The following is a 57,671-nucleotide window of genomic DNA, read 5'->3' as shown; positions in this document are numbered from 1 at the left end:
TTCCGTATATGCTTGCTATTCCATAATAGCTCCACACATAACTTTCTATCTCCAAATCCTTGTTATACCACTCTATTGCATCTGTAAATTCTCCTTGCAATTCATAAAGCAATCCCTTATTAAACCTTGCATATCCATAATCAGGCTTTATCTCTAAAGACTTATTTATATCTTCCATAGCTGCGCTATAATCTCTAGTATAAGCTTTGGCAATTCCCCTAACTGCGTATGCTTTATAATTATTATTATCTTCACTTAAAATTTCATTGCTTAGATTAATTGCACTCTCATAATCTTTTGTGAAAAATACCTCTTTTGCATTTTCTGCTTTTTCATCTAAACTCTTTTGTTTATTTTCCGCATCTAACTTAGCTTTTGTAGCTTGATCATTTTTTTCTTTAGTTTCGCTAGCTTCCTCTTCTTTTAGCTGTTCTTGCACTTTCTTTTGCCTATCTATTTCTTTTTTGTTATCAATACTTTGCTTTACTAAAACTCCAATAATAATTATTACTAATATGCTTAATAATGCTATTTTTATCTTTTTACTTCCTGGTAACTTAACTCTAAACATATTTATTCTTTAGTGATGAAGAGCTCCATGTTCTCTTTGCTTCACTAAATGTTCACATCCTTTCTATTTATTTTTATGTTAAACATCTAGTTCATAATAATCATAAACTGTATTTTCTTTAAAACCACATGATTTATATAAGCCTAGGGCATTATCATTCTCTGATGCAACTTCAAGTATTATACTATTTATATTGTCTTTTAATAACTTCTCTAAAGTTAAACTTAATACAATCCTTCCATAACCTTGTCTTCTGTACTCGCGCTTTATTCCGACTCCAAATATATATCCATCTACCCCATCCATAGTTGTACCAATCTTTCCAATAGTATTACCCTCTAATTCAGCCATATAGGTAGTCCTAAGTTCGTTATCATCATTATTATCTTCAGGCAAATTTAAAAACTCTCTATCTAGCTCTGCAATTTCTTTTTTATCCTTAATGCTTGCTTTTCTAAGTGAAACCCCTTTGCTTTCAACGTTAGGTATATTCGCTTCATTGAATTTCATTCTATACTCTGAATAAGAATATTTTGAACCTATTGCTTGAGCAAAACCTATTCCAGAGTTACTTCTCCTTTCTGTGATTAAAAGAAATCTTTTAGCCGTACCTTTTTTACACTGCTTTTTTGCTTCAAGCATAAGTTCTTTGAATATACCCTTACGTCTATACTGAGGATGAACCATCCCAGTAACCTCCATCTCCTTTGGATTTAAACTAAATCCATACATCCCCAAAAATCCAATCAATTTATCATTGTCATAATATAAGAAATCATTTATTTGATCTTTAGGTCTATTTTCAAGCATATCCCAATTAAGCTTCATATTTAATTTCTCACTGGAACTACATTCAATTTCTAGTTCTTTAATTGCTTGCAGTTCCTCTTTAGTTAGTCCTTTAGCCTTTATTAACTTAAACATAAATAATACCCCTCAAATCCTATTTTTTTGATACAAATTCATTTTCCTTTATATAGAATCTCCAAGGAAAATATCTTGCTTCCTCAGCATAGTCTATACCTATTCTTGTTGTTTCTACAATATCCATATTATCAACAGCTTCTCCATCCTCTACATATAATTCAGATGATGTTATTAGGTCTATAAAATTATGCTCTTTCTTAGTAATATTCATTGCTATACATAACTTTGAAGGTCCATTTGTTAATTCTTTTATTTTTTTCTTGTCTAATTCTTCATATTCTTTCTTAAACCTATTTATTGACATAGAATCAATGCCTTCAATAGGCTCTAAGGCTCTTATAAGCACCCCTTCTGGAGAACCTTCTTTAAATGTAATTATATTAAAGCATACATACATACCATAAATACTGAAAACGTAAGATATTCCTGGTTTCCCATACAAAGGTTCAACCCTAGCTGTTTTTTTGAATCCATACGCATGAGATGCTTTATCTATGGGACCAACATAAGCTTCAGTTTCAACAATTTTCCCTTTTAATATTTGGTCATCAACTTCCCTTACCAATACTTTCCCCAAGAGCTCTTTAGCTACTTGAACTGTCTCTCTAGCGAAAAATCCTCTCTCTAGCCTCATATTTTCTCCTTTGCTAAATATGATTATATATAAAAATAATTATATTTTTCAATTTAATATTATTATATATCAAATTATATTATTTACCAAAAAAACTCCAAACATTTTAAAATGTTTAGAGTTTTTTATGTTATTTTTATTTGAAATTAACATTTAGTTTATATTTTTCCTCTATTATCGGATTTGTATCTGTAGGTAATGCAATTTTATATTTTTTACTTTTATCTATCGGAGGTAACACTATACTTATAATTTTATTATTAACATCTTCTACCTTACCAATTATTCCATCTTCCGCTCTTGATGTAGTATTAAAACTCTCATCTATAATATAAGCAGAATTTATATTAAAATAATTATAATCCCCATTAATTTTAAAGGTTAGCTTTGTACCCTTATCATTTGCTTCTACATTTTTAATTATTACACTTGAACTATCATTAACTTGGATTCTTTGATTTATAAGTTTATCAATAGGTACAAAAGTTCTGCTCTTATCCATATTATAAGAATTAACTACCTCATCATAAGCATATCCATCTTTCTTTTCCTTATCAGTTGCATTTCTTTTCTTATCTATATTTTCCTGTGGTGTGTTCTTAAAGTCATCACTATTAATAGTGCATTGAAGAATAAATGTATTTATACCATCTATCTTCTTAACATCTATCCCTTTTTCATCTACTATAGGTATAATAGTTATATTCTTTAAATTCGATATATCTCCTAAAATGCCTAACTTTTCTTCATATCCTGTATCATTTGAACTTGCCCCGTCAGATTTAGTCATAAGAGGATTTCCATTTTCATCTAAGACTATATATCTCTTAACTTCTGACATTCTATATGCTCCAGGCCCTTTTTTATACTGCACATCTGTAGTTTTATTAATTCCTTCTATATTTATAGTATTTCCAAAAGGACTTATAATTAAATTTTTAATATTTAATGTACTTTCTGGCAAATCTATTTTTTTATTAATTTCTATAATTTTTGAAGATTTCTTGCTTTCTGTCTTTGAAATAGTAAATTTAAAATTCCATGGCCCTACTACATTATCAATAGATCCCGATGATAATTCTACCTGTACTTCATCAGGCAGTTTCATCTCTGCTATATTAGAATAAGTTGCTGACACCACCTTATCGTCACTAATTGCTTGATCGTCTCCAGAACATGATTGAGGATACATACCATTTACTTTTATCATCCAATCAACATAAGATAACCTATTTTTTATTCCCTTTCCCTCTACTGTAGATGAGACTGCAATCATGTTATCATCAATTGCAATTTCATTTATAGTTACCTTTACTCCATTTTTCTCTATCGACTTACTTAACGAAGTTGAGAAATCTTCAAATTTTGGCATAGGTTCTCCATAATTTCTTTTTTCTGAAAGCATCTTTAATATGGAGCTTGGGTTAGTAATTGCTTTAGCTAAGTCAGGTTTTGCAATAAAAACTATGGTAGTGAATATTAATGCTATTCCCGCAACCTTTATAATAAATTCATTTCGTCTCGGTTTATTATTTTTCAATTTTTCTCTTTTTCCTCTTACGATCCCTTGTTCAATCGCTAAGTCAATTTCCTTAGGGATAGTAATTGATTTTTTTAAATCCTCTATATCATTCATTTAGATAATCTCCCTTCCTATATATATCCTCAGTTGGCTTAACCCCTTATTTAGGTAAGTCTTAACAGTTCCTATAGGATAACCTAAGGTCTCTGCAATTTGATTTATTGTTAAGTCCTGAAAGTATTTTAATATGATTACCATTCTATGTTTCTCTTCTAACTTATCAATGGCATATAAAAGATCTAATTTTTCATCAACATTAATTCTAGTACTATCTTCATTGCAGTTTTTACTGTCCTCTAAATAAATTACCTTCTCTTTACTCCTAATAAAATCCTTACAATTGTTTATTAATATTCTTGTAAGCCATGTATTAAAATATTGGGGTTTTCTTAACTTCCCTATAGAAATATACGCTTTATACACAGTTTCTTGTAGTATATCTAATGCATCATCTTTATTCTTCACGAATGCATAAGCAGTTCTATATAAATCTTCTTTTTTTAGATTAATTACATAGCTAAAGGCTTCTTCATTTCCCTTAACTGCTAGTGCAATCTTGTTTTCTATATCCATTTTTTCTCCTTTAGCTGTGGTAAACATTATTAATTACCGGCAATTTTTTTACTTTACACTTATTAGACACAGTAAGTATGCAAAAAGTTTTATATTTTTTTAAAAATTTTACATATTTCCCATAAAACTTTTGTACTAATGTTGATTTTTAATTAGTAAATCTATAATTATTTCCCGGGAATAAAAATTTAAACTTATCTTCCTAAAAAGTAAAAAGCCAGAGTCACCTCTGGCTTAAAAATAAATTAATCTTATTAACTTCTAAATACAACTTCTTCTCTAGAGAACATGTATCTTGCGAAAATAACTGAAACTATCACATATACTATATGCCATCCCAAAACTATCCCTAAATGAGCAGGATTAAATATTCCGGCTATAGCTTCCTTCATTACTACTACTGCATTTACAATAGGAATGTTAAAGAACAAAATTCCTATGCTTTTTGCATCCATCATAAATGGAATATAGGTTAATATCATAACTGGAATCAATAGCCCACTTAAGTAGGTGTTGGCCTCCTTAACTGAACGTGCAAAAATACTTATAGCAATTTCTAATGAACTTAGTGCAACTAATACAAATATCGCGATAACCGCAATAACTCCAAAGGCCCCTATCGGTATGGATAGACTGCTTCCAGTGGAGAATATATACATCATAGAACCAAGCATTGCTGCAACGCTTGTAATTAAAGTAATAAATGCTACCGATGCAATAGCCCCAAGTTTCCCCCAAAATATAGATGTTCTTCCTACTGCAGTTGATAAAAGTGGTTCAAAGGTTCCTCTTTCTTTTTCTCCTGCAACTAAATCTGCGGCAATTCCTATTGTTGGACTGATCATGAATATTATTAATATTGTAGGAAGTATATTTAATATCGCAGCTCCCATAGGATTATCTTTCTTATTCCATAATGTCTCTTGCTTAATTTCAAAAGGAGTTAATACTTGTGTGCTAATTCCCTTTGCTTGAAGTCTGCTATCTACAATACTCTTACTGTAACCATCGAGCATCTCTCTTAATGCAGAGGCTGCCATTGCAGATTTATTCGAATTTTCATCATATACTATTTTTAAATCTGTTTGCCCTTCACTTATAACCTTACTATCAAAATCCTTAGGTACATCAACAATTAATGATAGTTTCCCTTTATTTAGTTTATCCTCAACGTTACCTTCATTATCTATTGTAATATTACTGCTTCCTTTTAACATTTTATATATTGATGATTCTGTATCACCTTTATAGGCTATTGTAATATTCTTGGTAACAGAATTTTGAGTATCTTTCATAGTTGTATCTATTATTTTAAACATAACTGGATACATAATAACTGGTAAAAGTATTGTAAAAATAAGAGTTTTCTTATCTCTAAACAAATCCATAAGTTCTTTTTTTAAGACTACTAAAAAATTACTCATTATTCTTACCTCCAACTAAGCTAACAAATACTTCTTCTAAATCATTGTTATTATATTTTTCCTTTAAGTACTCAACTGTTCCTTGTTCTATAAGTTTACCTTTATGAATTATGACTACTCTATCACATAGCTTTTCTACTTCTTTCATTGAATGTGATGATAGCAATATACTTTTATTTTCACCTTTACACTTTAATATAAATTCATGAATCACTCTGGCTGCAGATACATCCAAACCCGTACTTGGTTCATCAAACAGCATTACTTTTGGAGAGTGTACTATAGTTCTTGCAATAGATACTTTTTGCTTCATACCTCTTGAAAATTTTCCAGCTTTTCTATCTATATACTCCTCCATCTCTAAATCTTTGGATATTTCTTTAATTCTTTCATCTATTTGCTCTTGAGTCATTCCATATAGCCTAGCAAAGTATTCTATATTTTCCCTTGCTGTTAATCTATCATAGATTCCTACTTCTCCCCCGAAAAGTATACCTATCTCTTTTCTAACTTCTGATGAATTTTTAATTACATCATAATTATTAACATTTATAGTTCCAGCAGAAGGCTTTAACATAGTTGATATCATTCTTAGTGTTGTAGTCTTGCCTGCTCCATTTTCTCCTAGTAAACCAACTATTTCTCCTGCTTCAACAGTAAAAGAGATATCGTCTACTGCTTTAATCTCCTTAAATATCTTAGATAAATTATCTACCTTTAACATAAATTCACTCCTTCATGTACTTTATCTCATACAATATGATTATTTTACCAATTTTTATGTTCCTTATCAATGAACAATCTAATAATTTAAAAATTAAATCCATATTTATACATATTATTAGAGAGTAGATGGATATAATAATAGTGTTTATATATTAAAATAAGCAAGGTGATTTTATGGGAAATTTTAAATTGATTTTTGATGACATAACAAAACAACCATTTGATGCAATAATAAATAGTGCAAACTCCTCTCTTTTAGGTGGAGGAGGAATAGATGGGACTATTCATCGAAGTGCTGGATATGATCTTCTCAAAGAATGTAAAAGTTTAGAGGGCTGTAGAACAGGCTCTGCAAAAATAACTAAATCATACAATTTAGCTTCAAGTAATATCTTCTGGATAATTCATATGGTTTCTCCTATATGGCGCGGTGGAGAACATAATGAATATGATATACTTCGCAGCGCATATCAGAAGGCCTTAGAACTATGCACATCTTATAAAGATGTATACTTAAATCAAACTATAGAAGCTTTCAACAAGCAACAATCTCGTTTGCAAGAAGTTCGCAGTTCTCATTTATTTAGTGAATTAAAGAAATCTACTGAGGAATATATCAATAAGCATCCAATAAAAACTATTGGATTACCTTTCATGGTTTCTGGAGTATACTGTCTTCCTCCTAAGGATGCTGCATGCATCGCCTTGGAAGAGATTAAAAATTTTTTAAGCAAGCATCCATCTATTGAAGAATGTACTGTAGTTTGTCAAGATCAAAAGAGCTATGACATATTTAAACCTAATTGTAAAGACTTCTTTTCTGAGTTTAAAGCTGTATAAACTAAAAGGAATTTATAAGTGGTACATCTTACAATTTATAAATTCCTTTTAAAACACAATAAAACTTCATCATACTTTCTTGTTTTTATCCCTTATTAACCTTCTTTATTATTTTTCTAATTAAATTTCTTGGTAAAATTCTCATTGCTTGAATTAATAACTTGTTTTTAAAACCTGGAATGACAATTGCTTTATTTGTTTTTATAAATTTAGTGTATCCAATTACTGCAACTTCATTTGGATCCATAATATTTCCTTTAGCTAATTTTGATTTTTTTATTCCTGCTTTTTGTTGAAAACCAGTGTCTACTGCACCTGGACATAGTGCCATTACTCTTATACCGTTCTTAGTATTTTCTTCATAAAGTGCCTCTGTAAGTGATAAAACATAAGCTTTTGTGGCATAATACACACTCATATTAGTTCCTGATGCAAAAGCTGCAGTTGATGCAACATTTAATATACCTCCTGATCCTCTTTGTATCATATCTTCAAGAAACACCTTTGTTAGTTTAGTTAGTGCCATTATATTCACTTGTATCATATCTAATTGTCTTTTATAATCTGACTTTGCAAATTCGCCAAAGTCTCCCAACCCTGCATTGTTTACCAAGTTATTAACAACTATATTTTTTTTCTCCACAAAATCTAATATACATTCCACACTCTCTTCCTTAGATAAATCTATTGATAGCACTTCTATATCCACATCGTTTAATATAGATATCTCTTCCTTTACCTTATATAAAGCTTCATTATTTCTTGCAACTAGTATCAAGTTACTTCCACCTAGTGCAAATAATTTTGAAAGTTCATATCCTATGCCTGAAGAAGCCCCAGTTATTAATGTATATTTATCCATAATGTCCTCTCTTTTATCAAATTAAATTTAGATTTATTCTATCATAAACCATTAGTTATTGACAGTTACTTGCATATATGCTAATCTTAATGTATAAAATCAAATGTTTAAAAGGGAGTAGTTCCAAACACATCATCAACAGGTCGACTATTTTTTAGTCTGGTGCTGTGTACCTATAACTTTTAGGTTACGAGACTTTTAATATGATTCTTCAGTGGAGGAATTATATTAAAAGTCTTTTTTTATATAATATATTAAAATTTAACATTATATAAATTGAGCAAGAATTTATAAATATATTTTTTGAGGTTAAACTATTTTTAGAAAATTAATAAGACTTTTACCCTTTCATCTTATTATTTAAATGAGGAGTTGTGCGAAATGAAAAACTATTATAACAAAAGCAGTGAAGAGTTGCTTAAAGAGTTTAATACTTCACTAAGTGGAATTGATTCTAGTAAGGTTCATGAAATCAGAGAAGTTAATGGTTTTAATGAATTACTAGAAGGAGAAAAGAAAAGCCTTATTATGATTTTCTTAGAACAATTTAAGGACTTCTTAGTTTTTGTTCTACTTGGAGCATCTATTATTTCCTTTGCTGTTGGAAATAAAGAAAGTACCATAGTAATACTAGTGGTTCTTATAATGAACGCTATATTAGGAACGGTTCAACACTTGAAGGCAGAAGCCTCCTTAAAGAGTCTTAAGGCTTTATCCGCCCCTAATTCAAAGGTAATTAGAGATGGACATAAAATAGAGATTCCTTCAAAAGAATTAATTCCTGGTGATATTGTACTTCTAGAAGCCGGTGATTTTGTTGCTGCTGATGGAAGGCTAATAGACAATTATTCTTTACAAGTTAATGAAAGTTCTTTAACTGGAGAATCCATAAATGTTGATAAAAGCAGTGATTTAATCACTGAAGATGAAGTTCCTTTAGCTGAAAGAACTAATATGGTTTTCTCAGGCTCACTTGTCACCTATGGTCGTGGAACTGTTTTAGTAACTGGAACTGGTATGAATACTGAAATAGGTAAAATAGCTCAATTACTTAAAGATACCAAGGAAAAGAAAACTCCATTGCAAAAAAGCCTAGATGACTTTGGTAAAAAACTTACTTTTTTAATATTAGGCATATGTTTTATAATTTTCTTTGTAAATATTTCAAGAGGCCTTCCTCTTATTGATTCAGTTATGTTCTCTATTGCTTTAGCTGTGGCAGCAATTCCAGAGGCACTAAGTTCTATAGTTACTATAGTATTAGCCCTTGGAACTCAAAAAATGGCTAAGGAAGGTGCTATTGTAAAGAAATTAAAATCTGTAGAGAGTTTAGGTTCTGTATCAATCATCTGCTCTGATAAAACTGGTACATTAACACAAAATAAAATGAAGGTTAAGGAATTATACATAAATGGAGAAGTAATTCCTAGTTCTGGCTTAAATTTGTCCAATCCTACACATGAGTTTTTCCTTAAATCTTTAGTGCTATGTAATGATTCTTCAATTAGAGAGGGTGCAGAAATAGGGGATCCTACAGAAGTGGCTCTTGTAAAATTGGCAGCAGATTATTCAAAAACTGCTGAAGAAATAAGAAATACTCATACAAGAAAAAGTGAAATTCCATTTGATTCTGATAGAAAGCTAATGAGTACCACACATGAATTTGATGAAGATCATGTTATGATAACTAAAGGTGCTGTTGATGTACTTATAAACAAGATAACATCCATTGAAACAGTAGAGGGGATAAAGGAAATAACTCAAGCTGATAAAGATGCTATTGAAGAAACTAATAAAAACTTCTCTAAAAAAGGTCTTAGAGTTTTAGCATTAGTTTATAAAAATATTCCAAGAGGTACTGAAATTTCAGTAGAAGACGAAGGGAATTATACGTTCGTAGGTTTAGTGGCAATGATTGATCCACCTAGAGAAGAATCTGCTAAAGCAGTTGCTGATTGTAAAATAGCTGGAATAAAACCAGTTATGATTACTGGTGATCATAAAATTACTGCTTCAGCAATCGCAAAAGAAATAGGTATTTTAGACGATATATCTGAAGCGATAGAAGGTAAAGAAATTGATCATTTATCTAAAGAAGAGCTTAAAGAATTGGTTCCAAAGATATCCGTATACGCAAGAGTAACTCCAGAACATAAAATTAGAATAGTTGAAGCATGGCAAGAAAGAGGTATGGTTGTTGCTATGACAGGAGATGGTGTAAATGATGCTCCTGCATTAAAGCAAGCTGATATAGGTATTGCAATGGGAATTACAGGTACTGAAGTTTCAAAAGATGCTGCTTCTATGATACTAACAGACGACAACTTCGCTACTATTGTCAAAGCAGTTGTTAATGGTAGAAATATATATGCTAATATTAAGAATTCTATAAAATTCTTACTTTCAGGTAATGCAGCTGGAATACTTTCAGTCCTATATGCCTCAATAGTGGGACTACCTCTTCCTTTTGCACCAGTTCACTTATTATTTATAAACTTAGTAACCGACAGTTTACCTGCAATCGCTCTTGGTGTTGAAAAGCAACGAGGTAATTTGCTTAATGAAAAACCTAGAAATGTTAATTCATCGATACTCTCAGCTGAATTCTTAAGATATATAGCAAGTGAAGGTATTTTGATTACAATTGCTACTATGAGCGCTTATTATATAGGCTTTAATAATGGTGGAGCTGCTCTAGGAAGCACTCTAGCATTTTCAACATTATGCTTAGCAAGATTATTCCATAGTTTCAATTGTAGAGGTACAGAGTCAGTATTTAAAATAGGTTTATTTACTAATAAATATATCTGGTATTCAATATTTGCAGGTGCAGTACTTTTATTTGGAATATTAAATGTACCAGCTCTAGAAACATTATTTTTAGTTGCACCATTAACCTTAGTAAACGAGCTTGAAATAATACTTTTAGCTTTAGCACCAACTGTGTTGATTCAACTTAAAAGGTTAGTAATTAAATAAATAGATTTATATATAAAGAGGCTATCTTAATCTTATGATAGCTTCTTTTTTCTTTTGTGAAAGCTCACTTGGAGATATCTTAAACATATTCTTAAATGCTCTAAAAAAGCTTGAATATTCTTTAAAACCACATTGTAGATACGCCCTAGTAATAGGCTCACCTAGTTTTATACGATCTCGCGCCATTAGTAATCTTTTTTGCATTACATAGTTATGAAGAGTATATCCTGTTTCCTTTTTGAACTTGTGCATTAAATAGTATTTACTTAAATAAAACTTTTGAGACAATAATTCAGTAGATAAATCTTTACTTAAATTATTATTTATATATTTTAGTATTTTCTCTATCTGCTTATCATACCTAAGAGTATCTTCGTCACTTATATACATATTCCCAAGCTGAATTCTATTTAAATATATAATAAATTGAATCAATAATGAATTACTTAAAATTATATTTCCAAATTCCTTTGAATTAAAAGAAGCTTCCAAAGACTCTATTATGAATTTCATATTGTTTTGTAACTTTTCTTCAAGTCTAATAATATTAAAACTTTTTTCATTGGCTAACTTAAAACATGTTGAAAGATCACAATTCTCATAGTTGTGGTTCTCTATAAACTCAGGATTAATCCATATTACTATCCTATCGTATATTTCACTTGAATCTATAACTGGTTTATGAACATCATGATTATTTACTAATAATATATCCCATGGTTTTAAACAGTACGCTTTTCCTTCTATTAAATAGGTTACCTTTCCTGATAAAAATATAATTATCTTATTAAAATCATGATAGTGAAACTCAAATTCCTGACTTTTTCTATCTTTTAGATGAAAAAGTTCAAAATCTCTTTTTAAATATCCTGATTTATTCCTGTTTTCCTTCGTATCCATAAAAGAACAACTCCTATAACTTTATAATACATCTATTATACTAGAGCACTTTTTGCAATGTTTCAAGCAACATATACACTATATATTGTTAATATTCTGTATATAATGATAGTATAGATCATTTATAATTGGAGGAGGAAAATGAAACTATCTGAATTATTGAGGGATGTAACTCCTGTAGTAATACAAGGGGATAACTCTATAGAAATATCTGGTATAAGTTATGACTCTAGAAAAGTTCAAAAGAATTTTATATTTGTATGTATTAAGGGTGATACAGTTAATGGTAATGATTTTATATTTGAAGCTATAAATAATGGTGCAATTGCAATTATAACTGACGAAAATCTTCCACCCAAAATAGAAAATGTTACTTTTGTTAAAGTTAATGATAGTAAAATTGCACTAGCAAGTATTTCTAGTTTATTCTATAATGAACCTTCAAAAGAAATAGGCCTAGTAGGCGTTACTGGAACGAATGGAAAAACTACGGTTATACATTATATTGGAGATGTTCTTGAAGCCTATGGAAACCCAACTGGACTAATTGGAACCTTAGGCTATGAATTTAAAAATAAACAAATTAATATTGAAAGAATAAATCCAACTACCCCTGAATCATTAGAACTACAAACTCTATTTAGGAATTTTATTGACTATGGAGCTAAAAATGTCGTTATGGAAGTTACATCTTCTGCTCTATACAAAAATAGAGTTGATTTTTGTGATTTTAATGTTGGTGTATTTACAAATCTATCTCAGGACCATCTCGAAATTCATGGAACTATGGAAAACTATAAGAATGAAAAATTAAAACTATTCCGCAAGTGTGCTCTTGGAGTTATTAATTTAGATGACAAATTCTCCAAGGAAATAATAGAAAAGGCTACTTGCAGAATTTTAACTTATGGAATAGATAAAGAAGCGGATATTAAAGCTAGTAAAATAAGATATGATAATGACTCTGTTACTTTTATTGTAGGTTTAAAAGGAATAAGCAAAGAAATAACTATTAATATTCCTGGGAAGTTTACAGTTTACAATACATTAGCCACTATTGGCGCGTGCTACGGGCTAGGTTTAGAAATTAATGAAATTCTTAATTTAGTTTCCACTATTAAAAATGTTCCAGGAAGACTTGAATTAGTAAATAATAACTCAAACAAAAATGTAATAATTGATTATGCTCATACTCCTGATGCTTTAGAAAAACTATTAATGATGGCAAGACAGATAACAAAAGGTAAGATTATTGTTGTATTTGGATGTGGAGGAGATAGAGATAAATCTAAGCGTGGCATAATGGGCATGGCAGCAGGTGTATTATCAGATTATACAATAATAACTTCTGACAATCCCAGAACTGAAAATCCTCTAGATATAATTGAAGATATTGAAGAAGGAATGAATGTTATAAAAGCTAATCACGAAAAAATTATCGACAGAAAAAAAGCAATAGAGAGAGGTTTGAGTCTTTTAAAAGATGATGACCTACTAGTAATAGCAGGAAAAGGACATGAGGACTATCAAATTATAGGAAATACCAAAATACATTTTGATGATAGAGAGATTGTTCAAGCGCTTTTAGGATAAAATATATTCATAAAATGAAACAAGACTAACTAAGATTTAATTTTACTTCTTAGTTAGTCCTTATTATTATCTCACTTGGCCTTCACCATATATAATATACTTTATTGTGGTTAATTCATTTAATCCCATTGGTCCCCTAGCATGTAATTTTTGAGTACTAATTCCTATCTCTGCTCCAAAACCAAATTCAAAACCATCTGTAAATCTAGTAGATGCATTTACATAAACTGCTGCTGCATCTATTTCTCTCAAAAACTTTTGAGAATTAAAATAATTAGTGGTAACAATTGCCTCTGAGTGCTTTGTACCATGTTCGTTTATATGGTCAATTGCTTCTTCTATAGAGTCTACAACTTTTATTGCTATAATGTAGTCTGAAAATTCTTTATCCCAATCTTCTTCTGTTGCTCTTACTGCATCTGGGATATACTTAAGAGTTTTATCACACGCTCTTATCTCAACATTGTATTCTTTAAGCCCACTATATGCTAATGGAAGAAATACCTCTGCAACTTTCTCATGAACAAGCAATGTTTCACAAGCATTACATACTGCTGGTCTGCTGCATTTTGCATTAATCAATATATTTTTCGCCATCTCTAAATCTGTTTCACTATCAACATAAACATGGCAATTTCCTACACCTGTTTGTATAACCGGAATATTTGAGTTTTCTACTACAGATTTTATTAGTCCCGCTCCACCTCTAGGAATTAAAACATCAATATATTCATTTAATCTCATCATTTCTCTTGCTGTTTCTCTACTAGTATCTTCAACAAGTTGAATGCAGTTTCTTGGAAATCCTACAGACTCTAGAGCATCTCCTATTACTTTTACAATAGCCTTATTAGAATTTATTGCTTCACTTCCGCCACGTAAAATTACCGCATTTCCTGTTTTAAGACATAGAGCTGCTGCATCTAACGTTACATTTGGTCTTGCTTCATAAATAATCCCTATAACTCCAAGAGGAACTCTTTGCTTTCCAATTTGAAGTCCGGCTTTATTCTTCCACATTCCAATTACTTCACCAACTGGATCTGGTAATGCAGCTACTTCAATAGCACCTTTAGCCATATCTTCAATTCTTACATCTATAAGAGTAAGCCTATCTAACATGGCCTTTGTAATATTTTTTTCTCTAGCAGCTATTAAATCTTTATTATTCTCATTAATTATCTCTTGTTTTTTAGCTAGTAAGAGTTCCCCGATTTTCTCCAAGGCTGCATTCTTATCTTTTGTTGACACAGTAGCTAAAAACCTTGCTGCTTTTTTAGCTTCTTTTCCTTTTAAAATCAATTCTTCCATGTAACTATTCCCCCTTTTTATTAATAAATAGCGTACCTATTTCCTCCCCTTGGATTATGTCAATAAGTATACTTGGATCCTTTCCATTTGCAAGAACCATACCAACTCCTGCATCTATCGCAACTTTTGCAGCATCAAGTTTAGTTTTCATTCCACCAGTTCCTTGGGCTGAACCTGCTCCACCTGCACATTCTTCAATCTCTGGAGTTATTTCATATATTTCTTTTAGCATTTTAGAATCTTCATTAACTCGAGGATCTGAATCATAAAATCCATCTATATCTGATAATATTATTAGCAAATCTGCCTTAACTAGCTTAGCTACTATAGCCGAAAGATTATCATTATCCCCAAAATTAAGCATGTTTCTTATCTCATCAATAGATACTGTATCATTTTCATTAACTACAGGTATGATTCCCTTTTCTAACAAGGTTTCGAAAGTATTGGTTACATTATTTCTTATATGTTCATCTTCAACAACAGCCCTAGTTAATAATATTTGTCCAACTACATTACCATATTCTCCAAATAACTTACTGTAGATATGCATTAGTTCACATTGTCCTACTGCTGCTATTGCTTGTTTTTCCCTTATTGATTCCGGTCTTTCTTTTAAGTTAAGCTTGCTGCATCCTACCCCAATTGCACCTGATGATACAAGGATTATTTCTTTATCTTGATTATTTAGATCAGATAACACTCTTGCAAGTTTATCTATTCTTCCTAAATTTATTTTCCCATTATCATAGGTAAGTGTTGATGTACCAACCTTAACAACTATTCTTTTACTGTTTTTAATTACTTCTCTCCCCCAACTCAAGCTATGATGCCCCCTTCATTTTTATACTAATTTTCTAGTAAATTTTTTTTCTATTATAACACACTTATTTAATATTACACATATTTATATAGGGTTTTTTATAGGAAACTTAACTTATACTTGTTTGAAAATGTGGGCTTCTGGACATTTTCAGGCATGAATAAGTTATTAGTTGAACTTAAAACCCTATATTCATAAGTTTTTCTATTTTAACTATTTAAATAACAACCATAGCTCCACCATTTACATGAATTGTTGCTCCATTAATAAATGATGCATCTTGAGATGCTAAAAATATGTATGCACCTGCAAGTTCTATAGGTTGTGCTGCCCTTCCCAATGGATTGTCAGTTCCAAATTTCTCAACTTTCTTTTCATCAAAAGATGATGGAATTAATGGGGTCCAAACTGGTCCTGGGGCTACTGCATTAACCCTTATCCCTTTACTTACTAAATTAGTTGCTAATGATCTTGTTAATGTTGTCAATGCGCCTTTTGTACTTGAGTAGTCTATTAATGTTTCATGCCCATTATATGCAGTAATTGAAGTTGTTATTATTATTGAATCTCCTTTTTTCATATGTGTAATAGCTTCTTGAATCATGAAAAATGCACCAAATACATTAGTTTCAAATGTTCTTCTTAACTGTTCTTCACTTATGTCCTCTATTTTATTTTGTGGAAATTGAACTGCTGCATTACTAACTAATATGTTTATGCTTGAAAATCTATTTATAGTTTCTGTAATTGCTGTAGTACAAAAGTCCTTTTTAGTTATGTCACCCTTAACTAAAAGGCACTCTCCTCCAATAGCTTCAATTTCACTTTTTGTTTTCAAAGCATCTTCTTCTTCATTAAAATATACAATTGATACTTTAGCTCCTTCTCTTGCTGCAGCAATTGATACAGCTCTCCCAATTCCACTGTCCCCACCTGTTATTAACATAACTTTATCTTTAAGCCTTCCACTACCTATACCGTACCCCTGCGTTTGATATATTGGAAGCGGATTCATATCCTTTTCGATTCCTGGTTGAATCCCTTGATGCTGAGCAGGAAATTTTGTTGGGAAATTTGTTGATTCATTCATTTCAATTTACCTCCTTAAAAAAACCTAAAGTTATTATTTTCTAAAAGGAGTGTTTTTAATACACAAAAAGACGAAACTTTATAATTTCGTCTTTTGACATAGACTTTAAAATATTAATTTTTCTCTTATAAATTGGAAGTTACAGATTTTAACACTTCAAATGCTTTTGGACACAATTTATTGTTTTCTACCATTTTACCTATAATCTCTAAGCACTTTTCTCGTTTTAAACCTCTTCTATATGGTCTATCCTCAGCTAATGCTTGATATATATCACAAATAGCTAAAAGCCGTTGTTCTTCACCTAGTTCATTATGATTTAATTCTCTACTATATCCTGTACCATCTAACTTTTCATGATGGCTTATAGCCCATTCTCTTATGTCATCTATACTTTTTATTGGTTTTAATACTAAATCCGTATAAAAAACGTGAGTCTTAACTAATTTATACTCTATGTCAGTTAATGCTCCATTCTTATTAATATATCTAATTGGAACTGCTAATTTTCCTATATCATGTAATAGCCCCGCAATCTTTAATTTTATGGATTTATTTTCATCATAACCTTTATATTTCGCCATTAAATATGCTAATTCTGATATACCTCTAGAATGCCTTGCAGTAAAAGAACTTCTAATATCTATAATCTCAGCATATACCTCTGCCGTTTGTAAAAATTCATATGTATCAAGACTTTCTTCAACTATGGGTTTATTGGTCTCCAGCCACTTATCCATGAAATCTGAATTATTTAATCCTCTCCATAATGTCTTTTTAGAAATTACTTCTATCACAGCTTTTCCAACCTTTGAAGATACATATTTATCAATATCATTAGTCAATATACTCATTATCCACTTATAAGCTTCTGGTCTACATTCTATATAATTAGAATCTATAAAATCACTAATCTTTAATATTTGACTCATTAACGGTATTTGTTCACCTACTAATCCAAAGGGACCAGTTCCATCATAATTTTCATGATGATACTTTACATATTCAGCTATATTTTCAATTTTAGGTATATTGCTTATGAGCCTTGCCCCTTCTAAGCAATGTTCTCTAGTTATCGTTGCCTCATCATATTCCATAAATGCTACCTTTGTTAGTCCCAAGTCATGAAGATATGCTGCTATATATAGATTTTTCAAATCCTCTTCATTTAAAAGCATTTCTTTTGCAATATTTAATGCTATAAATGTCGTTCCCTTTGAATGACTTATATAGCCATCCTTAGTATTCTTCTTTTTAATTCCATCCATATGCTCTCTAATAGTTGAGTTATTTGCGATTTCACTCAAACTTACTGTAATAACCAAGGACTCTATAATCTCTTCTATGCTTACCTTCATTTAATCACCTGCCCTTTTGCGTATAATTATTTTACATCAAAATTCTCAGTTTTAAAACATAATATTACATTCAACTGTCTACTTTTTTATCTTTTTAATATTCATTTATAATTTCACATTGCTCAAGTGGATATATTATACTTATATTCTCATATATGGAATGCTTATTGAAAAACTAAAACCCCTATGTTAAAATTTAATTCAGACAATTACAATAAAATTACTATGGAATTATAAGGAGGGATATAAATGAATAAAGAAATTATTTCTACAAACAATGCTCCTGGAGCTATAGGACCCTATTCTCAAGGTGTAAAAATCGGAGAATTAATATATACTTCAGGCCAAATTCCACTAAATCCTAAAACAGGTGAAATTCCAGAAACTATTCAAGAACAAACTAAGCAATCTTTAGAAAATTGTAAAGCCATACTTGAAGCTGGCGGAACAAGCTTGGACAATGTTTTTAAAACTACTGTCTTTCTATCTGACATGAATGACTTTGTTTCTATGAACGAGGTATATGCATCATATTTTCCAAGTAATCCGCCTGCAAGAAGTGCTGTTCAAGTAGCTAGATTACCTAAAGATGTAAAAATAGAAATAGAGATGATTGCTATTTCTAAATAGTAACCAACGTATACCAATAAACTATAACTTAATGATAAAAAGGGGATTTAAAATGAACTTTACTACTTCTGGCGTATGCGCTAAAGAAATCATTTTTGATATTGAAGATAATAAACTTAAGAACGTTTCTTATGTAGGTGGATGTAACGGAAATTTAAAAGGAATTGGAGTTTTAGTTGAAGGAATGGAAGTTAATGATGTAATTTCTAAACTTAAAGGTATGACTTGTAAAGATAAGTCAACATCTTGTCCTGATCAATTGGCAAAAGCTCTTGAAACCTATCTAAGTTCAAAATAATATTTAAACTCCCTCTAAAAGTGATTTAGAGGGAGTCTTTTATTTATATATAATTATTATTATATTCTTTTAATTCTTTTATAAATGTTTTTGTAGCCTTAGAATATATTATTCCTTCAGGTATAATATATGTAAAATCTCTATTATACTCATGATCTAATTCAAAAATCTCTAATTCTCCTTCTGCAGCATCCTTTTCTACTACTAAATAAGATATTAATGTTACTCCTAATCTATTTTTAACAGCTTCTTTAACTGCATAATTACTACCTAATACTATCGTATGCTTTGGCTTTATGTGATTTTGTTCAAGAAACATACTTAAATACTGTTTAGTTCCAGAACCTGGTTCTCTGCTTATCCAAGTTGCATTTTCTAATGAACCATTTTCTTTAAAGTAATTCTTAGGAACAGCTACCACAAGCCTATCCTTTGCAAACACCCCAGATTTTATATTAGTACTAAAAGGTATTAATCCTTCTACCAATCCTACATCTAACTGTAACTTACTTATTTTTTCGCATATAGACGATGTATTTTCAATAGATATCTCTAAAGCTAATTCTGGATATCTTTTATTAAATTCTCCTAAAAACCTCGGAAGGAAGAACTCACCTATGGTTAAACTTGCACCTATTTTAAGTAAACCAGTTACTCTTACTTGTGAATCTATAAATTCTTCTTTAGTTTTCTCTATTATATTTATGATCTTTTTAGCTCGCTCATATAATATGACACCATCTTTTGTTATTATAATATTTTTTTGTTCTTTAGATCTCATAATTAAGGTTGTATTAAAATGACTTTCTAAATTTTTAATATGTACACTTACGCTTGGTTGTGATATAGATATTTCTTTAGCTGCTTTAGTAAAATTCTTTAATTCTACCACTGCAATAAACGTCTTTAATTCTTCAATCATACTATATTCATCCTTTAATCTTTTATTTCTACTCCTAATTAAATTTTATATCAAAAAAAATAATTATGAAATTGTATTTTATATTTATAAACATTATAAAAAATGGAGAGACTATTTTATGAGGTGATTTTTGTGTATAGTAACGTCGGAGTAAATTTAAATAAGGAATTGACATATTTGTCAAAAAGAAAAAGAATACCTAGATCAAAACATGCTAATACTAACTACTGTTGTGAGGAAAGTTTACTTGAAACTTTAGAAAACAAATATTCTAATGATATGGCAAACATTGTAGATTTTATTAAAGATAAAGCTAAAACTTTCAAGTCATCATTTAGTAATAGTAACAACAATGCTAAAAATACTCAATCCCATATAGAATGTTGTAGCTCTAAGAGTAAAATGGATATGAAGAACATGGCATTAATGGGCATAGGAGCTTTAGCAGTAGTTTATGGTATAAAAGCCTTAGCTAGACACAGATAAATAGACGCAATTTTCAGAAAGTTTGTTGAATAAATCTAAGGTTTGTGCTACAATATATGCAAGAAGTAATTTTACTTCTTGCAACTACTTACACAAGGAAGTTTAGTTAAGTTAATTAATTTAAAAGTTAATTATATGCCTAGTAAGATATAATCTGGATGTAAATAGCATATATAGGGCTGATATATACCTTTAATGATTATATCTAGTAGGCAATTTTTACCATTGACTTATGTTAGCAAGTAGCATATACTTGCTAAGTAGCTTAGAGAAATCTAAAGTTATTAATATCGCGGGATGGAGCAGTTGGTAGCTCGTCGGGCTCATAACCCGAAGGTCGTAGGTTCAAGTCCTGCTCCCGCAACCATAAAAAGAATCCTAATTTTAATTAGGATTCTTTTTCTTCACTAAAAATTAATAAAATCCAGCTATTAAACTGGATTTTATCTTGATATAGATCTTAGCTAAAATAAATTTACTATAGTATCAAATATATCTTTTGAAGCTTTTATTTGATTTTCATTTCCTACAACAGTTATTGAATTATCTCTTATTGCTTCTCCTATGACTTTATAGTAGTCTTTTATTTGTTTTTCACTTGTCTTTAGTATTTCTTCTCGTTCCTTATTTAACTCTTCATAAGTTACTCCTGCAAAATAATCTGATACTGCTTTATCCGCCTTCGAATCTGGATTTGATGGAATATCTAGCTTACTTATAGTCCCTATAATATATTTCACCATGTCTTCATCAGTTGCATTGAAAGATTTCAAATATTCTACAGTTTTCTTATATGCATCAAATGTCTTATCTATGTTAGGATCTCTATAAGAGCTAAAATATATGAATCCATCCTTACTTAAGTTGATTCTTACACCATAGGCTCCACCTTCAACTCTAACTTTGTTCCATAGATAATCAAAGTTAAGTATAGTGTTTAGTACCCTCATAGAACCTGAATAAGAAAATCCCTTATTTAAATAACTTCCACCAAGAACAACATAATTTACATTGCTTTGAGTTAATAATCCTTCATTTAACTTCTTAAGTGGATAATCATAATCTTTTAGATAAACACCTTCTTTATTCAATCCATCTATTAGTACATCTATATTTTCTTCTAATAATGATAACTTACTTTCTTCTTCTGTAAATGAAATAGTTAAATTATTTATGTTGAATATTTTTCTAGATACACTCTCTAACTTTTCTTTAACTTCCTTTGGATTTTCTTCTAATGCTTTTTGCATATCACATAGAAAATTATATAGTCCGAGTCCGCCTATAAGATCTTCAAAATATCCCCTCTTAGAAATATATCCTATAGCTCTTAAGGCACCAATTACATTTCCTGAGGCAACCATTGCCATTTGATATCTTGATCTTAAATCTCTAACTATTTGTAATATTCTATTTGTATCTTCAAAAGAAGTTTCGATAGCCACTTCTTTCATTAATTTAACTAACTCACCAATTTTTGAACTTAGCGCTTTACCTGCCATAGTGAATACAGGCGTGAAGTCTTCCATATTTCCTTTTTTATAAAAGCTTCTTGTAGAATAAGATATTCCTCCTGTACTCATATTTATATCATTAGTTAATTCTTCATAAGTTTTTGTCTTCGTATTTATCTTTCCTAAAAGAAATGATAGTAAAGCCATATATTGAGCATCTTCTTTTTCTATAGTTCTTCCATCGAATATCAATTTAACGTATGCAATTTCATTAGTAAACATAGGAGTAAATAAAGTCTTAATCCCCTTAATATCTACTTCCTTTAGTTCAATATTTTCTACTTTCTTAGGTATATCTTCAATGGCTAATTTAGGAATTGTATCTTGCTGTTCCTTAGTATCTGGAGTCAATTGTCTCTTGTTCAGCTTTTCCGCTTCATCTTTTATTCTTTGAAGCTCATCTGATGATAATGTTTCTTTTATCTTTTTAAGTTTCGCTTTTAAATCATTTTCCTTCTTTTCAGTCAATCCTTTTTCTGGAGTCATTACTATAATTGATTTATGAGTATTATTTAATATATAATCTTCGATTAGTTTCTCAAGATATCCATTGGCTGCTTTTTTTCTTATATCATCAATTGTTTCTGTATTTTCTAGATTTAGAAAAGCTTCTCCGCCATATAACATACTTTCTAGTATTCTTATAGCATAAATTAATCCTTTTGGATACCCACCAAAATTAGCTTCTCTGATTTCAAATTCTTTTCTATTTATAGCACCAGTAATAAAGTTTTCGCTTATTCCATTCTTACATATATCTTTAAGTATTTCTTCAATCTTAGATATTATTTCTCTTTCATTTTCTTCATCTGTATTTTTGATAGTTATATTTAAGTAAGGTTGCTTTATCCCTCTTTCATACCTACCAGAAACTACAGTTGCAACTCCACTATCGATTAACCTATTTTTTAATATTGCATTATTTGCAGTTAATAAGATATACTCTAAAACCTCAAAAGATAATCCCAATTCCTTATCTAAGGTATCTCCTATTGAATAATTAAGAGAAATATATGTCTTTTTACTCTCATCTTCTTGTTCACTTATTCCATAAGATAGTTTTGTTTTTCTCTCTTCATTAAATGGTTCTTGAATTGTTATCTCACTATCTACTGGCCCAAAATCATAGTTCTTTAGATAGTTTTCATGTATAAATGCTAGCTCTTCCTCTGTATCTCCATCTCCATATAGAAAGATTACTCCGTTTGATGGATGATAATACTTTTTATGAAAATTCACAAAATAATCATATGTTAACTCAGGTATAACATCTGGATCTCCACCCGAATCCACTCCATATGTAGTATCTGGATATAATGAGGTACTTGCTTCCCTAGAAATAATTGAATCAGGTGATGAGTAAACACCCTTCATTTCATTGTATACAACACCATTTATTTTAAGTTCATCTGTTGTCTCGTCTATTTCATAATGCCAGCCTTCTTGCATAAAAATTTCTTTTTCTTTATATAAGTTTGGATGTAAAACCGCATCTAAATACACATCCATTAAGTTAAAAAAGTCTTTTTTATTTTTACTAGCTATAGGATACATTGTTTTGTCTGAAAAGGTGAGCGCATTTAAAAAAGTATTAAGACTTCCCTTTAATAATTCTACAAAAGGCTCCTTACTTGTAAATTTCTCTGATCCACATAGTACAGAATGTTCTATTATGTGTGGTACTCCAGTACTATTTTCTGGAGGTGTTTTGAATGTAATAGCAAAAACTTTATTATCATCGTCATTCACAAGTTTAATTAACTTAGCTTGTGTTTTCTCATGAGTAAAAATTAAACCAATTGAATTTATCTCTTTTAATTCCGTAACACTGTCTAATCTAAATCCACTTAATATATTACCTTCTTTATAATTCATATATTTAGCATCCTCTCTATAAATCTATTTATTGATTGATTTATTTATATTATACGTATTAAATTAAATTTTAAAATTACTTTCTTACAAAGTCTAGTAATTTTTTTGGATTTTCTAAATAAAAGAAGTCATGTAAGATGTTTTTACACACTCACATGACTTATAAATTTTAATATATTACTTTCTTGAATTAGCTATTTCTATGTTAACTTTTCTTCCTCTAACTCTTTTTCCTATAGTATTTTTCATAATATGTCTTGCAGCATCTTCAGAGGCATCTATAAATGTATATTTATCAAAGATATCAATATCTCCTATATCTTCTTTTCTAAATCTCGCACCTTCACTTAGGAACGCTAATAGACTCTTTGGATTCATACCATCTTTTCTTCCTAGATTGATAAATAGTCTTTCATATCCACCACTTGATTTTACTGATATAGAATTCTCAGAAGAATCATAAGAAACTTCTTTGCTGTATATCATATTCATTAATGCAGCTGCAACATCAACTAAATCAAATTCTGCATCTATTTGTTCTGCTAAAGGTATAAACTTACTGAAATCTTCGCCTTCTATTGTTTCTTTTACTTTTGTATAGATTGTGTTATATTTTGCTTCAAATATATCATCAATTGTAGGTATTTCTTTTCTCTTTATCTTACCTTTTGTTGCTCTCTCTATTTGCTTTAATGCTCTATACTCTCTTGGAGTAACTAAAGTATATGCAACACCTTCTCTGTTAGCTCTACCTGTTCTTCCTATTCTGTGAACATATGATTCTGTATCTTGTGGAAGATCATAGTTTATAACGTGAGTAACATTCTCTACATCTATACCTCTTGCGGCAACATCTGTAGCTACTAAGAATTCTAAATGTCCTTCTTTAAACTTTCTAAGAGTATTCATTCTATGATTTTGTGTTAAATCACCATGCATACCTTCAACACTGTATCCTCTTGCTTGCATAGATGATACTAACTCGTCTACTCCCTTTTTAGTCTTACAGAATATTATTGCTGCTGTAGGGGAATCCACATCAAGAATTCTACATAATGACTCTACTCTGTCAGAATGTTTTACTTCATAATAGTATTGACTAACTGTAGAAACTGTCATTTCATTCTTTATTATAGAAATATGTTGTGCATCATCTTTCATATAATTTTTAGCTAGTTTTTTAATTTCTGCTGGCATTGTTGCTGAGAATAATAGTGTTTGTCTTTCAGGATTTGTTCCTTTAAGAATCTCCTCTATATCATCAATAAATCCCATATTAAGCATTTCATCGGCTTCATCCATTACTAAGAAATCAATATTTCTAAGATTTATTACGTTTCTTCTCATTAAATCTAGAACTCTACCTGGAGTACCAACTATTATGTCAATCCCTCTATTAAGTGCTTTTATTTGTCTATCAATTGATTGACCACCATAAACAGGTAATATTCTTGCTCTTGTATGCTTAGCTATTCTTACTAATTCTTCATTTACTTGAATGGCTAATTCTCTAGTAGGTGCTAATACTAAACATTTAGTATTTTTATTGCCAAAGGTAATATTGTTAAGTACTGGAGCTCCAAAAGCTAAAGTTTTTCCTGTACCTGTTTGCGCTTGACCTATTACATCAAATCCTTGTAATAAAACTGGTATTACTTTCTCTTGTATCTTTGAAGGTTCTTCAAAGCCCATATCGTCTATAGCCTTTAATACATCTTCATTTAATCCTAATTCTTTAAAGTTCATTTCACTCATTAATTTTCCATCCTTCTTCTTTATGTTGATTGTATATACATAATATAAACAATCTTCTACATTTTTATTAATATATTGTTTACACTCAATAAAAAGCCCTATAAGAGTACTTCTTATAGGGCTAAAAATTACTATCTTCTGAAGTTTCTATTGTTGTTGCTTTGAGCTTTTCTAGCTTTTCTGCACTCTGGACATCTTACTGGATCATTTTCAAATCCTTTTTCTTTGTAGAATTCTTGTTCTCCTTCAGTGAAGATGAATTCTTTTCCACAGTCCTTACATAAAATAGTCTTATCAGCCATTTCAAATTCCTCCTTTTAATATCAAGATCTTAAACACATTTACATCCTGTTCTTAAAAGAAGAAATGATGAATAAGTATTTAAATCTTTTATTTACCTTGGCTATTATATTTTAGCATGATGAAGGTTTTTATGCAACCATTAAAAGCGCATCCACTTCATCACTGTTCACTATTATTATATTCAAATCTATTCTTTTTATTCACTTATCCCATATTTTTCTTATTAATATTCAATTTTATATTTTTTCCTTTATTGTATTATCATTTCCTTAATAATCGCAAAAATTATTATAACTTTAATTATTCTCATTTAAAAAATTCCATTATATACTAATTAAACCTTGGTTTTCTGTCAAATTTGACAAGCCAGTGAAAAACCGCTATCATTTTCATATAGCATAGCAAAAGGAGGAGATTTTCATTAGTATTAAAGAAACGGCCCTTTTAAAGATCAAGGCCCTAATGAATATTAACAAAAAAACTGTAGCTATACTAGCATCTTTACTATTAATTATAATTTTAGTCGTACTAATACATTCAAAGCAAAAGAATATTACTTTAGTTGTGGATAATGAAAATAAGACCATAACTACTTACGAAAATACAGTTGAAAAAGTCCTAGATGATGAAGGTATCACTTTAGGAAAAAAAGATAGAGTTGAACCTGCTCTCGATTCAAAGCTTCAGAAAACAGATAAAATAACCGTTATAAGAGCTATGAACTTAATTGTAACAGTTGATGGCAAGGATATTTCTGTGCTTTCTGCTGAAGACGACATATCTAATATGCTTGAATCTGAAGGAATATCTCTAGGAAAAGATGATAAAGTACAACCAGAAAAAACATCTGAATTATCGGATGGAATGAAGATAAAAATAACACGTGTAGACTCAAAAACTATAACTGAAACTGTAGCAACAAACTACACAACAATTGTTAAGTCAGATAATAACTTGTTAAGCATCTTCAAAAAAACCACTCAGTCAGGGGTAAAAGGTAAGAAAGAAGTTACCTATAAAGTTTTATATGAAGATGGCAAAGAAATTTCCAGAGAAGCAATTAATGAAAAAGTTGTTACTGAACCAGTAAATGAGGTTGTTGTTCAAGGTACTCAAAGTGCCGTAGCTGTTTCCAGAGGTGGAGAACCTATGTCCTTCTCTAAAAAGATTTACTGTAGGACAACAGCCTACTGGGCAGTTAATGGAGTTGGAAGCACTTATACAGCTAGCGGGAGACAGGCTGTAAGAAATAGTGAAGGTTATAGTACTGTAGCAGTAGATCCGTCTGTTATATCATTTGGTACAAAAATGTATATCCCAGGGTATGGATTTGCAATTGCTGCAGACTCTGGTTCTGGTGTTAAGGGAAATACCATTGATGTTTTCTTTAATACAAAGGGCGAAGCTCTAAATTGGGCTGTGAAAAACATCAATGTATATATCTTAGATTAGCCAAACAGAGTATGAAAAAGATAGCTTATTAAGCTATCTTTTTTTCATATTTATTATTCTAAAAACTAAAGTTTAAAAGCTAAGATACTTACTCCATAAGCTAATACCCTTACCCCGTTTATTATAAGAAAGTTCTTTACTGACAATACAAAAGTTTTGCTTTTTATATGCTCTGCTTCAAATATTCTAATGTTTCTATTAACAATAAAAAAGGTTAGTAATGACAATATAGAAAATACTGGTTCAGCTCTTATAATAATTAATGCTACTAAATCTAGATATGCTATATAGTAAATCCACTTATAAATCTTCAAAGCTAACTTATTCCCAACGTAAACTGGTAAGGTATATCTTCTATTTTCTATATCATCTTCTCTATCACAAATATTATTAGCTAGCATAATATTTGCAATGCCAGATATGGTAGGTATAGATAATAAGATTATTATTATGATTTCCTTAAATTCAAAAGCTAAATTGATATTTGTTTCTACCACAGCTATGTTAATTATGTTTTTATCTATAATATGTATATAAATTGCTATAAAAAGTATTATCCCACCCATAAAGATTCCTGATAGAAGTTCTCCTAGGGGCGTTCTAGATATAGGAATTGGTCCAAAAGAATAAATTACCCCAATAAAAAAAGAAAATGCGCCTAAAAGTAGAACAATTATATTTGTTCTTAAATACAAAATCACACCAAATCCCATTGCTATGAAAAGTAAAGCCCCTATTACAGAAACTACATGGTTTTCTTTTATATTATATCTTACAATGGCATTATGCTCCTCATAACCATACCCATATTTCTTTATAGCTCTTTTATAGTCTACATAGTTATTTATTACAGTCGTTGCCATATCTATACATAATAAAGAAACAAACATTATTATAAAATTTATTATATTAAAACTGCTATATCTATATATAGCTATAAGTGATCCTAATAAGAAAGGAACTACACTTGCTACCTTTGTCTGTATTTCTGCTAACTTAAAAAAGCTTTTAATATTCATTTGTTATCTTCACTCCATTTCTTATTAATTATAAAATATAGAAATCATATTTTTCAAATCAAATTTTACCATTATAATTATTCTAGTATTGTTGATATAGAAACAAAAGTTTACTATAATATTGTTATTACACCAATAGGTGGGAGGATACAGGTCATGAACAAAGAAGAACAGGTCAAAATTAACTTCAGGAACTTATTTAACAAAATGGCTTGGCTTAATAAGCTTAAGATGGAAGATCAATTTAGGGGCTTTAAATCTTCTGAAGTACATTGTATCGAATTCATCGGAAGAAATGTAGATTCTAACGTAACAAAACTTGCAGAGTCCTTTTATATGACTAGGGGAGCCATAAGCAAAATAACCAAGAAGCTTATACAGAAAGGTGTTATTGAAAGCTATCAGAAACCCGATAATAAGAAAGAAATTTATTTCAGCCTTACTGAACAAGGGCAAGAGATTTATAAAATCCATGAAGAACTTCACAAAGAGTTTCAGGAGCGTGATAAAGTCGTATTCGAGCAGGTAACTGATGAACAACTTGACAGTATGCTTAGATTCATGGAAAAGTATAGTAAGCATTTGGATGAAGAAATAAAAAAACAAGGTATAGATATTAAGTCAGAATAAGTTTAAATAATAAAAAACCAGGCAGCCTAACTCTATTGAGATAGGGCTGCATTTTTATTGCGACCATTTTGTTGACAGGGAAACAAAATGATGTTATGATATTTTTGTTGACTAGGAAACAAAATTTAACTATTGAAAGGAGATTTCAAATGTCCAAATTAAAATCACATGATGAACAAATTAATGAACAGATAATAGATAAAAAAGCCTTAATCTTTGGTCTTATATCCGTGTTTCTATGCGGAATAGGCTTTAGTATTATAAATCCTGTTGTACCATTCTTAGTAAAGCCTTATATAAGTAATCCTGCAGATCAAGCCATTGTTGTTACATTACTGATGTCTCTTTATGCCTTTTGCGTGTTTTTTTCAGCTCCTGGCCTTGGAGCTTTAAGTGATAGATATGGTCGTCGTCCAATACTCTTAGTATGTCTTTTAGGTTCAGCTATTGGATACTTAGTTTTTGGCATAGGAGGAGCACTATGGGTACTATTTGTAGGTCGAATAATTGATGGAGTAACAGGTGGAACCATTAGTACAATATTTGCATATTTCGCAGATATCACACCTAGAGAACAGCGAACCAAATACTTCGGATGGATAAGTGCAGTTGTAGGTGTTGGCACCATTATGGGACCTACTCTAGGAGGATTACTTGCCAAGTTTGGTTATTCTGTACCTATGTATTTTGGTGCAATAATAACTTTATTGAATGTAGTTTATGGATTCTTCTTTATGCCTGAGAGCCTTAACAAGAAAAATAGACTAGAAAATATCGAACTTGTAAGATTGAATCCATTCTCCCAGCTTATGAACGTACTTTCCATGAAAAGCTTAAAGAGGCTTTTTATCTCTGGTTTCTTACTTTGGATACCAAGCGGATCTTTGCAAGCAGTCTTTACACAATTTACAATAGATACATTCAACTGGCAGCCTGTTCTGATTGGTCTTATATTTTCAATAATGGGTGTACAAGACATCATTTCACAAGGATTCATAATGCCAAAGCTTTTGATGAAATTTAGTGATATACAAATTGTAATTCTTGGAATGACTTCGGAGATTATAGGCTATGGTCTTATTGCTGCATCTGCTTTGTTCTCCTTCTATCCCCTTCTTATAGCCGGAATGTTTATATTTGGTTTTGGCGATTCTATCTACGGACCTTCATTCAACGGAATGGTATCAAAGTCTGTAGATTCTAGCGAACAAGGAAGAGTTCAAGGTGGCAGCCAATCTATACAATCTTTAGCAAGAATAATTGGACCAATCATTGGCGGGCAAATTTATGTATCCCTTAGTCATACTGCACCTGCTTTTATGGGTATGATTCTTATAACCCTTGCAATACCGATTTTGTACAAGGTTACTCATATAAATACTTAAAATCCTTTTTCCAGCATACAACAATAGGGTTTTAGAACTTAGGGACAAGTTCTAAAACCCTATTTATCTATGACCTAAAGAGATTCAAGTTTCTTTAGATACTATATACCAAATCATTTATATCCATATTAGCCGTTAAAGAAATGTGTTGATAAGATATACTTTTCATTATACTACCTAACTATTACCAAGGAAACTCTTAGTACGTTCATTTTTAGGATTATTAAATATCTCTTCTACAGTACCTTCTTCAATAATATCTCCATTTTCCATAAAAAGAACTCTATCTGAAACTCTCTTAGCAAATGCCATGTCGTGAGTAATTATTAATACCCCCATTCCAGTTTTAGCTAAACCTTCAATAGCTGTTGCTATTCCTTCAGTTAACTCTGGATCTAAAGCTGAAGTAGGTTCATCGAAGCACATTATTTTAGGATTCAATGCACAAGCTCTTGCTATAGCTACTCTTTGCTTTTGTCCACCAGAAAGCTCAAATGGATATGAATCTTCTTTCTCTTCTAAACCTACTTGTTTAAGTAAGTCTCTAGCTTTTTCCTTTGCTTCTTCCTTTGGAACTTTATAGACGTTAACTGGGGCCTCTATTATATTCTCCATAACAGACATATGAGGAAATAAATTAAAGTTTTGAAATACTAATCCTAAACTTCTTCTAACATTTTTCATTTCTTCCCCAGATGAATATACTATTTTTCTATCTTCTTTCTTAAATAGGAAGTTTCCATCTACTTCAATACTTCCCCCATCAGCCTTTTCAAGCCCATTTATACATCTTAAAACCGTAGTTTTTCCTGCACCAGATTGCCCTAATAGTGCAACAATTTCTCCTTGCTTAACTTCGAAGCTTACATTATTAAGAACCTTTTTCCCCTTGAAGGATTTATTTAATTCCTTTACTACTAAACTCATAATTTATCCTCCTATGAATAATAAGAATATTTCTTCTCTAAACTCTGGAATACTTTAGTAAGAATTGCTGTTAGCAATAAATAAAATACTGCTACTACAACTAAAGGTATCAGTGATGCATCCCTATTAGATGCTATTTTAGCAAATCTCAATAATTCATCCAAGCCTACAACATATACTAATGCTGTATCCTTAACTAAAGTAATTACTTCATTTGAAACTGGAGGTAATACTCTTTTTATCATCTGAGGAAGTACTATTCTAAAAAATGTTTGTGAATTTGACATGCCTAAAACTTCTGAAGCCTCATATTGGCCTTTATCAATGGACTCTATTCCTGCTCTAAATATTTCTCCAAAATAAGCTCCATAATTTAATACAAAGGCTAATATTGCTGCTGGGAATCTATCTATAGTTACATTTATAATTGGTAATCCAAAGAATATAAATATTATTTGCAAAAGTAACGGAGTACCTCTCATAATCCATATATATACTTGAGCTATAGTATTTATTATTTTTATTTTCGATAATCTTCCCAGTGCAACTATTACTCCCAATGGTAATGAAAGAGCCAAAGTCACTGCAAATATTTTTAATGTTTCTAAAAGCCCTTCCATTAATGAAGGTAATAAGCTTGTCACATAATCCATGTTAAATTCACTCCTGTATTACTTATTTAAAGATTACTTTACTATAAAGTCTTAGTTCAACTAATTTCACCTTAAGACTTTACTATATCCTTACCAAACCACTTTTCTGAAATTTTCTTTGAAGTTCCATCTGCTTTTAATTCATCTAAAGCCTTTTGTACTGCTGATAAGAATTCTTTATCGTCTTTTCTAAATCCTATACCATACTCTTCAGTTCCAAAATTATCATCTAAAACTTTATATTTAGATTCCCCTCTTTGATTAGTATAATATCTTATTAAGATTTCATCTCCAACAACTGCATCCACTCTTCCAGCCTCTAAATCCATTAATGCGTCATTATTAGTTTCAAAAGTTACAAGTTTTCCGCCCTTAAATGTTTTAACCAAATCTGCTTCCTTCTCAACTGCATCTACTGCACTTGAACCATTTTGAGCTGCTACATTTTTTCCATTTAAATCTGCTTTAGTTTTGATAGGAGAATTGGCTAGTGTTATAATAACTTGCTTATTTTCTAAATATGGTTTAGAAAATGCAACTTTTTCTTTTCTTTCATCTGTTATAGAATATCCATTCCATATTACATCTATTTTCCCACCATTAAGTTCGCTTTCTTTCATTGTCCAATCTATTGGTTGAAATTTAACTTTTACTCCTAGTTTTTCCCCAACGGCGTTAGCTAAATCAACATCAAATCCATTGATATCCCCATTATCATCTTTGAATCCCATTGGTACGAATGTATCATCTAATCCAACTACCATTTCGCCCTTATCTTTTATTTTTGCTAAATCAGTTTTATCTGACTTCTTTCCACACGCTATAAATGTTGTAGCTAACATAGCTAAACTTAATACCACTGCAATTTTCTTTTTCATATATTTGTCCCCCTTAAATATCACTTTATTACTTTATCATTCTAAAGCATTAAAGGGGACATGTCAATATATTTTTGTAATATAATATTAATTAATATAAACTATTTTATATACCACTTTTAGGAGGTACCTTATGGAAATTAAGATTTTAACTTTAGATTATCTAGATGAATTTATAAATTTAGATTATACAACTTTCAATCGAGATATCCCCAGATCAAAGGAAATGGGCTTATCAATGCTTAGAGATTGTAAAGAGGGAGCTTTCATGGCTATAGAGAACAACAAACTATTAGGCTTTGTTTTTTGTAGAGCTTTAGGTGACACAGGATATATTGGACCACTGGGAGTAGCTAATAATCTATACGGAAAAGGGATTGGTTCAAAACTTCTAGATAAAGCTATGGAGTATCTTAAAAATAAAAATTGTAAAATAATTGGGCTTGAAGCTCTTGCTGACAATCCTTCTGCACTATCTTTGTATATAAAAAAAGGGTTTACTCTAACTCTTCCCACATTAGTACTAAGAACCCCAGATACTTTGGCCAAGTCTGGATTAACTGTAACCTCACTGAAAACTAATTCTTCAGATTTTAATGAGATAATTAGTAAAATCTCTACTCTAACCCGAAATGAAAGCTATGATTTTACTTGTGAAATTCAAAATTCTTTAAATAACGGAGGATGCCTATTCTACTACCAAAAGGAAGGTGAGATATTAGGATTTATAACTTATAATAAAAATCAACTAGGAGATATGTGGGGATTAGTAGATAACTGTGATAATAAAAATGAAATTTTCATTTCGCTCATAAGTAGTTTAATTGATATATTACCAAATGACGGAGTAACTTTTAGAGTTAATAGCAAATATACAGATTTTATTACCTTTCTAGTAAAAAACAAATTTAAACTAATGCGTGGAAATATACGCTTTGTGCTAAAAGATTATGAAGGTTATAGTAAAGAAAGTAGTAACAGATTCCTACTAAGAGGATGGATAGTATAAAATGTAAAAATGATAGAAATCAGCCTTCGATTTCTATCATTTTTTTTGCTCTTATTTACTTATAAATGAAATAGTCATTCCTAAAAGTAGAATTAATCCAAAATATTCTATTGCAAAAACAACTCGTTCATAAGGTTCTAAGTCATAATATAAATTACTATTATTTTTTTTCCTATTAACCAATTGAATTATACCTAATAATAAAATTAGCAGCATGACAGGATTGAAGCTTACAAATATAGCAATTATCGCTATAGGAATACCTAAAAACCACAAAAATGGTGATATTGCAGATGCAACCCTTCCTCCATCTAGCGGATATATAGGTATAAGGTTAAATAAATTAATAAAACAACCTGCATAACTTAATGCTAATAAGAAATCATCTTTAGTAACTAAATAAAACCCTAGACATATAAAAGCGATAAAGCTTCCAAAAAGAGGTCCTGCAATGGCTATTTTCGCTTCTTCTTCAACATTTTTAGGTTGCTCTTTCAATCTAATAAAAGCGCCTACAAATGGAATGAATAGTGGAAGAGAAACATCAACACCCAATCTTTTTGCCATTATAAAATGTCCCATTTCATGAAAAAATAATAACAAAACAAAACCTACTCCAAATGCAATACCATAAACTTTTCCATAAATAATAAACATGAAAAGCATTGATAGTAGAGTTGCCGTAAAGTTTCCAAGCTTAAAAACCAACATTAGTATTTTAAACTTTGAAAGAATTAAGAGTAACAAACCTTTAGCTTTAACTAATATAGCTAATATAATACCTACAATACCTAACTTTCCCTTATTACTTTTAGATTTATTTATCAAATCTTTACTTTTATCCTCTGTATCTTTTAACAAATCAGTTTTATGATATTTATTTATCTCTATAGCATCATAGCTATTTTCCGAAGTTTCTATTGGTCTTTCATTTAATTTATACATAACTCCCCCTTAAGCGAGATTTTTGGAAAATATATGTTAATTATAATATACCAAATATAAATAATAAAGTTCAGTTATATTTACTTAATTTATACAAATGAATTTAATGCTGCGACAACCGCTACTGATGCTGCAATTATTACTATAATGTTTACCTTTAAATATGTGAGTATAGCTGCAATTACTCCTCCTGCAAGTCCAACTATTGGATACTTCCCTACTGATAAAATCCCTGGAAAAATCATTACTCCCAAAGCTGCATAAGGTACTGCACTAAGAAATTTATTAACTCTTTTAGAAAACTTAAAATTGCTAGTTATAAATAATGGAGTAATTCTTGAAAGCTGACTTATTACTCCCATAATAAGTATCACTAATAAATACCTCATATCTCTTCATCTCCTATTAACCATATTCCTAATGATGCACCTAATATTATTGAAATAATAATTGCCCATCCTTTATTAATATACTGACTCATCCACCAATTTAAAGCCATGCTTGTTATGGTTATAAAGCCAAGCTTTGATTTTTTTGATAAAGCTGGAATAAGAAGTGATATAAATAGTGCATAGAGTCCAATTTCCATACTTTTGCTTAACCAAGTAGGGATTATCGATGCTGATATACAACCTATTAATGTCCCTAAAAACCATGAACTATACGCTGTAAACATAAGTGCTGCCATATATTCTTGAGATTTATCTTTTTTCATAGATATAACTGCAAAACTCTCATCTGTAATACCTAATGACAAGCCAAACCTCCAAGGAAATGTTAACTTTTTATATCTATTATGAAAAGTTAATTCCATTACAATATGTCTTAATGTTAACATACCTGTAGCTATTATTATCTCCATTGCTCCTACCCCTGAAGCAAACATTGATACTGCCATGAATTGTCCAGCCCCAGTATACATCCAAGCACTCATAACTAAGATATCATAGGTTGGTAATGCTGCCTGTTTTGCTAATGCCCCGAATGTTATAGCTATTGGAATATAACCCAATGCTATTGGTACCCCCGCTTTTATTCCTTGATTAAAATGATCCCATTTTTTGTTTTGCCCCATTTTTTCTCCTTTCAAGTTTTTGCCTACTGCTTAAATATGTTTATAAAAATTATACTACTTAAGTTATTTCTTCCTCAAATAAAAATAAGAGCATTTAAGCTCTTATTTTTATGATTTCTTCTTTAAGTATATATACACTGGAATTCCTATTAAAGTTATAACTATTCCAAAAATCGCATTTTTTGTATCAGTAAATAATGTATTTACTAATATATATATCCCACCTACTATTCCTATAATCGGAATTATAGGGTAAAGAGGTACTTTATATGGTCTTTCTATGTCTTTATGTTTAGTTCTTAATATAAAAATTCCTGCTACTGCCATTACAAAGAATATCCAAACAACAAACACGGCTAAATTGGTTAATGTATTAAAAGACCCACTTAGTACATAAAGTATAGCAAGCACAACTTCTAAAATAAAGGTATTTAATGGTGTCTCAAACTTATCATGAACCTTACCTATTGTTTTAGAAAAAGGTAATAGATTGTCCTTTGCCATAGCGAAAGGAATTCTAACGCCTGTTAATAAATATCCATTTAGTGCACCAAATATTGAAATCATTATACCTATTGCAATAAGTGCAGCTCCTGAGTTCCCAAACAATACAACTGCAGCATCAGAAGCAACTTTATCAGATGCCATAATCTTTGATAAAGGGAGTATGTTTAATATCGCAATATTAATAGTAATATAAACAACTATTGTAACAAGTAATCCTAAAATGATTGATCTCGGTAAATCTCTCTTAGGATTTTTAAGTTCTCCCGCCATGTTTCCTACTCCAACCCATCCGTCATAAGCCCAAAGGGTTCCTAACATAGCTGCTCCAAAACCTGTGGCTGCAACTGTTCCTGCACTTGCTACAGGGGTTCCAAAACTATGAGCTCCTCCATTAATCAATCCAAAAATTATAATTACTAATATAGGTATAAGCTTGGCTACTGTAGAAACTGCCTGTACTTTACTTCCTAGTTTTGTTGATAAGATATTTACAAAGAAGATAAATAAAATGATTACTATTGCTAATATTTTTTGCTCAGTTCCTGTCATTGGGATAAAATATGTTGCTTGAGTTACAAAAACTATTGATAATGCCGCCACTATACTAGGCGTGTATACAAGAGTTTGCACCCATCCATATAAAAATGCCCACTTCTCTCCATATAATTCTTTTAGGTAAACAAATACACCACCAGTCTTAGGAATAGCTGCTGCAATTTCTGCTATTGTAAGTGCAGATGCTATAGTAATAATTCCGCCTACTACCCATGCTAATATTCCTAGAAAAGGAGTTTTAGCATTGCTAAACACTACTGAGGCTTTAAAAAAAATACCTGATCCTATAACTACGCCTATTACCATTGTTATAGCTTCAAATAACCCTATTTGCTTTTTCAGGTTTTTTTCAACATTATTTTCAGTTTGCATAAATTTAAGTTCTCCTTTGCTGTAAAGAATTTATTCTGATATTTTTGGATTATATACTTACATAATAAATTTATTGTATTAGCAGGGTTATTATCTGTCAACTGGAATTATACTCAGATAGTGCAAATAGCAGAAACTATTTGTTCCTGCTATAAATCTTATACCTTAATGTTATTTAATTTTTCTTTTAATTCTTCTACTCCTAGCCATTCCGAATTGGTTCCAGAGTTATATTCAAACCCTTCCTTGATAAGTTTCCCTCCTGCAATAAACCGTGTATCAAAATCCCACCAATCAAAACTAGGATATATAATAAAGTGTTTATCAAATTCATAGGTATTTCTTGAGTCATCCTTGGTTATCATGACCTCATGAAGCTTCTCACCTTCTCGTATTCCGATATATTGAAGTTCACAACTCCCTAACATAGCTTTTGCTAAATCTACTACTTTGAATGAAGGAATTTTTGATATGAATGTTTCTCCTCCTCTACTTTCCTTTAATGCTTTTAATACAAGATCTATACCCTCGTCTAAAGTTATCCAAAACCTAGTCATTCTTTCATCTGTAATAGGTAATTTTTTGTCTCCTTTATCTATAATGGACTTTAAAAAAGGTATAACCGATCCTCTGCTACCTGCTACATTACCATATCTAACAAGCGAAAAAATTGTTCCTTCTTCTCCAGAATAGGAATTAGCTGAGATAAATAGTTTATCTGATACAAGCTTAGTCCCTCCATATAAATTAATAGGATTTACTGCCTTATCAGTAGAAAGTGCTACAACCTTCTTAACCTTCTTGTCAATAGCCGCGTCTATTACATTCTTGGCTCCATATATATTAGTTTTTATAGCTTCAAAAGGATTATATTCACATGTTGGGACCTGCTTCATTGCTGCTGCATGAATTACATAGTCAACCCCTTCAAAGGCTCTATAAAGCCTTTCTTTATCTCTTACATCGCCAATAAAAAATCTAAGCATATGTGCTTTTTCAGGGAATATATTTTCTAATTCTTTTCTTAGTATAAATTGTTTATATTCATCCCTGGAGTAAATTATTATTTTTTTAGGATTATGCTCTTTTAATAATCGTATTGCAAAACTTCTTCCAAATGAGCCTGTTCCTCCTGTTATCAATATAGTTTTGTTATTTAACATATACTCCTCCTGTTTTATAACAGTTCTCTTAATAATGTTTTTACTATATTGAATGTTGCACCTAAGGATTTAGTTACATATCAAACATTTTTTTTACTGTGTTTAAGCCTTCTAGAATTTCTTCTTTAGTAAAATTTGATTTAATTAGCTTTTCATCTTCCCATTTACTTATTTCATCATAAAAAGATAGTGCTGTTTCTAAATTTTTAGAGGATTTGTGTGACTCCAATGCTTCAAATATAAGATTTTCAGCCTTATTAATATCCCCTTCACTTACATATTTATTAACCATAATTTCAAGAAGTTGATCTTCTCCAATTATGATATCATCACTTTTTGCATCAATACTACTTTCTATAGCATCTCTCCCTTTAACTATAGCCTTTATTACCTGCATTGCTGCTTTTATCATTTTCATGATATAGTCATTCTCATACATCTATAAGTTCACTCCTTGTTGAGCTATATATCTTTAAATATTTTCCATATCTCCTTATATCTTATTGTACATTAACCAAATTAATATGTAAAATTTTGTATTACATAGTACAAAAAGATGATCTTATATTTTTCAAAATTATTGTAAAAGCCAGTAATGTATTTTCACATTACTGGCTTCTAAATCTTTATTTTTCCTTATTAAACAATGCCATTAAGTCTCCAAATGGATTATTAACTACTTCTTCTGCTTCTTTCTTCATTTTCTTCATATAATTTTGAACATCTCTTTTACTGTTTTTATGTTCTTTATTATCAAATCTCTTGTTAAACACTGATGCTTTCTCTCTAAAGTTACAAGTTGCACTTGCACATACATAGATTTGACCTTCACCCTGTCCCCTAAGTTCTAGTCTCTTATGGCATTCTGGACATCTAGCATTAGTAAATTTACTTACATTCTCTCTATGTCCGCACTCTCTATCTTGACATACGTTCATTACTCCATGCTTACCTTTAACTTCAAGCATGTACTTGCCACACTCAGGACACTTCTTTCCAGTAATATTGTCATGTCTAAATTTATCACTGCTGCCTTTTACATCTTGAACTAATTCAGCTGCATACTTTCTCATTCTATCTATAAAATCATTAGGATTTTTCTTTCCTTTACTTATTAGCTCTAACTCCATTTCCCATTCTGCTGTTAATAATGGAGATTTTAGTTCTGCAGGAACTAGTTCTATAAGCTGCTTACCTTTTGATGTTGGTATTATCTCCTTACCATTCTTCTCTATATAGAACATATTATATAACTTTTCTATAATATCAGCTCTAGTTGCAACAGTACCTATGCCACCAGTTTCACCCAATGTTTTAGCATGTGCCTTATCTATAGCTACATACTTTTGTGGCTTCTCCATTGCTGATAGTAATGTACCTTCATTAAATCTTGCTGGAGGTTTAGTTTGTTGTTTTTTACTTTCTACTGATAAAATATTTATTTTGTCACCCTTCTTTAAGCTAGGTAATTCTTGGCTATCTCTCTCATCTTCATCCTCTGATAAATCATCAGCTCTATCATATACTTTTTTCCAGCCTTTAGATTTTATAACATTTCCTTTTGCTACAAAAGTTTCTCCATTTATATCAGAAACTATTGTTGTTTGAATGTACTCATAAGGTGGAAGCATTACAGCTAAGAATCTCTTTACTACTAGTTCATAAATATGTCTTTCTTCACTACTTAAAAGACCTATATTGACTTTTTCCTCGGTTGGGATTATTGCATGGTGATCGCTAACCTTGCTATCATCAACAAATCCTTTATGAGCATTTATCTTTCCTTTTAATATTTCAGTTGCTAAAGCTCTATAATTCCCTATGGATATAGCTTTTAATCTATCTGGAAGTGTTGCTACTATATCGCTAGAAATATATCTTGAATCAGTTCTTGGATAAGTTAATATCTTATAGTTTTCATATAGTCTTTGCATTATTGATAAGGTTTGTTTTGCTGAATATCCATATATTCTATTACCGTCTCTTTGAAGCTCTGTTAAATCATAAAGAGCTGGTGCAAATTGTTTCTTGGCACTTTCAGTAACATCTACTACATTAGCTTCCTTACCTTTTGTCGCTGCAAGAATTTTATTTACTCTATCTAAATCAAAAATATTACTATTATTATTTTTATCTCTATAGCTTAGGGTAAAACCCTTCGCTTTTGCATTAATTACATAATAATCTTTTGGTTTAAAATTCTTTATTTCTTCTTCACGATTTACAATCATAGCAAGAGTTGCTGACTGCACTCTTCCAGCTGTAAGCTGCGCATTATGTTTACAAGTAAGTGCTCTAGTTACATTTAGCCCTACAACCCAGTCAGCCTCTGATCTACACTGTGCTGCCTTATATAAATTATCATATTGAGATGAAGGCTTAAGATTTCTAAAACCATCTAATATAGCCTTATCTGTTTGGGATGAAATCCAAAGTCTCTTAGTTGGTTTATTTACCCTTGCCTTTTCGATAATCCATCTAGCAACTAGTTCTCCTTCTCTTCCTGCATCAGTAGCTATAACAATCTCACTTACATCTTTTCTATTTAACTGTTCTTTTACAGCATTAAATTGTTTTCCACTTTGCTTTATAACTACAAGCTTTAAATGTTTTGGAAGCATAGGTAAATCTTCTAACTTCCAAGCCTTATATTTATCATCATACGCCTCTGGATCTGCTAGGGTAACTAAATGTCCTAATGCCCAAGTTACTATATATTTTTCCCCTTCTATATAACCGTTTCCCTTTTTATTACACTTTAAAACTCTAGCAAGTTCTCTTCCCACAGAAGGTTTTTCTGCTAAAACTAATATTTTACTCATATATTATTTCCTTTCACTTATCTCCTCTTTAAATAAGAGATTTTTAAAAACTCATTTTATTATACACTAATTAAATAAAATAAATCTTCTTATATTACTATAAATATAAGAAGATTCCTAAAAATTATATACAATTAAACATTATTGCTAAAATTCTAATATACCTCCTCAATTCAACACTCTATATCTACTACTGCACTGGAATTTCCATTTTTGATATTGTATATGCTATATTCATTGTTCCTCCAGCCTTATCAAAAAATACTCCTACGTGCTCTGAGAAAAAACCATTTGATCTGTACTTTCCCCCTAGGGGATCTTGCTCTTCGGCTTTTATTGTGTCATTCACCCATTTATCTAAGTCATTCTTCTTAAAGTCATACTTTCCATCATACATTGCTAATATCATATCTTTTAGCATCTGATATTCTTCTAATTTAAACACTCTATCTATAGGAACTGTCACCAGTATTTCAAGTGCCATTCCACCCTTTTTAGTCTCTGGACTTGTTCCCATATTGAAATTAATATTTTCATATTTATTCTGTGCGCCATCATTTATTTCTATTTTATTAGTCATAACCATATTAATTTCTCCAAAAGATGCATCTCTTTTATCTGGATGAAACTCGGCACCTGTATCCATGTTACTTGATACGTTATATTTGGCAAATACCTGTTTAAATTTATCAATATGATCTCTTCCAAATTTATATAAATCTTCTTTAGTTCTTATTATTTCCCAAATGTTTTGTCTATCTAATTGTTTCTGTGATGTCTTTTGCCCTTGTCCATCAGCCGCATTCTCTACTTTTGCTGATGTGTCCTCTGTCTTTGTTTTATCATCACCTTTACTCTTATTCGAGCATCCTGCAATCCCTAGCATTAATATTCCCGCTATTATACCAGCCATTATTCTTTTACTCATTTTTATACCTCTACCTTTATTGAAGATCTACACTTATTTTACCTTCAACACCCATAACTGTCAAAAATTATATTATTTCTAATATATTGTTATATACTTCTTGTTTTCTTATGGATTATTCCTATAGTTTACACAAAAATGGAGTATTGAATATATAATTCAGTACTCCATTTTCAATCATCATATTAAATAATTAGCCAAACAGCTTTAATAATTCTTCTTCTTTTAAGCCCTTTAATATTTCTCCTGAGTCTAACCCATTTTCTAAAACCATGTTAATTAATTCTTTCTTACTTTCCTGTAACTTTATAATCTTTTCTTCTACTGAGCCTTTTGCTATAAGCTTTATTACTTCTACTACATTTTTTTGTCCAAATCTATGAGCTCTATCTGTTGCTTGATCTTCTACAGCAGGATTCCACCATGGATCGAAATGAATAACCACATCTGCTCCAGTTAGGTTAAGTCCAGTCCCTCCTGCCTTTAATGATATTAAAAATACTTTAGTTTCATCCACGTTAAATAAATTAACCATTTTAATTCTATCTTGAGCCTTTGTAGCTCCATCTAAATAAAAATGTTCTATTTTGTTTGATTTTAATAATTCACTTATTTTCTTTAGCATAGTTGTAAATTGTGAAAAGACTAGAACCTTATGTCCTTCCTCTATACTTTGATTAAGGATTTCTAAAAATGCCCCCAATTTTCCACTTTGTTCATTGTAGTTATCCACAACCAATGCAGGATCTAGGGATAACTGCCTTAATTTTGTAAGATAAGCTAACACCTTAATATTTACTCCCGATTTGCTAAGCTCTTCTCTAATCATTTCCTTAGCATAATCTGCATAAGCTTTATATATCTTCTCCTGCTTTCTTTCCATATCTATTAAGATATTTTTCTCAATTTTATCTGGCAATTCTAATATTACATCCCTTTTTAACCTTCTTAAAATAAATGGCTTGATAAATAAAGATAGGTTATTTATACCTTCTTCCTGCTTTTCAAATATTCTTTTAAATTTCTTTTCACCATATAAATATCCAGGCATTAAGAAATCAAATATTGACCATAACTCAACTAAAGAATTCTCTAACGGAGTCCCAGTTAGCGCAAATCTCCTTGCTGCATTTAAGCTTTTAACGGTTTCTGCATTTTGTGATGAGGAATTTTTAATATTCTGAGCCTCATCAATTATCAAATAATCTAAAGAAACCTTTTTATATAATTCTTCATCTCTTTTTAACACTCCATAAGAAGTTATCAAAACATCTATTTCATCTAACTTGCTAAATGTTTTATTTCTTTGAGTTTGAGTTCCAGCCATAACTTCCACCTTTAAGGATGGTGCAAATTTATTAAATTCTTCTAACCAGTTATAAACCAAAGAAGTTGGTGCTACAATAAGTGTCTTTTTGCCCTTATTAGACAATATAAAAGTAATAGCCTGAAGTGTCTTTCCAAGCCCCATCTCATCTCCTAATATACCGCCAAAGCCTAGATAGTCTAAGGACTTCATCCAACTATACCCTATTTTTTGATACTCTCTTAATTCTCCTCTTAACTCTTTAGGAACATCAACTTTAAAGTTTTCTAATGAGTGAATTCTTTTCTTCATTTCATTTATGCATTCTAAGCCATTTATGAATGTTGCTCTCTCTTCATTTGCTAAGGACTCAATTACCAATGCCTTATTTTTAGGTATATTTATTTCATTTTCTATTTCATCTCCTGAAGTTACACTCTCAATAAATCTATGAAGCTTTTTCAATTCTTCGTTATCCAAATCAATAAAAGCTCCACCTTTTATCTTATGATATTTTTTATTCCTATTTATTGAGTATATAATTTCTCTCGCATCTTCTGGAGAAAGCTCATCTATGTCATATTGGAAAGTAAAATAATCCCTTTCTTCTCTCATCAACGCATTTATCTTAATTTCTTTTACTACTTTTTCTTTTTTAACTCTATCTGAATAATATATATTTCCTAATGTTATAAGCTTCTGAACTCCGTCTCTTAAAAAATAGAACTCCCCTGCTTCCCCACCTTTAAGCACAAACTTTCTTGCTCCTATAGCAAAGTTAAGCATCTCAATTACATCTAAAATTTCTTTCTCTTTAGCAGATTCTCTAGTTATAAATTTGTCCCCAAAGTCCTCTGGTTCATCTAAAGGATTTATTATTTCTTCACCATACCTAAATAGCATTTCCATAGTTATATCTTTTTCTCTATCTAAATAAAAATCCACCTTAAGAGGTTCATTAATAAAGCTCTCCCTCATATTTTTATCTAAACTTATATCAGAGGTTACGCGTTCTATTATGGGAAGTAAATTACCTAGTACTTGATTCTTAAACTTACTGTTAATAATTTTTTCTTTCCCTAACTTTTCATATATACTTCCATACACTTCTACTTGTTCTTCTGATGGCAAATAAACCTTGGATTCATTTAAAAATACATCCTTTGTTTTATTTAATGATATATACCCTTCTTCTTGTGTAAGAAATATATGGTTTCCCTCTTCTCTTATACTATAGCTAATAGGTAAGTTTTCTTTTACAACTTTCACTTCTCCTATATCTTCAAAGCCTATCTTAAGAAATATTTTATGATTTCCCATAATGGATAGAGTTTCTCTAAGCTTATCTATAGGTAGAGTCATCGCCTTACCTTTTATTATACTTTTATTATATAAAGAGAAGCTTCCTCTCAAAAAATCCTCCATAGCCATTTGTGTAATTAAATATTTTATAAGATTTTTATCTTCCTTATTAAAAGTATGCTTATTTCCTTGGAAAACAAATTCTTTACCGAATTCAACAACGCCTTTGCTTCTATATGCCTCTAGAAATTCTCTTAACCCTTTTACAACATACAGCTTGTTATTTCCTATTTTGAAATGTATATTGAAATACCATCCTTCAATTTCTATATATGTTTCAAGCATTATTTTTTGCTTATATAATCCTTGTCTCTGCATCTTAAAGAAATCCATTAGCATCTTTTCTTCATCTTCTATTCTTTTCGAACTGTGGATTTCTGAAGTCTTTACTGTTTCTTGATCTTGATTCAATAGATATAATAGAAGAGCATTTATATGCTTACATCTATAATTTACTCTTCTCACTGAACTCTTTTCATAATCTTCACAACTACAATAAGTTTGCTCAAGCTCAGCATTTTTTTCACTTATTATCACTGAACTATAATAGGTATTAATAAGATCTTGAGATAATACATCACCTTTTATTATGTAAAGCCCTTCATTTTGTTTGTACTCTCCACTTAATATGCAGCCTTGATTATAAACATTTTTAGCTTTTGAAATATCTATATCTGAACATCTATCTAACACTTCATAAAGTGCGCTTTTTATATTCATTATTACAACTCCTAAAGTAATTTCTAACAAGTGTTTTAACTATAAACCACATTATAATTATAGCCCATTTTTGTAGAAGAATAAAATAAAGTACACCAGAACCTATAAAAGTTCTAGAGTACCTTATTTTGTTGAGTATAATCTTATACTATATCCAATTTATTTTCTAATACTTTAGTAGCTCTAAAGAATAGTGCTACTGCTAAGATGCACTGTATTAAAATTATCGGAATATTTATTACGATCCTAAACATTTTATTTACATAAAACTGTATTGTACCAGCTGGCAAAAAAATTGCCGGGTATGCATAATTAATAAATAAAAACATTAATGTTACTAATATATTTACTACTATGACTACTATTGATGCGATTGCATAATTGCTAATGCTACTTCTTACTAGTGTTGTAACAAATAAAATGATGATATATATTGCTACAGTATTAAAATTCAGCATAAAAATATTATGAAAATCTAAAAATAATTCATTTGAAAATAATTCATTTGAAAATACTTCTTTAAATCTTGAAGCTACTAATATAAGCCCAAACCCCACAACACTAAAAAGTGCTTGTATTAACATAAATCCAATTATATGTGAACCAAAAAATTTCTTTCCCGATATATTAGATAAAAATAATAATCTACCCCTAGGGCTGGTTAATTGCTTTTGCAGCATTATTACACTAACTATTAAATTAATATATAATATTAATTCAGTATACCTTTTTATAATATTAAATATAAATTCATGTCCTCCTCTTAAAGGATTAAACACTAGAATATTCTTATTATAGAACACTGCTACCAGGCTTATTACTATAAATAAAAATATCTCGATTATATAAAACACTTTCAATTCTTTATATGCAAATTTTAATATATTTCTCATAGCTTCACCTCTTATAAATTTCCCTATAAATTTCCTCAAGAGAACTATTTCTTTCCTCTCTTAAAATTTCTGAATCTCCTTTTAAAAATATCTTTCGATCCTTAACAAAAGCTACTTCATCAAATATTCTTTCAAGTTCTGCTACAAGATGCGTCGTTACTATCATTGATGATTCTTCGTTTAAATTATCTATTATAATATCAGTAACCTCTTCTCTATCTAACGGATCTATCCCTGATAAAGGTTCATCTAATATAAAAAGCTTTGCATTTCTGCTTAAAGCTAGGATAATTGCAAATTTTTCGTATGTTCCCTTAGATAATGACTTTATTCTTTGATTTCTGTCTATTTTAAATCTATCTAATAAATTACGTGCCTTCTCCTCATCAAAGTCCCCAAAAAATTCTTTATAAAATTCAATTCCATCTCTAACCTTCATCCACCAACTAAATATATTTTTATCTTGCAACATAGAAACCTTACCCTTAGTCTCTATTCCTGCAGTTTTTCCATCTATATATATTTCTCCTTCAGTTGGCTTTAAAAAACTTTGTATTAAATTTAAAAGTGTAGTTTTCCCACTTCCATTTGGTCCTAGTATTCCTAGCACCTTACCCTTTTCTAATGTAAATTCAACTCCATCAAGTATAATTTTTTGACCAAAAGATTTCTTAACATTCTTAACCTCTAATAAAATCTCCACTGACTACTCCCCCCTTAATATCTAGTATTAATAAAATCTATTATTTCAGTTTTGGTGAAACCTAATTCCTTCATGCTTTTTATAAAAGTATCTAACACTTCATTTGCACTTTCTTGTTCTAACTTTTTCAATATATTTACGTCTTCCGTAATATATTTACCTAGCCCTCTTTGAGTGTATATTATTCCTTCTGTTTCAAGTTCTGAATAAACTCTCTGAATTGTATTAGGATTTACTTTAAGTTTGCTGGCCAAATCCCTTACAGACTCCAACCTATCACCTTTTTTCAATTCTCCAGATAAAACTCTTCTCTTTATATAATTCATTATTTGAAGATATATGGGCTCTTTATTATTAAGTTCAAAATCTATTTTAAACACCTCCATCGCAGGTTTACTAGTGTACTATTTAAATAGTACAGTTCTTCAACAGTAAAATCAATCTTTAATATGTTTCATATTTTAAATTCAGCAGAGGTTTTCTTCATATTGCTATCATTTTCTAAATATTACTAGTTACTCCAAATATAAATATAGCTCAGAATATTATCCTAATATTCTGAGCCTAAAATTAAAGCATAAATTTTTCTATTACATGAGCTACGCCATCCTCTTCATTTGTTGGCGCTATATACTTAGCTATTTCTTTTATCCCTACTGTAGCATTTCCCATCGCTACTCCTAACCCTGCATATTCAATCATATGCTTGTCATTTTCTGCATCTCCAACACAAATTACTTCATCTCTAGAAATTCCTAAATATTTAGCTAATGCCTCTATACCCACACCTTTATTACTTTCTTTGTTTAAAAACTCTAGAAAAATATCTTCACTTCTTAATATTGTATACTTATCATAAAATTCTTTTGGAATAAGAGATATTCCTCTAGTTAATATATCAGGTTCATCTATCATCATGAACTTAATGTATTCATCCTCATCTTCTACTAATCTAAAATCCATCACCTTTAAATCAAACTTATTTCTTAAAGCTTCAATCTCTGAATACTTGCTTACCTTAGGAGTTATCATCCCGTACTTTTTTGAAAATCCATGAATATTTACCCCTATATCTTGACTCAAGTTATATAAAACATCACCATCTCTAGCTTTTAAGCAATGTGACATTATCACTTCTTTTGTTTTTGTATTTTGTACTAATGAACCATTATAACTTAAAACATAATCCTCTTCAGATATTAAATCCAAAGGTTCAAGATATTGATATAATCCCTCTATAGGCCTTCCAGATGCTAGTACTACCCTTATCCCATTTTCCTTAGCCTTTCTTATTGTATTTTTTGTTTTATCTGATATAGTTTTATCCTCTCTTAATAGAGTTCCATCCATATCTATAGCTATCAACTTGTACATAAACTTCTCCTTTAACTTTTACTGTTTATCTGATAATATAAATGTTTCAATTACATGCGCAACTCCATCTTCTTCATTTGTTGGAGCTATATAATCAGCTATTTTCTTAATATCATCAGAAGCATTTCCCATTGCAACTCCAAGCCCAGCAAATTCTATCATATGCATATCATTTTCAGCATCTCCAACTGAAATTATTTCTTCTCTTGCAATACCTAAATGATTTGCTAAATATTCTAATCCTTTGCCTTTATTACTATCTCTATTTAAAAATTCTAAAAATGATTTATCACTTTTTAAAACTGTATACTCTTCATATATGTTATCAGGAATTAATTCAATACCTCTTGATAAAATTTCAGCATCTTCTGTCATTATTATCTTTGTAATTTCATCATCTTCTTTTATTTCATAAAAGTCCATTTGGACTAAAGGTTTATTTATTTCATCACATTGTATTTGAATATATAAATTATTTTTTGGTGCAACTAATCCATGAAATTTAGAAAATCCATTAATATCTACTCCCATATCCAAGCTAAGCTTGTACAAAATATGTGCATCCTTTCCTGTTAATAGATTACTTACTATTTTTTCTTTAGTCCCAGTATTTTGTACTATGGCTCCGTTATAACTTAAAACAAAATCTTCTTCTGATATTAAATCCAGTTCCTCTAAATAACTATTTATGGCTTCCATAGGCCTTCCAGATGCTAGAACTACTTTAATCCCACATTTCTTTGCCAGTTTCACTGCATTTTTTGTTCTTTCTGATATTGTTGTGTCATTTTTAAGAATTGTTCCATCCATATCTAAAGCTATCAACTTATACACTATTAAAGTCCTCCAGTATCATTATTTCTAGCTTTATTATTGCATACGCAGCATACTATACCAATAGATTTTCATATTTTGAAAATCTTTTAATTTCTAATAATTTCATTCATTTCTAGGCGAAATATTTTCATACTAAGTTTTACCGCATACCAGTCTTCACTAAATTCTTTCCTAATAACAAAACATATGTTACAATATTGAGGATAGTGCAAATTTATAAAAAAGGAATGAGAAATATTGATTAATGTAACTAATGTAAGCTTAAGATATGGTGACAAAAAACTATTTGAAGATGTAAATATTAAATTTACTCCTGGTAATTGTTATGGAGTTATAGGGGCAAATGGTGCTGGTAAAAGTACATTTTTAAAGATTCTTTCTGGAGAAGTTCAACCAAATACAGGTGAAATTTCTATCCCAAAGGATATTAGAATGTCTGTACTTAAACAAGACCACTACCAATATGATAATTATTCAGTTCTTGAAACTGTAATAATGGGAAATGAAAGACTATATCAAATAATGAAAGAAAAAGATGAGATATATGCAAAGGCTGATTTCACTGATGAAGATGGTATAAAAGCTTCTGAGCTTGAAGGTGAATTTGCTGAACTTAATGGATGGGAAGCTGAATCTGATGTTTCATCATTACTACAAGGTTTAGGCGTTCCTACAGAACTTCATGATAAGCAAGTTTCAGAATTATCTGGTGGAGAAAAAGTTAAAGTATTATTAGCTCAAGCTTTATTTGGTAACCCTGGAATACTAATCCTAGATGAGCCTACTAACCATCTTGATATTAAATCTGTGAACTGGTTAGAAGAGTTTTTAATAAACTTCGAAGGAACTGTTATAGTAGTATCCCATGATAGACACTTCTTAAACAAAGTGTGTACAAACATGGCTGACGTTGACTTTGGTAAAATCAAATTATATGTTGGTAACTACGATTTCTGGTATGAATCAAGCCAACTTGCTTTACAAATGGCTAAAGATCAAAACAAGAAAAAAGAAGAAAAAATTAAAGATCTTCAAGACTTTATTGCTAGATTTAGTGCCAATGCTTCTAAATCAAAACAAGCAACTTCACGTAAAAAGTTATTAGATAAAATTACTTTAGACGATATCCAACCTTCTAGCAGAAGATATCCTTTTGTTGGTTTCAAACCTGAGAGAGAAGTTGGTAATGATATTTTAAGAGCTGAAGGAATTACAAAAACAATTGATGGGGTTAAAGTTCTTGATAATGTTAGCTTCATAGTGAACAAAGAGGATAAAATCGCTTTTGTTGGAGAAGAAATAGCTATAACAACTCTATTTAAAATAATAATGGGTGAAATGGAACCTGATGCTGGAGAATTCAAATGGGGAGTTACTATTACTAAAGCTTATTTCCCAAAAGATAACTCTGATTTCTTCAACGATGTAGATTTAAATCTTGTAGATTGGCTTAGACAATACTCTGATGAAAAATCAGAAAGTTACTTAAGAGGATTCTTAGGTAGAATGTTATTCTCTGGAGATGAAGCTTTAAAAGAAGCTAAGGTTCTTTCTGGAGGAGAAAAAGTAAGATGTATGTTATCTAAAATGATGTTAACTAATGCTAATGTACTTGTTTTAGATCAACCTACTAACCACTTAGATCTTGAATCAATTACAGCTGTTAATAATGGATTAAGAGACTTTAAGAGCAATGTATTATTTACATCACATGACCATCAATTTATAGATACAATTGCTAATAGAATTATAGATGTTAAAGCTGATGGAACTATCGTTGATAAGCAAATGTCTTATGATGAATATCTTTCACTAAGCTAATAAATATTTATATAAGAGAAAAAGGCTGAGGTAAAGCATTAATATGCTCCATCTCAGCCTTTTATTAATATATTCTTTATTTTATAATTTTTCTGCTATTATGTTCTTAACTCTTTTTGGTAATTCATCTAATTCCTCTTTAGTTAAATTTGCAGTTTCTATCATAGGATGGATAAAAAGTTCTACATCAGCAGGTCTAATCTTACTTCCATTCTGCTCCATTAACTTATAAGATCCTTTTATTGTAACTGGAACAATCGGAACTTTTGATTTTGTTGCTAATTTAAAACTTCCTGCCTTAAATTCACCTAATTTATTCCCTTTACTTCTAGTTCCTTCTGGGAAAATAACCATTGAAGTTCCTTTCTTAAGAAGTTTAATTCCTTCAACTATTGCCTCACCAGATTTTCTTATACTACTTCTATCCATAAAAATACAATCTATATATTTCATCCATATATGAACTATTGGAATTTTAGTTAGCTCTATTTTAGCTATAAATCCTTTAGGCTTATCTATATATCCTATAAAAAGAGGTATATCAAAGTTCCCTTGATGATTGCTTATGAAAAGTACCCCTCTGTCTTTTGGCACATTTTCTTCTCCATGTACAGTTACCCTAGCTCCACTATATTTTATTTGAGATAGAGCCCATTTTCTAACCACATCATTTATTCCTTGGATTTCTTCTGGGGTTTTTCCTCTCTCCACAGCACCTTTATACTTAATCATTTTAGGTATTGTTCCTATTAAGCTTAAAGCAAAATGTACAAACCATATTATTGTTCTAAACATAATCTTATCCTCCACCAAATATTGTCTAGTTATATTATATATCTAATTGCTACATAAATTAAAGAAAAAACTGCTGGTTATTACCAGCAGCTTTCTATATTAGATAATGTTATGCTCTTAAACAGCTTCCTCATCAAAAACTCCATTTGTAAACTGACTGTTATATAAATCAGCATAGAAACCATTTTGTTCTAGAAGTTCTTTGTGAGATCCTTGTTCTATTACTGTACCTTGATTCATAACAAGTATCAAATCTGCATCCTTAATTGTGGAAAGTCTATGTGCTATAACAAAGCTTGTTCTTCCCTTCATTAAGTTATTCATAGCCTTTTGAATATATACTTCTGTTCTTGTATCAACACTACTTGTAGCTTCATCAAGAATTAATATTGCTGGATCAGCTAATATAGCTCTAGCAATAGTAAGTAATTGTTTTTGTCCTTGAGATATATTTGATGCTTCTTCGTTTAACTCTGTATCATATCCATGATCTAAAGTTCTAATAAAGTGGTCTGCATGTGCAGCCTTAGCAGCTCTTATTATCTCTTCATCAGTTGCTCCCTTACGTCCATATGCTATATTTTCTTTTATTGAACCATTAAATGACCAAGTATCTTGTAATACCATACCAAATATATTACGTAGATTTTCACGAGTTAATTCTCTTATATCTACTCCATCAAGAGTGATTTTTCCGCCATTAACTTCATAGAATCTCATAAGTAAGTTAACTAATGTTGTTTTTCCTGCTCCAGTTGGTCCTACTATTGCAATTGTTTGTCCTGGTTTAACATCTATATTCATATTTTCAATAAGTTTAGTGTCTTCTTTATAACTAAAGTCAACATTTTCAAACTTAACAGCACCAGTTGGATTATCTAATACTTTTGCATCTACTGGATCTGGAACTTCTTCTGCTTCATCTAACATTTCAAATACACGTTCTGCAGCAGCTACTGTAGATTGTATAATGTTTGCAATATTAGCTGTTTGGTTTATTGGTTGAGAGAATTGTCTCATATATTGAATAAATGCTTGTATATCTCCGACTTCGATAGCTTTCTTAGTTGCTAGATATCCTCCAGTAACACAAACTACAACATATCCTAAGTTATTAACAAATCCCATTAATGGCATTATTAATCCTGATATGAATTGTGCTTTCCATCCAACTTTATATAATTCTTCATTTACATTGTTGAATTTCTCTAAAGATGCTTTTTCTCTTCCGAAAGCTTTAACAATATTATGACCAGTGTACATTTCTTCTATGTGTCCATTTAATTCACCTAAATGCTTTTGTTGCGCTGCAAAGTATTTTTGTGATTTTCCAAGTATAGGTCTTATTACAAAGATACTTATTGGCAATACTGCTACTGCAATAAGTGTCATAATTGGACTTATTGTTAGCATCATAACTATTATACCTACAATACTTACTACTGATGTAATAAGTTGAGTTAATGATTGTTGTAGAGTTGTACCTACTGTATCTAAATCATTAGTAAATCTACTTAAAACTTCTCCCTTTGTTCTTCCATCAAAGTACTTAAGTGGTAACTTTTCAAGTTTATCATTTAAATCTTTTCTCATTGCATAAACTGTATTTTGAGCTACTCCTGACATTACCCATCCTTGAATAAACATGAATAATGCACTAATTAAATAAAATCCTATTAATAGAGTAAGTATATTTCTAATATACTCAAAATCTATAGCTGGCTTATTATCTGAAAATATTGTTTTTACTGTATCTACATCTCCAGATTGTATAGCTGTATTAGCTTTCTTCAAATCATCATTTGAAATGTATTTTGATAAAATATCTTGTACTTTCTTTTGCTTCTCTTGCATGTCTGGTGTTTGTTGTGCCGCTAATGCTTTTTGCATTTCAGCCTGAGCTTGAGCTTGTATTTGTTTTGCTTGCTCTGGATGAGCTTTTATTTGCTCTTGGATTTTAGCTTTTTGTTGTTCAGTTTGTGTTTTAATTTGCTCAGTGCTTTTCTCTACAGCATCAGTAACTGCAGTATATTCATACTTTGAGATTAATCCATCAAATAACTTTGTTGTTGCTTTACCCATTATCTTAGGACTTACTATCGTAAATACAGTACTTATTATAGCTACGATAAATACTGTTATTAAGCGAACCATTTGTGGTTTTAAGTAACCTACTAATCTTTTACCTGTACCTTTAAAGTCTTTAGCTTTTTCTCCGCCCATTACAACGCCGCCCATTGGACCTCCGCCCATTGGACCTCTTCTCTTTGGTGCATTATTCTTCATTTCACTCATGATATCTCCTCCTCTGAAAGTTGTGAAGATACTATTTCATGGTATATTTCACAAGTATTTAGAAGCTCTTTATGAGTTCCTTTTCCTACTATTTTACCTTGATCTAATACTATAATTCTATCTGCATCCATAACTGTACTTACTCTTTGTGCAACTATTAATACTGTTGCATCTCCTGTTTCATGCTTAAGTGCTGCTCTTAACTTTGCATCAGTTTTAAAATCTAATGCTGAGAAACTATCATCAAATATATATATTTCTGGTTTTCTTACTAAAGCTCTTGCTATAGCTAGACGTTGCTTTTGTCCTCCAGATACATTGTTACCACCTTGAGCTATAATTGAATCATATCCATCTTTCATATTGGAAACGAAATCTGCTGCTTGAGCTACTTCAGCTGCATGTCTAACTTCTTCGTCTGTAGCATCATCTTTTCCGTATCTTATGTTATCTGAAATTGTACCTGAAAATAGTACTGCTTTTTGTGGAACTATTCCTATCTTATTTCTTAAACTTTCTTGAGTAATATTTCTTATATCTACTCCATCCACAAAAATATTTCCGCTTTCTATGTCATAAAAACGTGGAATCAAGTTAATTAACGCTGATTTTCCTGATCCTGTACTTCCTATTATTGCTGTAGTTTCACCAGGTTTTGCATCGAAAGATATACCATCTAAAACTGCCTCTTCTGCTCCTGGATATCTAAATACAACATCTTTAAATTCTACATGTCCACGTTCTTCATGACTGTTATCTGGAACTTCTGGATCTAGTATTTCTGGCTTTAATTCTAATACTTCATTTATTCTTACTGCTGATGCAGAAGCTCTTGGTATTAAAATAAACATCATTGCAACCATTACTACTGAGAACATAATTTGCATTGAATATTGAATAAATGCCATTAAGTCTCCAACTTTCATTTCTCCTAAATCTATACGATTTGCTCCAAACCAAAGTATTCCTACTGCCATTATATTAAATATTAACATCATTATTGGCATTAATACTGCCATTAATTTATTAACTTTTATTGCTGTATTAGTTAAATCTCTATTTGCATCCTTAAATCTGTCTTTTTCAAAATCTGTTCTGTTAAATGCACGAATAACTCTTATACCTGAAAGTCCTTCTCTAACTACAAGGTTTAATTTATCTACTTTCTTTTGCATGCTTTTGAATAATGGCATACCTTTTACAGCTACAAAAATCATCATTGCTAATACTAATGGGATTGCTACTGCTATAACTCTTGAAAGATATACATCTTTTGAAAGAGCCATAATAAGTGCTCCTACAAACATAATTGGTGCCATTACAAGCATTCTTAATCCCATAACCATTACTGTTTGAACTTGAGTAATATCATTTGTAGTTCTAGTAATAAGTGAAGATGTTGGTATCTTATTAAATTCGTTAAGGGCAAATCCCTCAACATGTGTAAATACTTCTCTTCTTATATCTTTTGAAAATGCTAATGCAACCTTTGACGAAAAAAGAGCCGCAAGTACTGAACATGCTGCACTTCCAAGTGCCACTAGAAGCATTATTCCACCTTCTTTAAGTATATAGTCTACATCACTATTTACTATACCAGTATCAACTATACTTGACATTATATTAGGCAAGTTTAATTCTGCCATTACTTGCAAAAATATAAGCACTAATACTGCACAAACTTGTAGTGAATATTTTTTTAAAAATCTTAATAACTTGATCATTTGCTTCATCTCCTCATATAGTCTTGTTTAAAGTTCTGAAAATCCTGGACTACATTCTTCTCCATTTATTTTCACTAGATTATCTTTCATTTGCATTAATAATCTGCGAAATAGTATTAGTTCTTCATCCGTGAATCCCTTAAAACAATCTTTTTTAATTTCATCATAGAATCTTTTTAGTTTTAAACTAAGCTCTTTACCTTCTTTAGTAGTATATACTCTAAGAACTCTTTGATCTTGCTCATCACTTTTTCTTTCAATAAGTCCTGCTTTTTCAATTTTTTTAATCATTCCTGTTACAGTTGCAGGTTTAACATTTAGAGTCTTTGCAAGTTGATTTTGGCTAATGCCTTCATTATGACCTACTACCCCTAATAAATGAGCTTGCCCTGGGTGTAATCCAATGGTCTCTAATAATTTATGAGCTCTATAGAAATTCAACTTTATCACCTGCGAAAAGATACCATATAATGAATCCCCATATTTTTCTTCCACTTAACTCACCTCCAATTAGTTAGGTGACTAACTGTTTATAATATTAACACCCCTTAAATTTTTAGTCAACAGCTTTATAAAACAAACTTATTAATAATCTATTAACAAATCCTTTTCATTTTCCTAAAGTAGCTATTTTTCTAACATATCACTATATTCTCACAATTTTAAGAATGCCTATTCTATGCCAATGTAAATATTTTCTTGTATTATTTTTATATGTTTTTCTTTAAATATTTTAGTTAGGCAAGCAAATTAATTATATTTTATAATTATATTCATTGTCTTAAGTTTTGTTCATCATTATTAATAGTATTTTTGACAAAAATCTGTATTAATATTATTGCTTATTGATAATAATTATTATATAATAGTTGATAACTAAATATTAGTTAATTATTTAAAGGATGTGTTTATATGATATCAAGTCTTTTTATTGCTCACGGAGCACCCAACATGATATATGATGATAATAAATATACTCAATATTTGAAAGATTATAGTAAATCGATACCCAAACCAAAAGGAATTATTATTTTTTCAGCTCACTGGGAATCAAACACTCAACTTATTGGCACTTCATCTCCTTATTCAATGATATATGACTTTTATGGATTCGAAGATAAGCTCTATAAAGAAAACTATACTGCAAGCTCAAATTTAGATCTAGCAAATAGGATTAAACGTTTGTTAGATATTAATAATATTAGAAGTAAATTTGATGATAAAAGAGGAATAGATCATGGAGCTTGGTCTGTACTCAAATTAATGTATCCAACTATTGATGTTCCAGTTGTAGCTATGTCTGTAAATCCCTTTCTATCAAACTCCAATCAATATGATATTGGAAAGGCTTTAGAACCTCTTAAAGAGGATGATATCCTTATAATAGGTAGTGGAGGGATTGTTCACAACTTAAGAGAGGTTGATTATTATAGTAATTCAATTACTCCTTGGGCTAAAGAATTTAATAATTGGATTGAAAACACTATTTTAGAATTGAATAAAGATAAGCTATTTAATTATGAAAACTTAGCTCCAAATGCTAAT

At 30.3% G+C, this 57,671-nt stretch carries 51 protein-coding genes and 1 tRNA gene (2 of these 52 cut by a window edge); 13 read left to right on the top strand and 39 right to left on the bottom strand.

What is annotated here, in order from left to right:
• The 7 genes from JK634_RS06195 to JK634_RS06165 all read right to left on the bottom strand — a co-directional run.
• Positions 1–571, bottom strand: the 5' portion of a protein-coding gene (locus JK634_RS06195; RefSeq protein ID WP_202766766.1) for a tetratricopeptide repeat protein. 140 nt of this gene lie to the left of the window's left edge; 571 of the gene's 711 nt are visible here — the first part of the coding sequence; its start codon is at positions 569–571; its stop codon lies beyond the left edge, outside the window.
• A 78-nt stretch (positions 572–649) separates the two neighbouring features.
• Complete coding sequence (locus JK634_RS06190; RefSeq protein WP_202766765.1) at positions 650–1,495, bottom strand: GNAT family N-acetyltransferase; 846 nt, start codon at positions 1,493–1,495, stop codon at positions 650–652.
• A 19-nt stretch (positions 1,496–1,514) separates the two neighbouring features.
• Positions 1,515–2,132, bottom strand: a complete 618-nt coding sequence (locus tag JK634_RS06185) for a DNA-3-methyladenine glycosylase (protein WP_202766764.1) — start codon at positions 2,130–2,132, stop codon at positions 1,515–1,517.
• Positions 2,133–2,268: 136 nt separating this feature from the next.
• Complete coding sequence (locus JK634_RS06180; protein WP_202766763.1) at positions 2,269–3,768, bottom strand: DUF4179 domain-containing protein; 1,500 nt, start codon at positions 3,766–3,768, stop codon at positions 2,269–2,271.
• Positions 3,769–4,287, bottom strand: a complete 519-nt coding sequence (locus JK634_RS06175; RefSeq protein WP_202766762.1) for a sigma-70 family RNA polymerase sigma factor — start codon at positions 4,285–4,287, stop codon at positions 3,769–3,771.
• Positions 4,288–4,541: 254 nt separating this feature from the next.
• Positions 4,542–5,711, bottom strand: a complete 1,170-nt coding sequence (locus tag JK634_RS06170) for an ABC transporter permease (protein WP_202766761.1) — start codon at positions 5,709–5,711, stop codon at positions 4,542–4,544.
• Positions 5,704–6,435, bottom strand: coding sequence for an ABC transporter ATP-binding protein (locus JK634_RS06165; protein WP_202766760.1), 732 nt, complete (start codon positions 6,433–6,435; stop codon positions 5,704–5,706). The genes JK634_RS06170 and JK634_RS06165 overlap by 8 nt, the downstream gene beginning before the upstream one ends.
• A gap of 176 nt (positions 6,436–6,611) precedes the next feature.
• On the opposite strand from JK634_RS06165, the gene JK634_RS06160 reads away from it, so the two are divergent.
• A complete protein-coding gene (locus JK634_RS06160; protein WP_202766759.1) occupies positions 6,612–7,277 on the top strand; it encodes a macro domain-containing protein in 666 nt (221 codons plus the stop codon).
• Positions 7,278–7,362: 85 nt separating this feature from the next.
• Here the strand turns inward: JK634_RS06160 and JK634_RS06155 are convergent, their stop codons facing one another.
• Positions 7,363–8,139: an SDR family NAD(P)-dependent oxidoreductase gene (locus JK634_RS06155; protein ID WP_202766758.1), complete on the bottom strand. Its 777-nt coding sequence runs from the start codon at positions 8,137–8,139 to the stop codon at positions 7,363–7,365.
• Between the two features lie 381 nt (positions 8,140–8,520).
• Here JK634_RS06155 and JK634_RS06150 point away from each other — a divergent pair, with 381 nt between their 5' ends.
• Positions 8,521–11,118 carry a cation-translocating P-type ATPase gene (locus JK634_RS06150; RefSeq protein ID WP_202766757.1) on the top strand — a complete coding sequence of 866 codons (2,598 nt, stop codon included), beginning with the start codon at positions 8,521–8,523 and terminating at the stop codon, positions 11,116–11,118.
• Positions 11,119–11,139: 21 nt separating this feature from the next.
• On the opposite strand, the gene JK634_RS06145 is transcribed toward JK634_RS06150, so the two are convergent.
• On the bottom strand, positions 11,140–12,018 hold the full coding sequence (locus JK634_RS06145; RefSeq protein ID WP_202766756.1) for a helix-turn-helix domain-containing protein: 879 nt from the start codon (positions 12,016–12,018) through the stop codon (positions 11,140–11,142).
• Between the two features lie 141 nt (positions 12,019–12,159).
• Between JK634_RS06145 and JK634_RS06140 the strand changes: the two genes are divergently transcribed.
• The gene (locus tag JK634_RS06140) at positions 12,160–13,611 is read left to right on the top strand and encodes a UDP-N-acetylmuramoyl-L-alanyl-D-glutamate--2,6-diaminopimelate ligase (RefSeq protein WP_202766755.1); all 1,452 of its coding nucleotides are present in this window, start codon (positions 12,160–12,162) and stop codon (positions 13,609–13,611) included.
• Between the two features lie 66 nt (positions 13,612–13,677).
• Here JK634_RS06140 and JK634_RS06135 read toward each other — a convergent pair whose 3' ends face one another.
• The 4 genes from JK634_RS06135 to JK634_RS06120 form a co-directional block, all read right to left on the bottom strand.
• Positions 13,678–14,922 carry a glutamate-5-semialdehyde dehydrogenase gene (locus tag JK634_RS06135; RefSeq protein ID WP_202766754.1) on the bottom strand — a complete coding sequence of 415 codons (1,245 nt, stop codon included), beginning with the start codon at positions 14,920–14,922 and terminating at the stop codon, positions 13,678–13,680.
• Between the two features lie 4 nt (positions 14,923–14,926).
• Positions 14,927–15,745 carry a glutamate 5-kinase gene (gene proB / locus JK634_RS06130; protein WP_202766753.1) on the bottom strand — a complete coding sequence of 273 codons (819 nt, stop codon included), beginning with the start codon at positions 15,743–15,745 and terminating at the stop codon, positions 14,927–14,929.
• A gap of 217 nt (positions 15,746–15,962) precedes the next feature.
• Complete coding sequence (locus JK634_RS06125; protein WP_202766752.1) at positions 15,963–16,835, bottom strand: SDR family oxidoreductase; 873 nt, start codon at positions 16,833–16,835, stop codon at positions 15,963–15,965.
• A 125-nt stretch (positions 16,836–16,960) separates the two neighbouring features.
• Positions 16,961–18,193: an HD-GYP domain-containing protein gene (locus JK634_RS06120; protein ID WP_202766751.1), complete on the bottom strand. Its 1,233-nt coding sequence runs from the start codon at positions 18,191–18,193 to the stop codon at positions 16,961–16,963.
• 249 nt (positions 18,194–18,442) lie between these two features.
• Between JK634_RS06120 and JK634_RS06115 the strand changes: the two genes are divergently transcribed.
• Positions 18,443–18,823 (top strand): RidA family protein, encoded by a 381-nt coding sequence (locus JK634_RS06115; RefSeq protein ID WP_202766750.1) that lies wholly within the window; start codon positions 18,443–18,445, stop codon positions 18,821–18,823.
• Positions 18,824–18,875: 52 nt separating this feature from the next.
• Positions 18,876–19,121 carry a TIGR03905 family TSCPD domain-containing protein gene (locus JK634_RS06110; protein WP_202766749.1) on the top strand — a complete coding sequence of 82 codons (246 nt, stop codon included), beginning with the start codon at positions 18,876–18,878 and terminating at the stop codon, positions 19,119–19,121.
• Between the two features lie 43 nt (positions 19,122–19,164).
• Here JK634_RS06110 and JK634_RS06105 read toward each other — a convergent pair whose 3' ends face one another.
• Positions 19,165–20,043: a LysR substrate-binding domain-containing protein gene (locus JK634_RS06105; RefSeq protein WP_202766748.1), complete on the bottom strand. Its 879-nt coding sequence runs from the start codon at positions 20,041–20,043 to the stop codon at positions 19,165–19,167.
• A 132-nt stretch (positions 20,044–20,175) separates the two neighbouring features.
• On the opposite strand from JK634_RS06105, the gene JK634_RS06100 reads away from it, so the two are divergent.
• Entirely contained in the window at positions 20,176–20,529 is a 354-nt protein-coding gene (locus tag JK634_RS06100) for a hypothetical protein (protein WP_202766747.1), read from the top strand.
• A 291-nt stretch (positions 20,530–20,820) separates the two neighbouring features.
• A tRNA-Met gene (locus tag JK634_RS06095) sits at positions 20,821–20,896 on the top strand.
• Between the two features lie 97 nt (positions 20,897–20,993).
• Here the strand turns inward: JK634_RS06095 and JK634_RS06090 are convergent.
• The 3 genes from JK634_RS06090 to JK634_RS06080 all read right to left on the bottom strand — a co-directional run bounded on the left by JK634_RS06090 (position 20,994) and on the right by JK634_RS06080 (position 25,975).
• Positions 20,994–23,918 (bottom strand): insulinase family protein, encoded by a 2,925-nt coding sequence (locus JK634_RS06090; RefSeq protein ID WP_202766746.1) that lies wholly within the window; start codon positions 23,916–23,918, stop codon positions 20,994–20,996.
• A 177-nt stretch (positions 23,919–24,095) separates the two neighbouring features.
• Positions 24,096–25,673, bottom strand: a complete 1,578-nt coding sequence (locus JK634_RS06085; RefSeq protein WP_202766745.1) for a DEAD/DEAH box helicase — start codon at positions 25,671–25,673, stop codon at positions 24,096–24,098.
• Positions 25,674–25,804: 131 nt separating this feature from the next.
• Positions 25,805–25,975 (bottom strand): zinc-ribbon domain-containing protein, encoded by a 171-nt coding sequence (locus tag JK634_RS06080; protein WP_202766744.1) that lies wholly within the window; start codon positions 25,973–25,975, stop codon positions 25,805–25,807.
• Positions 25,976–26,438: 463 nt separating this feature from the next.
• Here JK634_RS06080 and JK634_RS06075 point away from each other — a divergent pair, with 463 nt between their 5' ends.
• Positions 26,439–27,428, top strand: a complete 990-nt coding sequence (locus JK634_RS06075; RefSeq protein ID WP_202766743.1) for a ubiquitin-like domain-containing protein — start codon at positions 26,439–26,441, stop codon at positions 27,426–27,428.
• Between the two features lie 65 nt (positions 27,429–27,493).
• On the opposite strand, the gene JK634_RS06070 is transcribed toward JK634_RS06075, so the two are convergent.
• Positions 27,494–28,447, bottom strand: a complete 954-nt coding sequence (locus tag JK634_RS06070) for a 1,4-dihydroxy-2-naphthoate polyprenyltransferase (RefSeq protein WP_202766742.1) — start codon at positions 28,445–28,447, stop codon at positions 27,494–27,496.
• Between the two features lie 156 nt (positions 28,448–28,603).
• Between JK634_RS06070 and JK634_RS06065 the strand changes: the two genes are divergently transcribed.
• Both JK634_RS06065 and JK634_RS06060 read left to right on the top strand, forming a co-directional pair.
• Positions 28,604–29,077, top strand: a complete 474-nt coding sequence (locus tag JK634_RS06065; RefSeq protein WP_202766741.1) for a MarR family transcriptional regulator — start codon at positions 28,604–28,606, stop codon at positions 29,075–29,077.
• 149 nt (positions 29,078–29,226) lie between these two features.
• Entirely contained in the window at positions 29,227–30,462 is a 1,236-nt protein-coding gene (locus tag JK634_RS06060) for an MFS transporter (protein ID WP_202766740.1), read from the top strand.
• A gap of 177 nt (positions 30,463–30,639) precedes the next feature.
• Here the strand turns inward: JK634_RS06060 and JK634_RS06055 are convergent, their stop codons facing one another.
• From JK634_RS06055 to JK634_RS06045, 3 genes are all read right to left on the bottom strand, one after another.
• A complete protein-coding gene (locus JK634_RS06055; protein WP_202766739.1) occupies positions 30,640–31,389 on the bottom strand; it encodes an amino acid ABC transporter ATP-binding protein in 750 nt (249 codons plus the stop codon).
• Between the two features lie 11 nt (positions 31,390–31,400).
• On the bottom strand, positions 31,401–32,042 hold the full coding sequence (locus tag JK634_RS06050; protein ID WP_202766738.1) for an amino acid ABC transporter permease: 642 nt from the start codon (positions 32,040–32,042) through the stop codon (positions 31,401–31,403).
• Between the two features lie 71 nt (positions 32,043–32,113).
• On the bottom strand, positions 32,114–32,920 hold the full coding sequence (locus JK634_RS06045; protein ID WP_202766737.1) for an amino acid ABC transporter substrate-binding protein: 807 nt from the start codon (positions 32,918–32,920) through the stop codon (positions 32,114–32,116).
• A 133-nt stretch (positions 32,921–33,053) separates the two neighbouring features.
• Here JK634_RS06045 and JK634_RS06040 point away from each other — a divergent pair, with 133 nt between their 5' ends.
• The gene (locus JK634_RS06040) at positions 33,054–33,929 is read left to right on the top strand and encodes a GNAT family N-acetyltransferase (RefSeq protein ID WP_202766736.1); all 876 of its coding nucleotides are present in this window, start codon (positions 33,054–33,056) and stop codon (positions 33,927–33,929) included.
• A gap of 51 nt (positions 33,930–33,980) precedes the next feature.
• On the opposite strand, the gene JK634_RS06035 is transcribed toward JK634_RS06040, so the two are convergent.
• From JK634_RS06035 to JK634_RS05970, 14 genes are all read right to left on the bottom strand, one after another.
• Entirely contained in the window at positions 33,981–34,874 is an 894-nt protein-coding gene (locus tag JK634_RS06035) for a site-2 protease family protein (protein ID WP_207753596.1), read from the bottom strand.
• Positions 34,875–34,963: 89 nt separating this feature from the next.
• Positions 34,964–35,263, bottom strand: coding sequence for an AzlD domain-containing protein (locus tag JK634_RS06030; RefSeq protein WP_202766735.1), 300 nt, complete (start codon positions 35,261–35,263; stop codon positions 34,964–34,966).
• Positions 35,260–35,949 (bottom strand): AzlC family ABC transporter permease, encoded by a 690-nt coding sequence (locus JK634_RS06025; RefSeq protein ID WP_202766734.1) that lies wholly within the window; start codon positions 35,947–35,949, stop codon positions 35,260–35,262. Before JK634_RS06025 ends, JK634_RS06030 begins: the two co-directional genes overlap by 4 nt.
• Positions 35,950–36,057: 108 nt before the next feature.
• Complete coding sequence (locus JK634_RS06020) at positions 36,058–37,383, bottom strand: APC family permease (RefSeq protein WP_202766733.1); 1,326 nt, start codon at positions 37,381–37,383, stop codon at positions 36,058–36,060.
• A 158-nt stretch (positions 37,384–37,541) separates the two neighbouring features.
• Positions 37,542–38,546, bottom strand: coding sequence for a UDP-N-acetylglucosamine 4,6-dehydratase (inverting) (gene pseB, locus JK634_RS06015; RefSeq protein WP_202766732.1), 1,005 nt, complete (start codon positions 38,544–38,546; stop codon positions 37,542–37,544).
• 73 nt (positions 38,547–38,619) lie between these two features.
• Complete coding sequence (locus JK634_RS06010; RefSeq protein WP_202766731.1) at positions 38,620–38,985, bottom strand: DUF6483 family protein; 366 nt, start codon at positions 38,983–38,985, stop codon at positions 38,620–38,622.
• Between the two features lie 187 nt (positions 38,986–39,172).
• The gene (locus JK634_RS06005; RefSeq protein WP_202766730.1) at positions 39,173–41,368 is read right to left on the bottom strand and encodes a DNA topoisomerase III; all 2,196 of its coding nucleotides are present in this window, start codon (positions 41,366–41,368) and stop codon (positions 39,173–39,175) included.
• Between the two features lie 190 nt (positions 41,369–41,558).
• The gene (locus tag JK634_RS06000) at positions 41,559–42,296 is read right to left on the bottom strand and encodes a hypothetical protein (RefSeq protein ID WP_202766729.1); all 738 of its coding nucleotides are present in this window, start codon (positions 42,294–42,296) and stop codon (positions 41,559–41,561) included.
• 193 nt (positions 42,297–42,489) lie between these two features.
• Positions 42,490–45,684: a DEAD/DEAH box helicase gene (locus tag JK634_RS05995; RefSeq protein WP_202766728.1), complete on the bottom strand. Its 3,195-nt coding sequence runs from the start codon at positions 45,682–45,684 to the stop codon at positions 42,490–42,492.
• Positions 45,685–45,827: 143 nt separating this feature from the next.
• The gene (locus JK634_RS05990) at positions 45,828–46,577 is read right to left on the bottom strand and encodes a hypothetical protein (protein ID WP_202766727.1); all 750 of its coding nucleotides are present in this window, start codon (positions 46,575–46,577) and stop codon (positions 45,828–45,830) included.
• A gap of 4 nt (positions 46,578–46,581) precedes the next feature.
• A complete protein-coding gene (locus JK634_RS05985; RefSeq protein WP_202766726.1) occupies positions 46,582–47,280 on the bottom strand; it encodes an ATP-binding cassette domain-containing protein in 699 nt (232 codons plus the stop codon).
• Between the two features lie 14 nt (positions 47,281–47,294).
• On the bottom strand, positions 47,295–47,666 hold the full coding sequence (locus JK634_RS05980; RefSeq protein WP_202766725.1) for a GntR family transcriptional regulator: 372 nt from the start codon (positions 47,664–47,666) through the stop codon (positions 47,295–47,297).
• A 184-nt stretch (positions 47,667–47,850) separates the two neighbouring features.
• The gene (locus JK634_RS05975; protein WP_202766724.1) at positions 47,851–48,654 is read right to left on the bottom strand and encodes a Cof-type HAD-IIB family hydrolase; all 804 of its coding nucleotides are present in this window, start codon (positions 48,652–48,654) and stop codon (positions 47,851–47,853) included.
• A gap of 18 nt (positions 48,655–48,672) precedes the next feature.
• The gene (locus JK634_RS05970) at positions 48,673–49,488 is read right to left on the bottom strand and encodes a Cof-type HAD-IIB family hydrolase (RefSeq protein WP_202766723.1); all 816 of its coding nucleotides are present in this window, start codon (positions 49,486–49,488) and stop codon (positions 48,673–48,675) included.
• A gap of 240 nt (positions 49,489–49,728) precedes the next feature.
• Here JK634_RS05970 and JK634_RS05965 point away from each other — a divergent pair, with 240 nt between their 5' ends.
• Entirely contained in the window at positions 49,729–51,312 is a 1,584-nt protein-coding gene (locus JK634_RS05965; protein ID WP_202766722.1) for an ABC-F family ATP-binding cassette domain-containing protein, read from the top strand.
• Between the two features lie 81 nt (positions 51,313–51,393).
• On the opposite strand, the gene JK634_RS05960 is transcribed toward JK634_RS05965, so the two are convergent.
• From JK634_RS05960 to JK634_RS05945, 4 genes are all read right to left on the bottom strand, one after another.
• Entirely contained in the window at positions 51,394–52,107 is a 714-nt protein-coding gene (locus tag JK634_RS05960; RefSeq protein WP_202766721.1) for a lysophospholipid acyltransferase family protein, read from the bottom strand.
• 117 nt (positions 52,108–52,224) lie between these two features.
• Positions 52,225–54,402, bottom strand: coding sequence for an ABC transporter ATP-binding protein (locus tag JK634_RS05955; protein ID WP_202766720.1), 2,178 nt, complete (start codon positions 54,400–54,402; stop codon positions 52,225–52,227).
• On the bottom strand, positions 54,399–56,126 hold the full coding sequence (locus JK634_RS05950; protein ID WP_202766719.1) for an ABC transporter ATP-binding protein: 1,728 nt from the start codon (positions 56,124–56,126) through the stop codon (positions 54,399–54,401). Before JK634_RS05950 ends, JK634_RS05955 begins: the two co-directional genes overlap by 4 nt.
• A gap of 27 nt (positions 56,127–56,153) precedes the next feature.
• Positions 56,154–56,621, bottom strand: coding sequence for a MarR family transcriptional regulator (locus JK634_RS05945; RefSeq protein ID WP_202766718.1), 468 nt, complete (start codon positions 56,619–56,621; stop codon positions 56,154–56,156).
• A 417-nt stretch (positions 56,622–57,038) separates the two neighbouring features.
• Here JK634_RS05945 and JK634_RS05940 point away from each other — a divergent pair, with 417 nt between their 5' ends.
• Positions 57,039–57,671, top strand: the 5' portion of a protein-coding gene (locus JK634_RS05940; protein ID WP_202766717.1) for a DODA-type extradiol aromatic ring-opening family dioxygenase. Its footprint extends 138 nt past the window's final position; the window shows 633 of its 771 coding nt (coding positions 1–633); its start codon is at positions 57,039–57,041; its stop codon lies beyond the right edge, outside the window.

Source organism: Clostridium paridis (genome assembly GCF_016765615.1).
Taxonomy (GTDB): Bacteria; Bacillota; Clostridia; order Clostridiales; family Clostridiaceae; genus Clostridium_T; species Clostridium_T paridis.
Note: the sequence above shows the minus strand (reverse complement) of the source record. Positions and strands in the feature narration are given on the sequence as shown.

Excerpts from the sequence above, each read along its gene's own strand:
- pseB (WP_202766732.1), bottom strand. The coding sequence starts at position 38,546 with ATGTTAAATAACAAAACTATATTGATAACAGGAGGAACAGGCTCATTT.
- JK634_RS06020 (WP_202766733.1), bottom strand. The coding sequence starts at position 37,383 with ATGCAAACTGAAAATAATGTTGAAAAAAACCTGAAAAAGCAAATAGGG.
- JK634_RS06155 (WP_202766758.1), bottom strand. The coding sequence starts at position 8,139 with ATGGATAAATATACATTAATAACTGGGGCTTCTTCAGGCATAGGATAT.
- JK634_RS06145 (WP_202766756.1), bottom strand. The coding sequence starts at position 12,018 with ATGGATACGAAGGAAAACAGGAATAAATCAGGATATTTAAAAAGAGAT.
- JK634_RS06040 (WP_202766736.1), top strand. The coding sequence starts at position 33,054 with ATGGAAATTAAGATTTTAACTTTAGATTATCTAGATGAATTTATAAAT.
- JK634_RS06175 (WP_202766762.1), bottom strand. The coding sequence starts at position 4,287 with ATGGATATAGAAAACAAGATTGCACTAGCAGTTAAGGGAAATGAAGAA.
- JK634_RS05975 (WP_202766724.1), bottom strand. The coding sequence starts at position 48,654 with ATGTACAAGTTGATAGCTATAGATATGGATGGAACTCTATTAAGAGAG.
- JK634_RS06055 (WP_202766739.1), bottom strand. The coding sequence starts at position 31,389 with ATGAGTTTAGTAGTAAAGGAATTAAATAAATCCTTCAAGGGGAAAAAG.
- JK634_RS06110 (WP_202766749.1), top strand. The coding sequence starts at position 18,876 with ATGAACTTTACTACTTCTGGCGTATGCGCTAAAGAAATCATTTTTGAT.
- JK634_RS05980 (WP_202766725.1), bottom strand. The coding sequence starts at position 47,666 with ATGGAGGTGTTTAAAATAGATTTTGAACTTAATAATAAAGAGCCCATA.
- JK634_RS06150 (WP_202766757.1), top strand. The coding sequence starts at position 8,521 with ATGAAAAACTATTATAACAAAAGCAGTGAAGAGTTGCTTAAAGAGTTT.
- JK634_RS06180 (WP_202766763.1), bottom strand. The coding sequence starts at position 3,768 with ATGAATGATATAGAGGATTTAAAAAAATCAATTACTATCCCTAAGGAA.
- JK634_RS06010 (WP_202766731.1), bottom strand. The coding sequence starts at position 38,985 with ATGTATGAGAATGACTATATCATGAAAATGATAAAAGCAGCAATGCAG.
- JK634_RS06190 (WP_202766765.1), bottom strand. The coding sequence starts at position 1,495 with ATGTTTAAGTTAATAAAGGCTAAAGGACTAACTAAAGAGGAACTGCAA.
- JK634_RS06105 (WP_202766748.1), bottom strand. The coding sequence starts at position 20,043 with ATGATTGAAGAATTAAAGACGTTTATTGCAGTGGTAGAATTAAAGAAT.
- JK634_RS05960 (WP_202766721.1), bottom strand. The coding sequence starts at position 52,107 with ATGTTTAGAACAATAATATGGTTTGTACATTTTGCTTTAAGCTTAATA.
- JK634_RS06050 (WP_202766738.1), bottom strand. The coding sequence starts at position 32,042 with ATGGATTATGTGACAAGCTTATTACCTTCATTAATGGAAGGGCTTTTA.
- JK634_RS06165 (WP_202766760.1), bottom strand. The coding sequence starts at position 6,435 with ATGTTAAAGGTAGATAATTTATCTAAGATATTTAAGGAGATTAAAGCA.
- JK634_RS05990 (WP_202766727.1), bottom strand. The coding sequence starts at position 46,577 with ATGAGAAATATATTAAAATTTGCATATAAAGAATTGAAAGTGTTTTAT.
- JK634_RS06025 (WP_202766734.1), bottom strand. The coding sequence starts at position 35,949 with ATGGGGCAAAACAAAAAATGGGATCATTTTAATCAAGGAATAAAAGCG.
- JK634_RS06160 (WP_202766759.1), top strand. The coding sequence starts at position 6,612 with ATGGGAAATTTTAAATTGATTTTTGATGACATAACAAAACAACCATTT.
- JK634_RS06035 (WP_207753596.1), bottom strand. The coding sequence starts at position 34,874 with ATGTATAAATTAAATGAAAGACCAATAGAAACTTCGGAAAATAGCTAT.
- JK634_RS06065 (WP_202766741.1), top strand. The coding sequence starts at position 28,604 with ATGAACAAAGAAGAACAGGTCAAAATTAACTTCAGGAACTTATTTAAC.
- JK634_RS06135 (WP_202766754.1), bottom strand. The coding sequence starts at position 14,922 with ATGGAAGAATTGATTTTAAAAGGAAAAGAAGCTAAAAAAGCAGCAAGG.
- JK634_RS06045 (WP_202766737.1), bottom strand. The coding sequence starts at position 32,920 with ATGAAAAAGAAAATTGCAGTGGTATTAAGTTTAGCTATGTTAGCTACA.
- JK634_RS06000 (WP_202766729.1), bottom strand. The coding sequence starts at position 42,296 with ATGAGTAAAAGAATAATGGCTGGTATAATAGCGGGAATATTAATGCTA.
- JK634_RS06140 (WP_202766755.1), top strand. The coding sequence starts at position 12,160 with ATGAAACTATCTGAATTATTGAGGGATGTAACTCCTGTAGTAATACAA.
- JK634_RS06070 (WP_202766742.1), bottom strand. The coding sequence starts at position 28,447 with ATGAATATTAAAAGCTTTTTTAAGTTAGCAGAAATACAGACAAAGGTA.
- JK634_RS05955 (WP_202766720.1), bottom strand. The coding sequence starts at position 54,402 with ATGAGTGAAATGAAGAATAATGCACCAAAGAGAAGAGGTCCAATGGGC.
- JK634_RS05950 (WP_202766719.1), bottom strand. The coding sequence starts at position 56,126 with ATGATCAAGTTATTAAGATTTTTAAAAAAATATTCACTACAAGTTTGT.
- JK634_RS06125 (WP_202766752.1), bottom strand. The coding sequence starts at position 16,835 with ATGAATGAATCAACAAATTTCCCAACAAAATTTCCTGCTCAGCATCAA.
- JK634_RS06115 (WP_202766750.1), top strand. The coding sequence starts at position 18,443 with ATGAATAAAGAAATTATTTCTACAAACAATGCTCCTGGAGCTATAGGA.
- JK634_RS06085 (WP_202766745.1), bottom strand. The coding sequence starts at position 25,673 with ATGAGTGAAATGAACTTTAAAGAATTAGGATTAAATGAAGATGTATTA.
- JK634_RS06080 (WP_202766744.1), bottom strand. The coding sequence starts at position 25,975 with ATGGCTGATAAGACTATTTTATGTAAGGACTGTGGAAAAGAATTCATC.
- JK634_RS05995 (WP_202766728.1), bottom strand. The coding sequence starts at position 45,684 with ATGAATATAAAAAGCGCACTTTATGAAGTGTTAGATAGATGTTCAGAT.
- JK634_RS06120 (WP_202766751.1), bottom strand. The coding sequence starts at position 18,193 with ATGAAGGTAAGCATAGAAGAGATTATAGAGTCCTTGGTTATTACAGTA.
- JK634_RS06030 (WP_202766735.1), bottom strand. The coding sequence starts at position 35,263 with ATGAGGTATTTATTAGTGATACTTATTATGGGAGTAATAAGTCAGCTT.
- JK634_RS06005 (WP_202766730.1), bottom strand. The coding sequence starts at position 41,368 with ATGAGTAAAATATTAGTTTTAGCAGAAAAACCTTCTGTGGGAAGAGAA.
- JK634_RS06090 (WP_202766746.1), bottom strand. The coding sequence starts at position 23,918 with ATGAATTATAAAGAAGGTAATATATTAAGTGGATTTAGATTAGACAGT.
- JK634_RS06060 (WP_202766740.1), top strand. The coding sequence starts at position 29,227 with ATGTCCAAATTAAAATCACATGATGAACAAATTAATGAACAGATAATA.
- JK634_RS06185 (WP_202766764.1), bottom strand. The coding sequence starts at position 2,132 with ATGAGGCTAGAGAGAGGATTTTTCGCTAGAGAGACAGTTCAAGTAGCT.
- JK634_RS06170 (WP_202766761.1), bottom strand. The coding sequence starts at position 5,711 with ATGAGTAATTTTTTAGTAGTCTTAAAAAAAGAACTTATGGATTTGTTT.
- JK634_RS06075 (WP_202766743.1), top strand. The coding sequence starts at position 26,439 with ATGAATATTAACAAAAAAACTGTAGCTATACTAGCATCTTTACTATTA.